The sequence below is a fragment of the Bacillus sp. 204(2023) genome (assembly GCF_037027505.1).
Taxonomy (GTDB): Bacteria; Bacillota; Bacilli; order Bacillales; family Bacillaceae; genus Bacillus; species Bacillus subtilis.
In genome coordinates, this window is the sequence record NZ_JAXCHE010000010.1 from 1 (window position 1) to 55,741 (window position 55,741).

General features: G+C 44.9%; 55 protein-coding genes, 21 tRNA genes, 1 rRNA gene and 1 riboswitch (1 of these 78 cut by a window edge). Of the genes, 59 read left to right on the plus strand and 18 right to left on the minus strand.

What is annotated here, in order from left to right; translation table 11 throughout:
- Positions 1-65 precede the first annotated feature (65 nt).
- The 27 genes from rrf to glgP all read left to right on the plus strand — a co-directional run bounded on the left by rrf (position 66) and on the right by glgP (position 10,268).
- A 5S ribosomal RNA gene (gene rrf / locus WA279_RS17650) occupies positions 66-181 on the plus strand.
- A gap of 22 nt (positions 182-203) precedes the next feature.
- Positions 204-279 (plus strand) — tRNA-Val (locus WA279_RS17655).
- 32 nt (positions 280-311) lie between these two features.
- Positions 312-387: transfer RNA gene (locus WA279_RS17660), tRNA-Thr, on the plus strand.
- A gap of 37 nt (positions 388-424) precedes the next feature.
- Positions 425-500: transfer RNA gene (locus WA279_RS17665), tRNA-Lys, on the plus strand.
- A 10-nt stretch (positions 501-510) separates the two neighbouring features.
- Positions 511-597: transfer RNA gene (locus tag WA279_RS17670), tRNA-Leu, on the plus strand.
- 5 nt (positions 598-602) lie between these two features.
- A tRNA-Gly gene (locus WA279_RS17675) sits at positions 603-677 on the plus strand.
- A gap of 14 nt (positions 678-691) precedes the next feature.
- A tRNA-Leu gene (locus WA279_RS17680) sits at positions 692-777 on the plus strand.
- A 9-nt stretch (positions 778-786) separates the two neighbouring features.
- A tRNA-Arg gene (locus tag WA279_RS17685) sits at positions 787-863 on the plus strand.
- Between the two features lie 15 nt (positions 864-878).
- Positions 879-955: transfer RNA gene (locus tag WA279_RS17690), tRNA-Pro, on the plus strand.
- Positions 956-960: 5 nt separating this feature from the next.
- Positions 961-1,033, plus strand: a tRNA-Ala gene (locus WA279_RS17695).
- A gap of 20 nt (positions 1,034-1,053) precedes the next feature.
- Positions 1,054-1,130, plus strand: a tRNA-Met gene (locus WA279_RS17700).
- Between the two features lie 2 nt (positions 1,131-1,132).
- Positions 1,133-1,209: transfer RNA gene (locus tag WA279_RS17705), tRNA-Ile, on the plus strand.
- Positions 1,210-1,215: 6 nt separating this feature from the next.
- A tRNA-Ser gene (locus WA279_RS17710) sits at positions 1,216-1,308 on the plus strand.
- A 17-nt stretch (positions 1,309-1,325) separates the two neighbouring features.
- Positions 1,326-1,402, plus strand: a tRNA-Met gene (locus tag WA279_RS17715).
- A gap of 11 nt (positions 1,403-1,413) precedes the next feature.
- A tRNA-Asp gene (locus WA279_RS17720) sits at positions 1,414-1,490 on the plus strand.
- Between the two features lie 12 nt (positions 1,491-1,502).
- A tRNA-Phe gene (locus WA279_RS17725) sits at positions 1,503-1,578 on the plus strand.
- A 17-nt stretch (positions 1,579-1,595) separates the two neighbouring features.
- A tRNA-His gene (locus WA279_RS17730) sits at positions 1,596-1,671 on the plus strand.
- Positions 1,672-1,681: 10 nt separating this feature from the next.
- A tRNA-Gly gene (locus tag WA279_RS17735) sits at positions 1,682-1,755 on the plus strand.
- A 15-nt stretch (positions 1,756-1,770) separates the two neighbouring features.
- A tRNA-Ile gene (locus WA279_RS17740) sits at positions 1,771-1,847 on the plus strand.
- 12 nt (positions 1,848-1,859) lie between these two features.
- A tRNA-Asn gene (locus WA279_RS17745) sits at positions 1,860-1,934 on the plus strand.
- A gap of 3 nt (positions 1,935-1,937) precedes the next feature.
- Positions 1,938-2,028 (plus strand) — tRNA-Ser (locus tag WA279_RS17750).
- Positions 2,029-2,053: 25 nt separating this feature from the next.
- Positions 2,054-2,125 (plus strand) — tRNA-Glu (locus WA279_RS17755).
- Positions 2,126-2,356: 231 nt separating this feature from the next.
- Positions 2,357-4,240 carry a 1,4-alpha-glucan branching enzyme gene (glgB, locus tag WA279_RS17760; RefSeq protein WP_336156172.1) on the plus strand — a complete coding sequence of 628 codons (1,884 nt, stop codon included), beginning with the start codon at positions 2,357-2,359 and terminating at the stop codon, positions 4,238-4,240.
- Complete coding sequence (locus tag WA279_RS17765) at positions 4,237-5,379, plus strand: glucose-1-phosphate adenylyltransferase (protein WP_038829923.1); 1,143 nt, start codon at positions 4,237-4,239, stop codon at positions 5,377-5,379. The genes glgB and WA279_RS17765 overlap by 4 nt, the downstream gene beginning before the upstream one ends.
- Before the next feature lie 23 nt (positions 5,380-5,402).
- Complete coding sequence (glgD, locus tag WA279_RS17770) at positions 5,403-6,434, plus strand: glucose-1-phosphate adenylyltransferase subunit GlgD (protein ID WP_336156173.1); 1,032 nt, start codon at positions 5,403-5,405, stop codon at positions 6,432-6,434.
- Entirely contained in the window at positions 6,431-7,885 is a 1,455-nt protein-coding gene (gene glgA, locus WA279_RS17775) for a glycogen synthase GlgA (protein WP_336156174.1), read from the plus strand. The genes glgD and glgA overlap by 4 nt, the downstream gene beginning before the upstream one ends.
- The gene (glgP, locus tag WA279_RS17780) at positions 7,872-10,268 is read left to right on the plus strand and encodes a glycogen phosphorylase GlgP (RefSeq protein ID WP_336156175.1); all 2,397 of its coding nucleotides are present in this window, start codon (positions 7,872-7,874) and stop codon (positions 10,266-10,268) included. The genes glgA and glgP overlap by 14 nt, the downstream gene beginning before the upstream one ends.
- Before the next feature lie 30 nt (positions 10,269-10,298).
- Here the strand turns inward: glgP and WA279_RS17785 are convergent, their stop codons facing one another.
- Both WA279_RS17785 and cotI read right to left on the minus strand, forming a co-directional pair.
- Positions 10,299-10,766 (minus strand): TspO/MBR family protein, encoded by a 468-nt coding sequence (locus WA279_RS17785; protein ID WP_336156176.1) that lies wholly within the window; start codon positions 10,764-10,766, stop codon positions 10,299-10,301.
- Between the two features lie 79 nt (positions 10,767-10,845).
- Positions 10,846-11,919, minus strand: a complete 1,074-nt coding sequence (cotI, locus tag WA279_RS17790) for a spore coat kinase CotI (RefSeq protein ID WP_336156177.1) — start codon at positions 11,917-11,919, stop codon at positions 10,846-10,848.
- A gap of 189 nt (positions 11,920-12,108) precedes the next feature.
- Between cotI and cotSA the strand changes: the two genes are divergently transcribed.
- From cotSA to WA279_RS17805, 3 genes are read left to right on the plus strand one after another with little or no spacing between them, the layout of a single operon-like run.
- Entirely contained in the window at positions 12,109-13,242 is a 1,134-nt protein-coding gene (gene cotSA, locus WA279_RS17795; protein ID WP_336156178.1) for a spore coat protein CotSA, read from the plus strand.
- A 14-nt stretch (positions 13,243-13,256) separates the two neighbouring features.
- Entirely contained in the window at positions 13,257-14,312 is a 1,056-nt protein-coding gene (gene cotS / locus WA279_RS17800; protein ID WP_181220068.1) for a spore coat putative kinase CotS, read from the plus strand.
- A gap of 1 nt (position 14,313) precedes the next feature.
- Positions 14,314-14,748, plus strand: coding sequence for a hypothetical protein (locus WA279_RS17805; RefSeq protein ID WP_336156179.1), 435 nt, complete (start codon positions 14,314-14,316; stop codon positions 14,746-14,748).
- 73 nt (positions 14,749-14,821) lie between these two features.
- On the opposite strand, the gene WA279_RS17810 is transcribed toward WA279_RS17805, so the two are convergent.
- From WA279_RS17810 to WA279_RS17820, 3 genes are read right to left on the minus strand one after another with little or no spacing between them, the layout of a single operon-like run.
- Positions 14,822-16,045, minus strand: a complete 1,224-nt coding sequence (locus WA279_RS17810) for a glycosyltransferase family 4 protein (RefSeq protein WP_336156180.1) — start codon at positions 16,043-16,045, stop codon at positions 14,822-14,824.
- Positions 16,046-16,047: 2 nt separating this feature from the next.
- Positions 16,048-16,998: an NAD-dependent epimerase/dehydratase family protein gene (locus WA279_RS17815; RefSeq protein WP_336156181.1), complete on the minus strand. Its 951-nt coding sequence runs from the start codon at positions 16,996-16,998 to the stop codon at positions 16,048-16,050.
- Complete coding sequence (locus tag WA279_RS17820) at positions 16,995-18,281, minus strand: UDP-glucose dehydrogenase family protein (protein ID WP_336156183.1); 1,287 nt, start codon at positions 18,279-18,281, stop codon at positions 16,995-16,997. The genes WA279_RS17815 and WA279_RS17820 overlap by 4 nt, the downstream gene beginning before the upstream one ends.
- A 171-nt stretch (positions 18,282-18,452) precedes the next feature.
- Between WA279_RS17820 and WA279_RS17825 the strand changes: the two genes are divergently transcribed.
- On the plus strand, positions 18,453-19,271 hold the full coding sequence (locus tag WA279_RS17825; protein ID WP_268548162.1) for a UTP--glucose-1-phosphate uridylyltransferase: 819 nt from the start codon (positions 18,453-18,455) through the stop codon (positions 19,269-19,271).
- An 8-nt stretch (positions 19,272-19,279) separates the two neighbouring features.
- Here the strand turns inward: WA279_RS17825 and WA279_RS17830 are convergent, their stop codons facing one another.
- Positions 19,280-19,999, minus strand: coding sequence for a yteA family sporulation protein (locus tag WA279_RS17830; protein ID WP_041340313.1), 720 nt, complete (start codon positions 19,997-19,999; stop codon positions 19,280-19,282).
- Between the two features lie 289 nt (positions 20,000-20,288).
- Between WA279_RS17830 and WA279_RS17835 the strand changes: the two genes are divergently transcribed.
- The 10 genes from WA279_RS17835 to mntD all read left to right on the plus strand — a co-directional run bounded on the left by WA279_RS17835 (position 20,289) and on the right by mntD (position 31,929).
- Positions 20,289-21,704 carry an isochorismate synthase gene (locus tag WA279_RS17835; RefSeq protein WP_015251378.1) on the plus strand — a complete coding sequence of 472 codons (1,416 nt, stop codon included), beginning with the start codon at positions 20,289-20,291 and terminating at the stop codon, positions 21,702-21,704.
- A complete protein-coding gene (gene menD / locus WA279_RS17840) occupies positions 21,701-23,443 on the plus strand; it encodes a 2-succinyl-5-enolpyruvyl-6-hydroxy-3-cyclohexene-1-carboxylic-acid synthase (protein ID WP_336156184.1) in 1,743 nt (580 codons plus the stop codon). Before WA279_RS17835 ends, menD begins: the two co-directional genes overlap by 4 nt.
- Positions 23,431-24,255 (plus strand): 2-succinyl-6-hydroxy-2,4-cyclohexadiene-1-carboxylate synthase, encoded by an 825-nt coding sequence (gene menH, locus WA279_RS17845; RefSeq protein WP_336156185.1) that lies wholly within the window; start codon positions 23,431-23,433, stop codon positions 24,253-24,255. The genes menD and menH overlap by 13 nt, the downstream gene beginning before the upstream one ends.
- A 34-nt stretch (positions 24,256-24,289) precedes the next feature.
- Positions 24,290-25,105: a 1,4-dihydroxy-2-naphthoyl-CoA synthase gene (menB, locus tag WA279_RS17850; RefSeq protein ID WP_003229054.1), complete on the plus strand. Its 816-nt coding sequence runs from the start codon at positions 24,290-24,292 to the stop codon at positions 25,103-25,105.
- A gap of 90 nt (positions 25,106-25,195) precedes the next feature.
- A complete protein-coding gene (locus WA279_RS17855) occupies positions 25,196-26,656 on the plus strand; it encodes an o-succinylbenzoate--CoA ligase (RefSeq protein ID WP_336156186.1) in 1,461 nt (486 codons plus the stop codon).
- On the plus strand, positions 26,653-27,768 hold the full coding sequence (gene menC / locus WA279_RS17860) for an o-succinylbenzoate synthase (RefSeq protein ID WP_336156187.1): 1,116 nt from the start codon (positions 26,653-26,655) through the stop codon (positions 27,766-27,768). Before WA279_RS17855 ends, menC begins: the two co-directional genes overlap by 4 nt.
- 279 nt (positions 27,769-28,047) lie before the next feature.
- Positions 28,048-28,968, plus strand: coding sequence for a manganese ABC transporter substrate-binding protein/adhesin MntA (mntA, locus tag WA279_RS17865; RefSeq protein WP_046160762.1), 921 nt, complete (start codon positions 28,048-28,050; stop codon positions 28,966-28,968).
- An 18-nt stretch (positions 28,969-28,986) separates the two neighbouring features.
- Positions 28,987-29,739, plus strand: coding sequence for a manganese ABC transporter ATP-binding protein MntB (gene mntB / locus WA279_RS17870; RefSeq protein ID WP_335388804.1), 753 nt, complete (start codon positions 28,987-28,989; stop codon positions 29,737-29,739).
- 5 nt (positions 29,740-29,744) lie between these two features.
- On the plus strand, positions 29,745-31,052 hold the full coding sequence (gene mntC / locus WA279_RS17875; RefSeq protein ID WP_336156188.1) for a manganese ABC transporter permease MntC: 1,308 nt from the start codon (positions 29,745-29,747) through the stop codon (positions 31,050-31,052).
- Positions 31,042-31,929 carry a manganese ABC transporter permease MntD gene (mntD, locus tag WA279_RS17880; RefSeq protein WP_283933692.1) on the plus strand — a complete coding sequence of 296 codons (888 nt, stop codon included), beginning with the start codon at positions 31,042-31,044 and terminating at the stop codon, positions 31,927-31,929. The genes mntC and mntD overlap by 11 nt, the downstream gene beginning before the upstream one ends.
- Before the next feature lie 18 nt (positions 31,930-31,947).
- On the opposite strand, the gene WA279_RS17885 is transcribed toward mntD, so the two are convergent.
- Genes WA279_RS17885 through WA279_RS17895 form a run of 3 tightly spaced genes read right to left on the minus strand, consistent with a single transcriptional unit; the run spans position 31,948 to position 34,575 of the window.
- Entirely contained in the window at positions 31,948-32,106 is a 159-nt protein-coding gene (locus WA279_RS17885; RefSeq protein WP_003229069.1) for a DUF1540 domain-containing protein, read from the minus strand.
- A 53-nt stretch (positions 32,107-32,159) separates the two neighbouring features.
- Positions 32,160-33,200 carry a cytochrome d ubiquinol oxidase subunit II gene (locus WA279_RS17890; protein WP_014477746.1) on the minus strand — a complete coding sequence of 347 codons (1,041 nt, stop codon included), beginning with the start codon at positions 33,198-33,200 and terminating at the stop codon, positions 32,160-32,162.
- 43 nt (positions 33,201-33,243) lie between these two features.
- Positions 33,244-34,575 (minus strand): cytochrome ubiquinol oxidase subunit I, encoded by a 1,332-nt coding sequence (locus tag WA279_RS17895; protein WP_003229073.1) that lies wholly within the window; start codon positions 34,573-34,575, stop codon positions 33,244-33,246.
- A gap of 204 nt (positions 34,576-34,779) precedes the next feature.
- On the opposite strand from WA279_RS17895, the gene WA279_RS17900 reads away from it, so the two are divergent.
- Together WA279_RS17900 and WA279_RS17905 are read left to right on the plus strand one after the other, a co-directional pair.
- Positions 34,780-35,028: a type B 50S ribosomal protein L31 gene (locus WA279_RS17900; protein WP_003219346.1), complete on the plus strand. Its 249-nt coding sequence runs from the start codon at positions 34,780-34,782 to the stop codon at positions 35,026-35,028.
- Positions 35,029-35,121: 93 nt separating this feature from the next.
- The gene (locus WA279_RS17905; RefSeq protein WP_014665093.1) at positions 35,122-35,685 is read left to right on the plus strand and encodes a beta-class carbonic anhydrase; all 564 of its coding nucleotides are present in this window, start codon (positions 35,122-35,124) and stop codon (positions 35,683-35,685) included.
- Here WA279_RS17905 and yidD read toward each other — a convergent pair.
- Positions 35,682-35,909 (minus strand): membrane protein insertion efficiency factor YidD, encoded by a 228-nt coding sequence (gene yidD, locus WA279_RS17910; RefSeq protein ID WP_014665092.1) that lies wholly within the window; start codon positions 35,907-35,909, stop codon positions 35,682-35,684. The genes WA279_RS17905 and yidD overlap by 4 nt on opposite strands.
- Positions 35,910-36,036: 127 nt before the next feature.
- Between yidD and WA279_RS17915 the strand changes: the two genes are divergently transcribed.
- Both WA279_RS17915 and WA279_RS17920 read left to right on the plus strand, forming a co-directional pair.
- The gene (locus WA279_RS17915; RefSeq protein WP_003219361.1) at positions 36,037-36,510 is read left to right on the plus strand and encodes an S-ribosylhomocysteine lyase; all 474 of its coding nucleotides are present in this window, start codon (positions 36,037-36,039) and stop codon (positions 36,508-36,510) included.
- Between the two features lie 119 nt (positions 36,511-36,629).
- Complete coding sequence (locus WA279_RS17920; protein ID WP_014477743.1) at positions 36,630-37,067, plus strand: FixH family protein; 438 nt, start codon at positions 36,630-36,632, stop codon at positions 37,065-37,067.
- On the opposite strand, the gene ytzI is transcribed toward WA279_RS17920, so the two are convergent.
- Positions 37,061-37,201, minus strand: coding sequence for a YtzI protein (ytzI, locus tag WA279_RS17925; RefSeq protein ID WP_003229081.1), 141 nt, complete (start codon positions 37,199-37,201; stop codon positions 37,061-37,063). The two genes, WA279_RS17920 and ytzI, sit on opposite strands and share 7 nt — an antisense overlap.
- 128 nt (positions 37,202-37,329) lie before the next feature.
- On the opposite strand from ytzI, the gene WA279_RS17930 reads away from it, so the two are divergent.
- The 3 genes from WA279_RS17930 to ytkD all read left to right on the plus strand — a co-directional run bounded on the left by WA279_RS17930 (position 37,330) and on the right by ytkD (position 39,011).
- On the plus strand, positions 37,330-37,767 hold the full coding sequence (locus tag WA279_RS17930) for a Dps family protein (RefSeq protein WP_003229083.1): 438 nt from the start codon (positions 37,330-37,332) through the stop codon (positions 37,765-37,767).
- Between the two features lie 156 nt (positions 37,768-37,923).
- The gene (locus tag WA279_RS17935; RefSeq protein ID WP_336156193.1) at positions 37,924-38,328 is read left to right on the plus strand and encodes a phage holin family protein; all 405 of its coding nucleotides are present in this window, start codon (positions 37,924-37,926) and stop codon (positions 38,326-38,328) included.
- A gap of 206 nt (positions 38,329-38,534) precedes the next feature.
- On the plus strand, positions 38,535-39,011 hold the full coding sequence (gene ytkD, locus WA279_RS17940) for an RNA deprotection pyrophosphohydrolase (RefSeq protein ID WP_003229087.1): 477 nt from the start codon (positions 38,535-38,537) through the stop codon (positions 39,009-39,011).
- A gap of 26 nt (positions 39,012-39,037) precedes the next feature.
- On the opposite strand, the gene WA279_RS17945 is transcribed toward ytkD, so the two are convergent.
- From WA279_RS17945 to WA279_RS17955, 3 genes are read right to left on the minus strand one after another with little or no spacing between them, the layout of a single operon-like run.
- Complete coding sequence (locus WA279_RS17945) at positions 39,038-39,850, minus strand: ABC transporter permease (RefSeq protein ID WP_014477740.1); 813 nt, start codon at positions 39,848-39,850, stop codon at positions 39,038-39,040.
- Positions 39,825-40,607, minus strand: coding sequence for an ABC transporter ATP-binding protein (locus tag WA279_RS17950; protein WP_003229092.1), 783 nt, complete (start codon positions 40,605-40,607; stop codon positions 39,825-39,827). Before WA279_RS17950 ends, WA279_RS17945 begins: the two co-directional genes overlap by 26 nt.
- Positions 40,608-40,619: 12 nt before the next feature.
- A complete protein-coding gene (locus WA279_RS17955) occupies positions 40,620-41,624 on the minus strand; it encodes an ABC transporter substrate-binding protein (protein WP_336156195.1) in 1,005 nt (334 codons plus the stop codon).
- Positions 41,625-41,778: 154 nt separating this feature from the next.
- On the opposite strand from WA279_RS17955, the gene WA279_RS17960 reads away from it, so the two are divergent.
- Positions 41,779-42,552 (plus strand): alpha/beta hydrolase family protein, encoded by a 774-nt coding sequence (locus WA279_RS17960; RefSeq protein WP_336156196.1) that lies wholly within the window; start codon positions 41,779-41,781, stop codon positions 42,550-42,552.
- Between the two features lie 51 nt (positions 42,553-42,603).
- On the plus strand, positions 42,604-42,846 hold the full coding sequence (locus tag WA279_RS17965; RefSeq protein WP_004398611.1) for a DUF2584 domain-containing protein: 243 nt from the start codon (positions 42,604-42,606) through the stop codon (positions 42,844-42,846).
- A gap of 38 nt (positions 42,847-42,884) precedes the next feature.
- On the opposite strand, the gene pckA is transcribed toward WA279_RS17965, so the two are convergent.
- On the minus strand, positions 42,885-44,468 hold the full coding sequence (pckA, locus tag WA279_RS17970) for a phosphoenolpyruvate carboxykinase (ATP) (protein ID WP_014480627.1): 1,584 nt from the start codon (positions 44,466-44,468) through the stop codon (positions 42,885-42,887).
- A 196-nt stretch (positions 44,469-44,664) separates the two neighbouring features.
- A riboswitch (SAM riboswitch) is annotated at positions 44,665-44,803 on the plus strand.
- Positions 44,804-44,970: 167 nt separating this feature from the next.
- Here pckA and metK point away from each other — a divergent pair.
- From metK to alaP, 3 genes are all read left to right on the plus strand, one after another.
- Complete coding sequence (gene metK / locus WA279_RS17975) at positions 44,971-46,173, plus strand: methionine adenosyltransferase (protein WP_003229102.1); 1,203 nt, start codon at positions 44,971-44,973, stop codon at positions 46,171-46,173.
- 149 nt (positions 46,174-46,322) lie between these two features.
- Entirely contained in the window at positions 46,323-48,221 is a 1,899-nt protein-coding gene (gene asnB / locus WA279_RS17980) for an asparagine synthase (glutamine-hydrolyzing) (protein WP_004398625.1), read from the plus strand.
- 135 nt (positions 48,222-48,356) lie between these two features.
- The gene (alaP, locus tag WA279_RS17985; protein WP_024571819.1) at positions 48,357-49,748 is read left to right on the plus strand and encodes an alanine permease AlaP; all 1,392 of its coding nucleotides are present in this window, start codon (positions 48,357-48,359) and stop codon (positions 49,746-49,748) included.
- A gap of 245 nt (positions 49,749-49,993) precedes the next feature.
- On the opposite strand, the gene WA279_RS17990 is transcribed toward alaP, so the two are convergent.
- Positions 49,994-50,509, minus strand: coding sequence for a gamma carbonic anhydrase (locus tag WA279_RS17990; RefSeq protein WP_003229106.1), 516 nt, complete (start codon positions 50,507-50,509; stop codon positions 49,994-49,996).
- Between the two features lie 48 nt (positions 50,510-50,557).
- Between WA279_RS17990 and ytpA the strand changes: the two genes are divergently transcribed.
- Both ytpA and tbcS read left to right on the plus strand, forming a co-directional pair.
- The gene (gene ytpA / locus WA279_RS17995) at positions 50,558-51,337 is read left to right on the plus strand and encodes a phospholipase YtpA (RefSeq protein WP_004398545.1); all 780 of its coding nucleotides are present in this window, start codon (positions 50,558-50,560) and stop codon (positions 51,335-51,337) included.
- A gap of 20 nt (positions 51,338-51,357) precedes the next feature.
- Positions 51,358-52,461, plus strand: coding sequence for a tetraprenyl-beta-curcumene synthase (gene tbcS, locus WA279_RS18000; RefSeq protein WP_033882168.1), 1,104 nt, complete (start codon positions 51,358-51,360; stop codon positions 52,459-52,461).
- Here tbcS and WA279_RS18005 read toward each other — a convergent pair.
- Positions 52,451-53,035, minus strand: a complete 585-nt coding sequence (locus WA279_RS18005; RefSeq protein WP_014480625.1) for a tRNA (mnm(5)s(2)U34)-methyltransferase — start codon at positions 53,033-53,035, stop codon at positions 52,451-52,453. The genes tbcS and WA279_RS18005 overlap by 11 nt on opposite strands.
- Complete coding sequence (locus WA279_RS18010) at positions 53,032-54,000, minus strand: TIGR01212 family radical SAM protein (protein ID WP_024572829.1); 969 nt, start codon at positions 53,998-54,000, stop codon at positions 53,032-53,034. The genes WA279_RS18005 and WA279_RS18010 overlap by 4 nt, the downstream gene beginning before the upstream one ends.
- A 160-nt stretch (positions 54,001-54,160) precedes the next feature.
- Here WA279_RS18010 and WA279_RS18015 point away from each other — a divergent pair, with 160 nt between their 5' ends.
- From WA279_RS18015 to ytrB, 4 genes are all read left to right on the plus strand, one after another.
- Entirely contained in the window at positions 54,161-54,433 is a 273-nt protein-coding gene (locus WA279_RS18015) for a YtzC family protein (RefSeq protein ID WP_003229117.1), read from the plus strand.
- A gap of 154 nt (positions 54,434-54,587) precedes the next feature.
- The gene (locus WA279_RS18020) at positions 54,588-54,725 is read left to right on the plus strand and encodes a hypothetical protein (protein ID WP_003229119.1); all 138 of its coding nucleotides are present in this window, start codon (positions 54,588-54,590) and stop codon (positions 54,723-54,725) included.
- A gap of 33 nt (positions 54,726-54,758) precedes the next feature.
- Positions 54,759-55,151: a GntR family transcriptional regulator YtrA gene (ytrA, locus tag WA279_RS18025; RefSeq protein ID WP_003229121.1), complete on the plus strand. Its 393-nt coding sequence runs from the start codon at positions 54,759-54,761 to the stop codon at positions 55,149-55,151.
- A protein-coding gene (gene ytrB / locus WA279_RS18030; protein ID WP_130571831.1) for an ABC transporter ATP-binding protein YtrB crosses the window boundary here: on the plus strand, positions 55,144-55,741 show its 5' portion. It continues 281 nt past the right edge of the window; 598 of the gene's 879 nt are visible here — the first part of the coding sequence; its start codon is at positions 55,144-55,146; its stop codon lies beyond the right edge, outside the window. The genes ytrA and ytrB overlap by 8 nt, the downstream gene beginning before the upstream one ends.

The window sequence follows — 55,741 nt, forward strand, 5'->3', positions numbered from 1 at the left end:
ACTTAACCATATTTTTGAATGATGTCACACCTGTTATCTAGTTTTGAGAGAACACTCTCAATTTGTTTGGTGGCGATAGCGAAGAGGTCACACCCGTTCCCATACCGAACACGGAAGTTAAGCTCTTTAGCGCCGATGGTAGTCGGGGGTTTCCCCCTGTGAGAGTAGGACGCCGCCAAGCAATTGCACGTTAGTGCAATTATGGAGGATTAGCTCAGCTGGGAGAGCATCTGCCTTACAAGCAGAGGGTCGGCGGTTCGAGCCCGTCATCCTCCACCATTTTTCATTATACATATCGGTTTTACATATATGCCGGTGTAGCTCAATTGGTAGAGCAACTGACTTGTAATCAGTAGGTTGGGGGTTCAAGTCCTCTTGCCGGCACCACTTTTATATGATATAATATTCAAGTCTCTTGTAAGAAGAGCCATTAGCTCAGTTGGTAGAGCATCTGACTTTTAATCAGAGGGTCGAAGGTTCGAGTCCTTCATGGCTCACCATTTACATGTTGCGGATGTGGCGGAATTGGCAGACGCGCTAGAATCAGGCTCTAGTGTCTTTACAGACGTGGGGGTTCAAGTCCCTTCATCCGCACCATTTCTGCGGAAGTAGTTCAGTGGTAGAACACCACCTTGCCAAGGTGGGGGTCGCGGGTTCGAATCCCGTCTTCCGCTCCAACTATACCATCCACGCCGGGGTGGTGGAATTGGCAGACACACAGGACTTAAAATCCTGCGGTAGGTGACTACCGTGCCGGTTCAAGTCCGGCCCTCGGCATTAAGTTTTGCGCCCGTAGCTCAATTGGATAGAGCGTTTGACTACGGATCAAAAGGTTAGGGGTTCGACTCCTCTCGGGCGCGCCATGATCTATATGAAATCGGGAAGTAGCTCAGCTTGGTAGAGCACATGGTTTGGGACCATGGGGTCGCAGGTTCGAATCCTGTCTTCCCGACCATTCTTGGGGCCTTAGCTCAGCTGGGAGAGCGCCTGCTTTGCACGCAGGAGGTCAGCGGTTCGATCCCGCTAGGCTCCACTTGGTTTCAAAAAATATTTGGCGGTGTAGCTCAGCTGGCTAGAGCGTACGGTTCATACCCGTGAGGTCGGGGGTTCGATCCCCTCCGCCGCTACCAATGGACCTTTAGCTCAGTTGGTTAGAGCAGACGGCTCATAACCGTCCGGTCGTAGGTTCGAGTCCTACAAGGTCCACCACTATACGGAGGAATACCCAAGTCTGGCTGAAGGGATCGGTCTTGAAAACCGACAGGGGTGTCAAAGCCCGCGGGGGTTCGAATCCCTCTTCCTCCGCCATACATATTCCTAATCATCGCGGGGTGGAGCAGTTCGGTAGCTCGTCGGGCTCATAACCCGAAGGTCGCAGGTTCAAATCCTGCCCCCGCAACCAAATTTTAAAATGGTCCGGTAGTTCAGTTGGTTAGAATGCCTGCCTGTCACGCAGGAGGTCGCGGGTTCGAGTCCCGTCCGGACCGCCATTTAAATACTTAGGCTCGGTAGCTCAGTTGGTAGAGCAACGGACTGAAAATCCGTGTGTCGGCGGTTCGATTCCGTCCCGAGCCACCATTTATCATTATATTTTGGCGGTTGTGGCGAAGTGGTTAACGCACCAGATTGTGGCTCTGGCATTCGTGGGTTCGATTCCCATCAATCGCCCCAAATAAAAATTGCGGGTGTAGTTTAGTGGTAAAACCTCAGCCTTCCAAGCTGATGTCGTGGGTTCGATTCCCATCACCCGCTCCATTTCTATATCGTCATGGGCCTGTAGCTCAGCTGGTTAGAGCGCACGCCTGATAAGCGTGAGGTCGATGGTTCGAGTCCATTCAGGCCCACCATGACTTTTGTATTCCACAGTAGCTCAGTGGTAGAGCTATCGGCTGTTAACCGATCGGTCGCAGGTTCGAATCCTGCCTGTGGAGCCAAATGGAGAAGTACTCAAGTGGCTGAAGAGGCGCCCCTGCTAAGGGTGTAGGTCGTGTAAGCGGCGCGAGGGTTCAAATCCCTCCTTCTCCGCCATATGATTACAGATATAATAATTATCGGCCCGTTGGTCAAGCGGTTAAGACACCGCCCTTTCACGGCGGTAACACGGGTTCGAATCCCGTACGGGTCATCCAGAAGCCTTGCATATCCTGCAAGGTTTTTTTGTTTTCTAAATCATGATATGTCTTAGATTTTGTTCTTTATTTTAAAAACAGGCTACAAAAATCTCCATATATTTCGTTTTTCTTCAGAAAATGAAGTTAATTGTCTATAAGTATAAGCGCTTTCAGGAAAGGGCTTTTTTTTATTTCTTCGAATAAATACTATAAATGAAAACTATGATGTCAGAAAGGATGATTACATGGCCGCTGCCAGCCCGACAGCACATGATGTTTATCTTTTTCACGAAGGCAGTCTGTTTAAAAGCTATCAGCTGTTTGGCTCGCATTACCGCGAGCTGAATGGCAAAAGCGGATATGAATTCTGTGTGTGGGCGCCTCATGCGTCGGAAGTACGAGTGGCTGGAGATTTTAACAGCTGGTCTGCAGAAGAGCATGTGATGCACAGAGTGAATGATAATGGCATTTGGACGTTATTTATTCCAGGTATAGAAGAAAAGGAACGATATAAATATGAAATCGTGACGAATAACGGTGAGATCAGGCTGAAGGCAGATCCATACGCTATTTATTCAGAAGTCAGACCAAACACAGCGTCACTTACTTACGATTTGGAAGGGTATAGCTGGCAAGATCAAAAATGGCAAAAGAAACAGAAGGCTATGACGCTGTATGAAAAACCTGTTTTCATTTATGAACTGCATCTTGGGTCTTGGAAGAAGCATTCTGATGGCAGGCATTATTCCTATAAAGAATTAAGTCAGATGCTTATCCCTTATATCAAGGAGCATGGGTTTACCCATATTGAACTGCTTCCGGTGTATGAGCATCCATATGATCGTTCATGGGGGTACCAAGGAACGGGGTATTACAGCCCGACAAGCAGGTTTGGCACGCCGCATGATCTGATGAAGTTTGTTGATGAATGTCATCAACAAAATATCGGAGTCATTTTGGATTGGGTCCCCGGACATTTTTGTAAAGATGCACATGGCCTTTATATGTTTGATGGAGAACCGCTTTATGAATACAAAGAAGAACGTGATCGGGAGAACTGGTTATGGGGCACGGCAAACTTTGACCTGGGAAAACCGGAAGTTCATAGTTTTTTAATTTCGAATGCGTTGTACTGGGCGGAATTCTATCATATAGATGGATTTAGGGTTGATGCAGTGGCTAATATCTTGTATTGGCCAAATCAGGATGAACGCCACACGAATCCATATGCTGTTGATTTTTTAAAAAAACTCAATCAAACCATGAGAGAGGCATATCCCCATGTGATGATGATTGCGGAAGATTCTACAGAATGGCCTCAAGTGACAGGTGCCGTTGAGGAAGGGGGGCTTGGTTTTCATTATAAATGGAATATGGGATGGATGAATGACGTACTGAAATACATGGAGACGCCGCCCGAAGAAAGGCGGCATTGTCATCAGCTTATCTCTTTTTCATTACTATATGCGTTTAGTGAGCATTTTGTATTGCCGTTTTCTCATGATGAAGTCGTATACGGAAAAAAATCACTTCTTAATAAAATGCCTGGTGACTACTGGCAGAAATTTGCCCAGTATCGGCTTTTGCTGGGCTATATGACAGTGCATCCCGGAAAGAAATTGATCTTTATGGGATCAGAGTTTGCCCAATTTGATGAATGGAAAGATACAGAACAGCTTGATTGGTTTTTGGACTCCTTCCCCATGCATCAGAAAGCCAGCGTTTTTACGCAAGATCTTCTCCGCTTTTACCAAAAAAGCAAAATCCTTTATGAGCATGACCATCGTGCACAATCGTTTGAATGGATTGATGTCCATAATGACGAACAATCAATCTTTTCTTTTATTCGTTATGGCAAAAAGCACGGTGAGGCGCTTGTCATCATTTGTAATTTTACACCCGTGGTCTATCATCAATATGATGTTGGAGTTCCTTTTTTTACTCAATACATTGAAGTGCTTAACAGTGACAGTGAAACATATGGAGGCTCAGGGCAAATCAACAAAAAGCCGTTATCGGCTAAAAAGGGAGCACTTCATCATAAACCGTGTTATATCACGATGACCATCCCCCCTTACGGCATCTCGATTTTACGGGCGGTTAAAAAAAGAGGAGAGATAAAAAGATGAAAAAACAATGTGTAGCCATGCTCCTTGCCGGCGGGAAGGGCAGCCGTCTCAGCGGATTAACAAAAAATATGGCCAAACCGGCTGTATCTTTCGGGGGAAAATACAGGATTATTGATTTTACCCTAAGCAACTGTTCTAATTCAGGCATAGACACAGTCGGGATTTTAACGCAATATCAGCCGCTTGAGCTGAATTCCTATATTGGGATCGGCAGTGCATGGGATCTGGATAGATATAATGGCGGCGTGACGGTTTTACCCCCTTATGCCGAGTCATCAGAAGTCAAATGGTATAAAGGGACGGCAAGCGCCATTTATGAAAATCTCAATTATTTGAATCAGTATGATCCTGAGTATGTACTGATTTTATCAGGAGATCACATATACAAAATGGACTACGGCAAAATGCTTGATTATCACATTGAAAAGAAAGCAGATGTGACCATCTCTGTCATCGAAGTGGGCTGGGAGGAAGCAAGCCGGTTCGGCATCATGAAGGCCAATCCAGATGGGACGATCACACATTTTGATGAAAAGCCCAAATTCCCTAAGAGCAATCTTGCCTCAATGGGAATTTATATATTCAATTGGCCGCTTTTGAAACAGTATCTTGAGATGGACGATCAAAACCCTTATTCTAGCCACGACTTCGGCAAAGACATTATTCCTCTGCTTTTGGAAGAGAAAAAGAAGCTTTCTGCTTATCCGTTCAAGGGATATTGGAAGGATGTCGGAACGGTGCAGAGCTTGTGGGAAGCCAATATGGATTTGTTAAAAGAGGACTCGGAGCTGAAGCTGTTTGAACGCAAATGGAAAATTTACTCCGTCAATCCAAATCAGCCTCCGCAATTTATTTCATCTGATGCGCAGGTTCACGATTCGCTTGTGAACGAAGGTTGTGTTGTATATGGAAATGTGTCTCACTCCGTTCTTTTTCAAGGTGTGACTGTTGGAAAGCATACGACTGTTACATCATCCGTCATAATGCCGGATGTGACGATTGGGGAGCATGTAGTCATTGAAAATGCCATCGTTCCTAATGGGATGGTGCTGCCGGATGGCGCAGTGATTCGCTCCGAAAAAGACATTGAAGAGGTGCTGCTCGTTTCAGAGGAATTTGTAGAAAAAGAATTGATTTAATTACTGAAGAGGGGGCAGAGTCAGTGTTCAATAATCAAATGTTAGGTGTTATAGATGAAACCACATATAAGCATTCTCTTCAGGATTTAACAGCACAGCGGTCGCTCGGGGCGATCCCTTTTGCCGGCAGGTACCGACTGATTGATTTTATGCTTTCCAACATGGTGAATGCGGATATTAGGAGTGTTGCAATTTTTCCGAAGTATCGTTACCGTTCACTCATGGATCATCTTGGGGCGGGTAAGGAATGGGATTTGCACCGGAAAAAGGACGGCCTCTTTTTTTTCCCGTCTCCCCATCTTCATCACGAATACGATGAATTCGGTTCCTTTCGCCAGTTTTCGGACCATCTAGATTACTTCCACAGAAGCACTCAGCAATTTGCTGTAATCTCCAACAGCCATACCGTATGCAACATTCAATTTCAATATGTGCTGAAACGCCATCAGGAGGTTGGCTGCGATGTCACCGAGGTATTTCAGGACGGCCAGTCGCTGCAAATTTATATCATGTCTACAACACTTTTAAAAGATTTGATCTACGGACATAGTGAAAAAGGCTATAAAACCATTCAGGAGGCTGTTGAAAAGGAAGCTTCCGCTCTGACCATTTGCCCTTATGAATATTCAGGTTATGCCGCAGTTATTGATTCGGTGGAAAAATATTATACCCACAGTATGGAACTCATTCAGCCCCGTTTTTGGCAGCAGGTGTTTTTGCCGCAGCAGCCTATCTACACAAAAGTGAAGGATGAACCGCCTACGAAATACGGAAAACACAGCACTGTCAAAAATTCTTTGGTGGCAAACGGCTGTGTGCTTGAAGGAGAGGTTGAAAACTGCATTTTGTTCAGGGCGGTCCATGTCGGAAAGGGAACGAAGCTGAAAAACTGTATTATTATGCAAAAAACGCAGATTGGCGAGGATTGCCTTCTTGAGCAGGTCATTTCTGATAAGGACGTTAAAATCGGCAAGGCGACGGAAGCTGCTGGAACAGCTGACCAGCCGCTTGTATTAAGAAAAGGTTTGGTGCAAGGAGAGCTGATGAATTCTTGAAGATATTATTTGCTGTGTCTGAATGCACCCCATTTGTTAAATCAGGAGGTCTTGCCGATGTAGCAGGCGCTCTTCCGAAGGCGCTTGCGCGATTAGGCAATGAAGTATATGTGATGCTGCCGAAGTACAGCCAAATACCTGAGCCGTGGAAAAAGCGTATGAAGAAAAAGGCTGAGTGTACGGTAGCTGTCGGCTGGCGTCAGCAATATTGCGGTATTGAACATATGGCCGAAGATGATGTGAATTATTACTTCATCGACAATGAGTACTATTTCAACAGGGATTCGTTGTACGGGCATTATGATGACGGTGAACGGTTTGCCTTTTTTTCAAGAGCTGTGCTGGAGACTGCCAAAGTTGTGAATGTTCAAGCCGATATTGTTCATACTCACGATTGGCATACAGCGATGGTCAATTATTTGCTGAAAGAGGAGTACAGAAAACATCCTTTTTATGAACGGATGAAAAGCGTGCTCACGATCCACAACCTGCAGTTTCAAGGCATATTCCCTCCTGATGTCACACATGACTTGCTGGGTCTTGAGATGGATCATTTTCATTATGAAAGGTTAGAATGCAACGGATTTGTTAATTTTATGAAGGCGGGCATCATTGCGGCTGATCATGTGACAACTGTGAGCCCCACTTACAGAAATGAAATCATGACGCCGTATTATGGTGAGCAGTTGGAACAGGTTTTGCAATATAGGGAAGATGATGTAACCGGCATATTAAATGGCATTGATGATACGTTCTATCAGCCGAAAAGCGACCCTTATATAGAGGCGCAATACGATTCAGGGGATCTTGCATGCAAGTTGGAAAACAAAACGAAGCTTCAGCGGCGGATAGGGCTTCCAGAGAAAAACGATATTCCGCTGATTAGTATGGTGACAAGGCTCACTAAACAAAAGGGGCTTGATCTTGTCCGCAGAATTATGCACGAACTTCTTGAGGAGCAAGACATACAGCTGGTTGTGCTGGGCACAGGAGAACGTGAATTTGAAGATTATTTCCGGTATGCAGAATTTGCTTTTCATGAGAAGTGCCGGGCTTATATCGGGTTTGATGAGCCGCTAGCCCATCAAATTTATGCGGGCTCTGATATGTTTTTGATGCCGTCGAAATTTGAGCCGTGCGGTTTGGGGCAGCTCATTGCTCTTCAATATGGCGCCATTCCGATTGTCAGGGAAACGGGCGGTCTTTACGACACTGTCCGTGCCTATCAGGAGAAAGAGGGAACGGGCAATGGCTTTACGTTTTCTGCCTTTAATGCGCATGATCTGAAATTTACGATTGAAAGGGCGCTGTCGTTTTATCGCCAACAGGATGTATGGCAGAGCATCATGAAGACCGCAATGAATGCAGATTACAGCTGGGGGAAGTCGGCTAAAGAGTATCAGCGTATTTTCGAGCAGGTGACAAGGAGTGGACGGGATGTTCTCGAGTGAAGAACGCTTTGCAGACTTATTTTTAAAGCGTCTGGAAATGACGTGCGGAAAAAGTTTTAAAGATTCTGCCAAGCTGGATCAATATAAAACGTTGGGCAATATGGTCAGAGAGTATATCAGCGCTGATTGGATCGAAACGAATGAAAAAAGCAGATCAAATTCCGGGAAGCAGACATATTATTTATCAATCGAATTTCTGCTCGGTCAGCTCCTTGAGCAAAACTTAATGAATCTTGGTGTTCGTGATGTTGTAGAAGCTGGTTTAAAGGAAATCGGCATCAATTTAGAGGAGATCCTTCAGATAGAGAACGATGCAGGTCTCGGCAATGGCGGACTTGGGCGCTTGGCCGCTTGCTTTTTAGATTCGCTTGCTTCGTTGAACCTGCCTGGGCACGGCATGGGCATACGTTATAAGCATGGTTTGTTTGAGCAAAAAATTGTAGACGGGCATCAGGTGGAGCTGCCTGAGCAATGGCTGAAAAACGGGAACGTATGGGAAGTAAGGAATGCGGATCAAGCAGTGGACGTGCCGTTTTGGGGCGAAGTCCATATGACAGAAAAAAGCGGGCGCCTGCATTTTCGCCACGAACAAGCGACAATTGTTACCGCTGTTCCTTATGATATCCCGATCATCGGCTATGAAACGGGCACTGTCAACACGTTAAGGCTTTGGAACGCCGAGCCCTATGCGCATTATCACGGCGGTAATATTTTGTCTTATAAGCGGGAAACAGAAGCGGTTTCTGAATTCTTATATCCCGATGACACCCATGATGAGGGGAAAATTTTACGGCTGAAGCAGCAGTATTTTTTAGTATGCGCAAGCTTAAAAAGCATTGTGAACAATTACCGAAAAACACATAAATCTTTATCCGGCCTGCATAAAAAAGTGAGCATTCATATTAATGACACTCACCCTGCGCTTGCGGTGCCTGAGCTGATGCGGATTTTGCTCGATGAAGAGAACATGAGCTGGGAAGAAGCTTGGCATATCACTGTACATACGATTTCTTATACAAATCATACAACATTGTCAGAAGCGCTCGAGAAATGGCCGATTCATTTGTTTAAGCCGCTGCTCCCGCGAATGTACATGATTATTGAAGAGATCAATGAGAGGTTTTGCCGTGCAGTTTGGGAAAAGTATCCTGGAGACTGGAAAAGGATAGAGGACATGGCGATTACAGCGCATGGAGTTGTCAAAATGGCTCATCTGGCCATAGTAGGCAGCTACAGTGTAAATGGCGTTGCAAAAATACATTCCGATATATTAAAGGAAAGGGAGATGCACGACTTTCACTTGCTGTTCCCGAATCGTTTTAACAATAAGACGAATGGAATTGCCCACAGGCGCTGGCTGTTAAAAGCGAATCCAGGCTTGTCTGCCATCATTACAGAGGCGATCGGCGATGAATGGGTCAAACAGCCGGAATCACTGATCCGTTTAGAACCGTACGCCTCTGATCCTGCATTTATTGAACAGTTTCAAAACAACAAAAGCAAGAAAAAACAAGAGCTTGCCGATTTGATTTTTTGCACGGCCGGGGTGGTTGTGAACCCTGACAGCATATTCGACGTACAGGTGAAACGGCTTCATGCATATAAACGGCAGCTGTTGAATGTTCTTCACATTATGTATTTGTATAACCGCCTCAAGGAGGATTCGGGGTTTTCAATCTACCCGCAAACCTTTATTTTCGGGGCAAAGGCTTCACCAAGCTATTATTATGCCAAGAAAATCATTAAGCTGATCCATTCTGTCGCAGAAAAAGTCAATTATGATCCGGCGGTCAAACAGTTGATCAAAGTTGTTTTTTTAGAAAATTATAGAGTTTCTATGGCTGAGCGAATTTTTCCGGCATCAGACGTAAGTGAGCAAATTTCAACCGCAAGCAAGGAAGCGTCTGGTACAGGGAATATGAAGTTTATGATGAACGGGGCTTTGACGATCGGCACGCATGACGGCGCAAATATCGAGATCCTTGAGCGGGTGGGACCTGACTGTATTTACACGTTCGGCTTAAAGGCGGATGAGGTTCTATCGTATCAGGAAAACGGCGGCTATAGATCGAGGGAATATTATCAGCATGACAGGAGAATCAGGCAGGTAGCGGATCAGCTGATCAATGGTTTTTTCGAAGGAGAAGCAGATGAATTTGAATCGATCTTTGACTCGCTGCTTCCGCATAATGATGAGTATTTTGTGCTGAAGGATTTCAGCTCATATGCAGATGCGCAGGAGCGAATTCAAGCTGATTATCGAGAGCGAAGGAAATGGTCTGAGCGTTCGATTGTAAACATTGCTCATTCTGGATATTTCTCCAGTGACCGCACGATCTGGGAATATGCGAAGGACATTTGGGGCATCAAGCCGATGATGTGAAAAAGCCGCTGTATAAGCGGCTTTTTTTGTTCACAGATTCATTGAATTGATTGTAAAGGATAAGAACGTCGCAAATGCACTCCATAAAAAATAAGGCAAAAGAAGATAGCTTGCGGCTCTGCTGTATTTTTTGGCAATGATCAGTAATACGATTGCTGTGATGGCGACAAGCAGGCAGTCAAGCGATGCAGCCAGCAGATTTTTTTGCGTAAACTGGAAATAGCTGAATGCTTGATTGAGCACGTAATTTATCAAAAGTGTAAACCAAAAGCTTTTCGCACCTTTAAATGAAAACGAAGCATATACAATGGCTGCTGAAAGGGAGATCAGGGCAAACAGGATGGCCCAAATGATCCCGATCGCAGTTCCGCTTGGCGTCCAGTCCGGTTTTTTCAATGAATTGTACCATTCTTGGTCCACAGGAAACAGGTAGCCTGCGGCTGAAAACAGCGCATATGTAATCACAAAAACGGCTAAAGCGCCGACAATCTTTTTCATATTTGCAACCTCCGCATGTATTTATTTACCCTTTATCTTATAAAGATCAAACCCCCGATATGCGGGGGAAATGATGGTCTTAAATAAGCTGCTGCAATGCGTTTGATTTAATGCGTTCATATTCAAAAGCTGATTCTAATTCTTCCTTCGGTAAAGCAGACTTGCGGACGTATTTTTCGCGAATGACATCGTAAAGCTCGTAAGGAAACAGCATATCAATAAACATGACTTGTTTTTGTTCTTCAGTTAATGGGGCTCTGGATTCGTATGCGTTCAGCATGACATGAAATGTTTCTTCATCCCAAACGCCCGTCGTATCCAAAAGCGGAATAATCATTTTGCGCAAATCGCGAATAGGCAGATCAAATGAAACGGTATCTAAGTCAATGACCCAAATCTGTTCATTTTCTCCTAAGAGTGTATTTCCGGTTCCGTAATCCTGGTGGCAAAGGTTAGGGCTTTTTTTCAGCTGTTCAGTCCATGGAACATAGGTCGACTGCAAAAGCCGGTCTTTGATGCGCAGCCCGTCTTCAATAAAGCCATCTATCTCCTGAAGATAAAGCTGTGAGAAAGGATCTTCTTTTTCCGCCTCCGCCATCAGCTTCCACGTTTCCATCTGTTTGCATCGTTTCGTGTAGTGATTCGGCCAGCGACCTAATTTGGTAAATACGGGAACGCCATTTGGCGGCTGATATCCGACGGAAGCTGTATGAAAATCAGCAAGGCCTTTCATGATAAACTCCAAGTCCTGCTTTACAGTCAGCTCAAACGGTCTTCCTTCGATCCAGTCATATACGACAAATAGAAATGAGCCGTGCTTAGAATATAGGCTACCTTTTTTGTTTGGGAGTATGCCAGGAACTTTCATGCCTTTTTTTGCTAAATAGTCCTGCGCGAAAATGGAAAACAACGCTTTCTTTTCTGGCCTGTGTATTCGTTTTAGACAAACCGCGCCGGAGTCTGTGTGGACCTTCCAGACAAGCGCCATCTGGTTTCCCTGAATGACGTCTATTTTTTCAGCCTGCACATCCCATCCTTGAAGCACATTTTCAGCCAGCTCCGTTAATTTTTTTGCATCTTCTGCTGATAAAGGAAGCTCTGATGAATTCCCCTCCTCAATGACTTCATGGTTTTCTGCCATTAAAGGACACATCCTTACCTGTTTTACTCCTACCTTATGAATCAAAAGGAAAAAATGATTGAGTTATTTGACTATATTTAATAGATGAATCTGGTTGTTTACCCGTTTTGTTTTTAGGGCAGTCCCATTCCGCACAAGTTGGTTGTTCAGCCGTATCATGATTCTAACTAGTTAAAAATCATGCAGGAATGGAGGCTATGTATGAAAATAGCACTGATCGCCACAGAGAAGCTTCCTGTCCCATCGGTTCGAGGAGGCGCCATTCAAATCTACCTCGAAGCGGTTGCCCCTTTAATTGCCAAAAAACATGAGGTGACTGTGTTTTCTATTAAAGATCCGAATCTCGCTGATAGAGAGAAGGTAGACGGTGTCCATTATGTGCATTTGGATGAAGACCGTTATGAAGAAGCCGTTGGAGCAGAGCTGAAAAAGAGCCGTTTTGATCTTGTGCATGTTTGTAATCGCCCAAGCTGGGTTCCGAAATTGAAGAAACAGGCGCCGGATGCTGTTTTTATTTTAAGCGTTCACAATGAAATGTTCGCTTACGATAAAATCAGCCAGACGGAAGGCGAGATTTGCATCGACTCCGTAGCGCAGATTGTTACGGTCAGCGATTATATCGGACAGACGATCACAAGCCGTTTTCCGTCAGCACGATCAAAAACACAAACGGTGTATTCCGGTGTGGATTTAAAAACGTACCACCCTCGCTGGACGAATGAAGGGCAGCGGGCTCGCGAAGAGATGCGAAGCGAGCTGGGGCTTCACGGCAAAAAAATCGTCTTGTTTGTCGGCCGGCTTAGCAAAGTCAAAGGCCCGCACATATTATTGCAGGCTTTGCCGGACATCATTGAGGAGCACCCCGATGTCATGATGGTGTTTATCGGGTCAAAATGGTTCGGAGATAATGAATTAAATAACTATGTCAAACATCTTCATACCCTCGGTGCGATGCAAAAGGATCATGTCACATTTATTCAATTTGTGAAGCCAAAGGACATTCCGCGCCTTTATACCATGTCAGATGTATTTGTATGCTCTTCGCAATGGCAGGAGCCTTTAGCAAGGGTGCATTATGAAGCGATGGCTGCGGGACTTCCTATTATTACAAGCAATCGGGGAGGCAATCCAGAGGTCATAGAGGAAGGGAAAAACGGCTACATCATTCATGACTTTGAAAATCCTAAACAATATGCCGAACATATCAATGATTTGCTGAGCAGCTCGGAAAAGCGGGAACGGCTTGGGAAATACAGCCGCCGTGAGGCAGAAAGCAATTTTGGCTGGCAGAGGGTGGCTGAAAATCTGCTCAGCGTCTATGAAAAGAACAGATAGAAGGGGTGAACAGAGTGTACCAAAAAGAGCATGAAGAACAGATTGTGTCCGAAATTCTCAGCTATTATCCTTTTCATATTGACAATGTGGCGCTGAAATCGAACAAAAGTGGGCGCAAAATCTGGGAAATACAAACTGATCATGGCCCAAAGCTGCTAAAAGAAGCGCAAATGAAACCGGAGCGGATGCTTTTTATCACTCAGGCACACGCCCATTTACAAGAGAAAGGGCTGCCGATAGCACCGATTCATCAAACAAAAAATGGCGGTAGCTGCTTGGGCACGGATCAGGTTTCTTACAGCTTATATGACAAAGTGACAGGAAAAGAAATGATTTACTATGATGCAGAGCAAATGAAAAAAGTCATGTCATTTGCCGGCCATTTTCATCATGCCTCAAAAGGATATGTTTGCACAGATGAAAGCAAGAAGAGAAGCAGGCTGGGAAAATGGCACAAATTGTACCGATGGAAGTTGCAGGAACTTGAAGGGAATATGCAGATCGCGGCATCCTATCCTGATGACGTATTTTCGCAAACTTTCTTAAAACATGCTGATAAAATGCTGGCAAGAGGAAAAGAAGCTCTTCAGGCGCTTGATGACTCAGAATACGAAACCTGGACAAAAGAAACGCTCGAGCATGGCGGATTCTGTTTTCAGGATTTTACATTGGCACGTTTGACAGAGATCGAAGGGGAGCCTTTTTTAAAGGAGCTTCACTCGATTACCTACGATTTGCCGTCAAGAGACCTTCGTATTCTGCTGAATAAAGTGATGGTTAAGCTTTCTGTATGGGATACTGATTTCATGGTTGCACTGCTTGCGTCCTACGACGCAGTGTATCCGCTCACAGAAAAACAGTACGAGGTACTTTGGATTGATCTCGCGTTTCCGCATTTGTTCTGTGCAATCGGGCACAAGTATTATTTGAAGCAAAAGAAAACGTGGTCAGATGAGAAGTATAACTGGGCGCTGCAAAACATGATTTCTGTTGAAGAATCTAAAGATTCGTTTTTGGATAAACTGCCGGAACTGTATAAAAAGATAAAAGCGTATCGGGAGGCGAATTGACATGAGGTCATCGAGACAAAAAGCCTCTATTTCTAAACTGGATCTCGACCAATTCGTATTTACACCGCCTGGACCGATGGGATGGCAGGCTCATGACTCAATCTCAGCTGAGAAGGAAGAAGAGGAGAAGCATTTAGATGTGGGCAGCATTCGAGAGCTCCCTCACATCAATGCACCGAAAGAATATCAAGAAGAAACGAAGGAAAAGGAAACAGATCACAAAATCGTCGATGATGAAGAAGAAACAAAATTCGAAACCACTCTGGAGCCTGAGGAGGAGCGTGATTCGAAACGCTCAGTATCCCCATATGAAGAAGAAGAGGAGGAAGATGAAGAACCAGACTTAGCGGAAGAAGCTAAAGTGGAAATCATCATTCTTCCAAGTGAATCTAAACCAGCTCCATGGTTTTCTCAAACCGTAAAGCGCAAGGCATAAAGTCATATTTATGCCTTTTTTCATGTTCTCTGCAGCAAAAAAACAGCCCGTTTTGCAACACGAGCTGTAGGTTTTATGTTTTTGCTTTCACAAAAAGCTGATTGATAGATGATAAATCAAAATTTTGCGTCAGAAAAGGCGGCGGAAATTGTTTGTTTTTCGGGGTCAGAACGGATTGGTAAACAGTATTGAGCCTTTTGGCCGCATGGGTAAAGGTAAATAAAGCTTCTACATGCTGTCGGGCGTTTTTTGTCATTTTGATCATTAATTCTTGATCTGTAAAGGCTCTGTCAATTGCTTTTGCAAATGAAGAAGGTTTGTTGTATCTGTCGATGACAAGGCCGGTGACTTCGTCTTTTACGACTTCTCCGTTTCCGCCCCGGTTTGTGGTAATTAAGGGCGTGCCGGCCGCCATTGCTTCATAATTCACACGGGCGAGGGGTTCGTTCCACTGAGAGCTGCACACAAATACATCTGCCATCAGAAAAAGGTTTGGGATGTCGTCAGCGGGAATGAATTTTGTAAAAATTATGTGGTCTCTGTATGGCAGCGCCAGCGTACGCAGATAGGTTACATATTGGTTTTCGCTGTCATCGCTGAACCACTTCCCGCCTGCTATGACCAGTACAGCATCAGGGTGCTGCTGCAAAATCCTTCTCATGCTGTGAATGAGAAGGTGAGGTCCTTTTGTCGGGCTTAAGCGGCCGGCGAATAAAATAACTTTTTTATCTTCAATACCGTATTTTTTCCGGTATGTTTTTCTGACAGCCGAGCCTTTCATTGTCCAGACAGGCGGATAAGAGTTTAAATCAACGCCGGAGTACACAACTTTTGTGATGTCCTCAGCTTCAGGAAAACGTTCAATGACGGTTTGTTTAATAAATTCGCTCACAGTTGTGATCATGGAGACATTGTCGAGTACTTCTTTTCCTTGCGCGAAGGTCATCTTTTTCTCAGAAAACATTTCGTTATGCAGGCTCAGAACGATCTTGCTGTTTGGTGAGGCTTTTTTATATAAAGAGACATTTAAAGGCCTGTTGAACACATGAATGAGGTCAAAGGAAGAGGCTCGCAGCTCTTCGGCTACCGCCTCGCGGTAATGTTCTTTTGGCAGATGGATATAATGTACGCCGTCTTTTGTTTCTCTTTTTGGAAGCGATGGATCTTCTATTGAAAAAATGGTCAGGTCGTACCTGCTGCTGAAATAGGGCGTGACACCGTCAATCATCATTTGAATAGCGCCGCCGCGTACTGCGGGCGCCGGCAGCTTTTCTGTACAGATAAAGGCAAGCTTCATTTTTATTCCCCCTGATACAGCGACGATAAATAGGCGATTTCGTTTGTCAAGCCATCCTTTAAGGATGTGGCGGGATTATAATGCAAGAGCTGTTTTGCTTTTGAAATATCCGCCCACGTGTTGCTCGGTTCCCCTGCTATTTTGTCCGAAAAGTGCAGTGTTGCTTTTCTGCCGGAAATATCCTCAATGAGGGAGACAACCTTTAAGACTGAGGCACGCTCTGCGCCGCCGATATTTACTGTTTCACCAATAAGGTGAGGCTTCCCAAGAACAGCGGTGATGCCTTTGACACAGTCGCCGATATAAGTGAAATCTCTTGACTGCTGCCCATCACCGAAGATGGTAAGCGGCTTTTGCTGAAGGTGCAGCTTAATGAGCCGGTGAAAAGCCATATCCGGCCGCTGTCTTGGCCCGTATACGGTAAAAAAACGGAGAATCACAATTGGAATGCCAAAGCTCTGTTGATACACATGGCAAAGCTTTTCTCCCGTAAGCTTTGTTACCCCGTACGGAGATAAAGGAGAAAGCGACGTGTTTTCGCTGACTTTTCCTTGTTTTTCGCCATAGACGGAAGAGGTGGATGCAAAGACGAACGTTTGAATAGCATGTTCCCGGCATGCCTCAAGGAGTCTTTGAAGCGCTTGGATATTATGTGCGGCATATGGGTGGAAATGACTGCCCCAGCTTGAGCGGACACCCGGAATGGCCGCCAAATGAAAGATGACGTCCACTCCTTCCAGTAAGGGCGAAAGATCCGCTGTCAGCAGATTTTCCTTTATGAACGTAAATCGTTTTTCTTGCAGCAGGGTTTTAAGGTTTTTTAATTTTAAGGAAAATGGAGTAGGACCGATAAAGTCATCGATTCCGATAACGTTATGTTTCTTATCTTTTAGTAATTCTTCGCAGAGGTGGGAGCCGATAAAGCCTGCTGCTCCTGTGACGAGTATTTTCATGGACGGCCAACTCCCGTACAGATCAGGCCGCAAGCCTCGATCAGTTCTTTTTTCAGTACGTTGCGCCCGTCAATCACAAGACGCCCTTTCATGATATCTGCAGCCTTTTTCCAATCAAACGCTAAAAACTCAGGCCATTCTGTCGCCAAAAATAAAAAGTCACTCTCTTCGATCGCATCAAAAGCTTGAGAATGCTGAGTTACATGTTGCCGCAAATGTTCTGGAAGTACAGCTTCAGGATCATATGCATGAACATCACATCCCAGCTCCGCCAGCCTTTCCATCAGTCTGACAGCCTGAGAATTCCTGATGTCATCGGTATTCGGTTTGAAGGAAATGCCAAGTACAGCCGCTTTCTTGCCTTGAAGTGTTTCGAAGAATGACTGTATTTTTTTGATATACAGGCCGAGCTGGGTGTCATTAATGTGCTGCACGGCTTGGAGCAGGAAGGTCTCCGTGTTTTTTTCCTGGGCAGCAAATTGCAGCGCCTGCAGATCCTTTGGAAAACAAGAGCCTCCGTATCCGATGCCTGCCTGCAAAAAGTGCTCCCCGATCCTTGGGTCTAGACCGATAGCGCGGGAAATATCTGAGATATCTGATTGATAGGCTTCACATATGCGGGCCATTTCGTTAATGAACGAAATTTTGGCCGCTAAAAAGAAATTGTTGGCATATTTGATCAGCTCTGCTCCCGCTAAGCTTGTAACGATAAAAGGGGTATCCATGTGTTTGTAAATGGATTTGACGATGGCTGCCGATACGTGATCTTCTTCCTGAACACCGATGACTGTTTTGTCAGGATGCAGCATGTCATATAAGGCATTGCCTTCCCGCAGAAACTCCGGATTGGATACGATATTAAAGAGGTTTTTAGACACTCCGGAGGCAATCAGCTGTTTTGCTATGTTTTCATTTGTCCCGGGCGGAACAGTGCTTTTCGTAATGATGGTTTTATACGATCGGATTGCCTCTCTTAAATCACCGATGACGGACTGCAGGGCTTTCGTATCAGCTGATCCGTCCGAACGCGGCGGGGTTCCGACTGCGATAAAAATAACGGGACATTCCTCCATGCTCGATTTCACTTCAGAAGAAAACGAGAGATTGCCGCAACGAAGTATTGCATCTGAAAGCCCAGGCTCGTAAAAGGGAATGACTCCTTTTTTCAGCTGCTCAATTTTTTTGACGTCTTTGTCTGTGCATATCATGTCATGTCCGATGGATGCCAGTGCCGCTGATAGGGTTAAACCGACATACCCGGCGCCAACCACACAAATTTTCATCACCTGAGCTCCTTTACAAGATTACTGGTCATATATCAATATCCTATTAAAAAAGGGCTGGTTCGTGATTCCGCTTTCTGCCCAGTTGCTTCCGCCTAATTTCAGATGTACAAACATCGGGATGCGCTCTTGGAATATCATGTAATAAACATGAGCTGAGGGGAAAATAACATGATAAAAAAAGCGATCATTCCTGCAGGCGGATTCGGCACGAGAAATCTGCCGGTGACGAAGGTGATTCCGAAAGAAATGTTTCCGGTAGGATCTAAGCCTGTGATTCATTATCTTGTTGAAGAATTAAAGGAGTCAGGCATTGAGGACATTTTGATGGTTGTATCGAGCCATAAAAATCTGATTGTCGACTATTTTGATTCCTCTTTGGCACTTGAGGCTTTTTTGGCCTCTAAGAATAAACTGCATTTGCTTAGTGAGCATCCCATTCCGGATATACGGATTCACTATGTGCGGCAGCCTTATGCAAAGGGTCTTGGCGACGCCATTTCTTTCGGAAAGCAATTTGCAGGCGGAGAGCCTTTTGCCGTCGTTTTGCCAGATGATCTGATTTTTTCCGCCAATCAGCCGGCTTTGGGGCAGCTGATTGAAGCATATACGAAATATCAGTCCAGTGTAATCGGCTTAAAAGAAACAAAAACGGAGGATTTACATCATTACGGGGTGATAAAAGGGGAGCCTGTTGAAAAAGGGCTTTATCGCATACAGGATATTGTGGAAAAGCCTAAACAAAACCCTCCGTCTCATTTTGCCGCAGCAGGGCGTTATATTTTCACACCGGATATTTTTAATGAGCTGGAGGCATTAGAAGCTGATAGCGGAGGAGAAGTGCAGGTAACGGATGCGATAAAAGCTTCGCTCGGGGCATGTACCGTATACGGGAAATTGCTAGAGGGCGAGCGGTATGACATCGGCCTGCAAAAGGATTATCTGAAGCTGATTTACGATATGCTGAAAACGGAAAAGAACCCCCAATAATCGGGGGTTCAATCAGCGTGGAGATCGCCGAATGTGGTCATGATTCCCTCTTCGTCAAGTTCTTCTTCATAGCGCTCATGGGCTCTGCTTTGATAAACGGTAATTTCTTTTCCAGTGATATCTGTAGCGATGAAATTTTCGTAAGACTCCGTATTGCCGATATTCTCTTCGGCATTCATCGTCATATCATCATAGCTGAGCGGAGGGTTTTCCATATCCTGCGGCGTTTGTGAGTTACCATATTTTTCGACATCCTGATAGGAATCTTCACTGTCATATGGCGCTCTGATTTCTTCATCATCATCAAATTCAAATTGCCCGAAAGGTGTTTCTTCTTCGATCGGACGGTCTTTGGACACCACGTCCTGTGACGAATACTCCGCGAGTGTTGTGGCAGTCGGAAGCGCTTCAAGTCTTTCGTAAGGGATTTCCTTTCCGCTTACTTCACAAATACCGTACGTACCGTTTTCTATCGCTTTTAATGAATGCTCAATGTCCCGAAGGTGCTCTCGCTCATGCAAGTCTAGAGCGATGTCTTTCTCACGCTCGTAAAGTTCTGTCGCCTGATCGCCGGGATGGTTGTCGTATGCCGAAAGCTCACCCCACGAATCATAAGGAAAGGCTGAGTTAAGCTGAAAATGATCATTGTCTTTGAAACGGTTTAAGATATCTTTTTTCGTTTGTTCCAGTTCATTTTTTAAATGCTGAAGCTGTTCTTTTGTAAGCAATGTGATCGCCTCGTTTCTCTGTGATGCATACCTTTAGTATGAACAGATCCCCTGAGAACTTTCATAAATGCCGGGTGGAGGAATATAGGAGGTTTTCCTTTTATGGTAAGCGGATACAACCTTTGCTATCAGTGGAGAAAGAAATTTAAGCTTTGTTTCTTTTTCATTTCTGAAATTAGGTTTATAATAGGTAAGGCAGGCCATTTGGACTGCATGATCTGTGTTTGACACAAAGGAGACACAGGTGTATGGTATTAAAAGCATTTTAAGGATTATGGAGGAATGTCTCATGGTGACAACGGTGCAGCGTACGTTCCGAAAGGAAGTTCTACATGCATTACATAAAGCCAAAGAAGTCAACCATGCTGTCTTAATAAGCTATTCGAGACAAATCGAGTCTCTTGACCCTCTATCATTTTTCAATTACGGAGCAAAAAAATATACAGGCAATCGATTTTTTTGGTCAGATCCTGAAAGTGAATTGACAATAGTCGGTCTTGGCAAAGAAGCGGTTTTCCAGACAAATCAAAAAAACAGCGAGCGGTATCGTGAGGTTTTTGAACAATGGGAGCGCTTTAAAAAGACGGCTTTTCATATTTATGAAGAAGAAAAGCTGCAGCATTCTGCAGTGGGACCTGTGTTATTCGGAGGATTTTCTTTTGACCCTTGCGAAGAAAGAGGTTCACAATGGGACCATTTCTCGGAAGGGGATTTCTTTGTGCCTGCGCTTATGCTGACGATGACTGCTGAAGGCCCGTTCTTAACAGTTAACAGATGGGTAAGCGGAGGAGAAGACGCAGAAGCTGTTTTAGAAGGCTTAAAAGCTTTTGCAGCGGAATTTATGGTTCCCGATTTCAAGCAAGAAGATCAGGCTGTGATTGCAGCAGCCGAAGAGCTGGATAAGGATGATTGGCTGAAAGCAATCGAAACGGCCACAAGCCAAATTAAAGAGAAACAATATGATAAGGTTGTTCTTGCCCGAGAGCTGCTGCTCACGTTTGACGGTCCAATCCAAATTGAACCGGTGCTTAAAACGCTTCTGGACGATCAGCAGACAAGCTATGTTTTTGCAATTGAACAAGAAGGTAAAACCTTTGTCGGCGCGTCTCCGGAAAGACTGATCAAAAGAGACGGCGGCACTGTTATGTCTTCCTGTCTGGCAGGCTCCATTAAACGAGGCGTGAATGAAGAAGACGACCGCCGGATAGGCCTTGAATTATTAAACGATGAGAAAAACCTGCTTGAGCATGATATTGTGGTAGGTATGATTCATAATGCTTTTGTATCAAGCTGTTCAGAGGTTGAAAAGCCTGATGGACCTGTTTTGTACAAAACAAAAAGCGTTCAGCACCTGTTTACGCCGATTGTCGGACAGCTGCGCGAGTCTGCATCGATTTTTGACTTAATTGAGAAGCTGCATCCCACTCCGGCGCTTGGGGGAGCACCTCAGGAAAAAGCTGTTGACGTGATCAGGGAGATTGAACCGATGTCCCGCGGCTGGTATGCGGCCCCTATCGGCTGGATTGACAGCCAGGATAACGGGGAATTCGCGGTAGCCATTCGTTCAGGGCTCATCGAAGGAAGCACAGCAAGGCTGTTTGCCGGGTGCGGTATTGTGGAAGACTCGGAACCAATCTCGGAATATGAAGAAACACAGATTAAATTAAAGCCGATGATCTCTGCATTAGGAGGTGAGAGGCGTTGACAGTCAACCCGATTACTCATTACATCGGAAGTTTTATTGATGAATTCGCCCTTTCCGGAATTACGGACGCCGTCGTTTGTCCAGGCTCAAGATCTACACCGCTGGCTGTTCTTTGTGCTGCGCATTCCGATATCAGCGTCCATGTCCAAATTGATGAAAGATCTGCCGGATTTTTTGCCTTAGGTTTGGCAAAAGCGAAGCAGCGTCCCGTACTATTGATCTGTACATCTGGAACAGCCGCGGCCAACTTTTATCCGGCTGTGGTTGAAGCCCATTATTCAAGGGTGCCTATTATTGTGTTAACTGCTGATCGGCCTCATGAGCTGCGCGAAGTAGGCGCACCGCAGGCTATTAATCAGCACTTCTTATTCGGTAACTTTGTTAAGTTTTTCACAGACTCTGCTCTTCCTGAAGAGTCTCCGCAAATGCTGAGATACATCCGAATGCTGGCAAGCCGCGCTGCCGGAGAAGCACAAAAGCGCCCAATGGGGCCTGTCCATGTGAATGTGCCGCTGCGCGAACCGCTGATGCCGGATCTTTCAGATGAGCCGTTTGGAAGAATGAGAACAGGCCGTCATGTGTCTGTGAAAACGGGTACGCAGTCTGTTGACCGCGAGTCCCTGTCTGATGTGGCTGAGATGCTCGCAGAGGCTGAAAAAGGAATGATCGTCTGCGGAGAGCTCCATAGTGATGCGGACAAGGAAAACATTATTGCGCTTTCAAAAGCGCTTCAGTATCCAATTTTAGCGGATCCGCTGTCTAATCTGCGGAATGGTGTTCATGATAAAAGCACTGTTATTGATGCGTATGATTCGTTTTTAAAAGATGATGAGCTAAAGCGGAAACTTCGTCCTGATGTTGTCATTCGGTTTGGACCGATGCCTGTTTCAAAACCGGTTTTCTTATGGCTTAGGGATGATCCGGCGATTCAGCAAATCGTGATTGACGAGGATGGAGGGTGGAGAGACCCGACACAGGCAAGCGCGCATATGATTCATTGTAATGCGTCTGTTTTTGCTGAGGAGATCATGGCAGGCCTTACTGCTGCTGCCAGATCCTCAGAGTGGCTGGAAAAGTGGCAGTTTGTCAATGGGCGGTTCCGCGAGCATCTGCAAACAATCAGCAGTGAAGATGTTTCGTTTGAAGGCAATCTCTATCGAATCCTTCAGCATCTTGTGCCTGAAAACAGCTCGCTGTTTGTGGGAAACAGCATGCCGATCAGGGATGTTGATACGTTTTTTGAAAAGCAGGACCGCCCTTTCCGGATTTATTCAAACCGGGGAGCAAACGGGATAGACGGTGTCGTCTCCTCTGCCATGGGGGTATGTGAAGGAACAAAAGCGCCTGTTACCCTTGTGATTGGAGATTTATCTTTTTATCACGATTTAAACGGCCTGCTGGCGGCCAAAAAGCTGGGTATTCCTCTTACTGTGATTCTTGTCAATAATGACGGAGGAGGGATTTTCTCCTTTTTGCCGCAGGCTTCTGAGAAGACACACTTTGAAGATTTGTTCGGCACACCGACAGGGCTCGATTTCAAGCATGCGGCTGCACTTTACGGCGGAACGTATTCATGCCCGGCTTCTTGGGATGAATTCAAAACAGCTTACGCGCCGCAGGCAGACAAGCCCGGACTCCATTTGATTGAAATCAAAACGGATCGCCAATCAAGAGTCCAGCTTCATCGCGATATGCTGAATGAGGCTGTGCGGGAAGTGAAAAAACAATGGGAACTGTAAACATAACGGTATCAAATGGTGTCCGATATGCAGTGGCAGACGAGGGACCGAATGCTTCCGAAGCCGTCGTTTGTCTGCACGGGTTTACCGGCAGCAAACAATCATGGACTTTTCTTGATGAGATGCTGCCTGATTCCCGCTTGATCAAAATTGATTGTTTAGGGCATGGGGAAACCGATGCCCCGCTGAATGGGAAAAGATACAGCACAAGCCGGCAAGTTTCTGACCTTGCCGAGATTTTTGATCAATTAAAACTTCACAAAGTGAAATTGATTGGGTATTCTATGGGAGGAAGGCTTGCTTACTCTTTTGCGATGACATATCCCGAGCGGGTATCGTCACTTGTGCTTGAAAGCACGACGCCGGGGCTTAAAACACTTGGGGAACGGCGGGAACGGATCATGCGGGACCGGAAGCTTGCTGATTTTATTTTGCGTGCCGGGCTCAAAGCGTTTGTTGCATATTGGGAGAATATCCCTTTGTTTTCATCTCAGCAGAGGCTGGCTGAAGATATTCGGCACAGGATACGATCGGGCCGTCTGCGGAACAATAAGATTGGGCTTGCGAACAGTTTAACCGGCATGGGCACCGGTTCACAGCCCTCCTTGTGGAGCCGTGTAGAGGAAATAGATGTTCCTGTGCTTCTGATCTGCGGGGAGTGGGACGAAAAATTTTGCGCCATCAATCAAGAGGTGCATAAGATGCTTCCTTCTAGTAGAATAGAGATTGTTCCAAAAGCAGGACATACGGTCCATGTGGAACAGCCGCGATTGTTTGGTAAAATAGTGAGTGAGTTTTTGACAAGCATCTGACTCATTCACATAGAGAATAAAAGGAGGTCATCATATGGCTGAATGGAAAACAAAACGGACATACGATGAGATATTGTATGAAACGTATAATGGCATTGCAAAAATAACAATCAACCGACCTGAGGTACATAATGCGTTTACCCCTAAAACGGTTGCTGAAATGATTGATGCGTTTGCTGACGCAAGAGACGACCAAAACGTTGGGGTTATCGTGCTTGCCGGTGCAGGGGACAAGGCATTTTGTTCTGGCGGAGACCAAAAAGTGCGCGGCCACGGTGGATATGTAGGAGACGACCAGATCCCGCGTCTTAACGTATTGGATCTTCAGCGTTTAATCCGCGTCATCCCGAAACCGGTTGTTGCGATGGTGTCCGGATATGCGATTGGCGGAGGCCATGTGCTTCACATCGTATGTGACTTGACAATTGCTGCGGACAACGCAATTTTCGGACAAACAGGACCTAAAGTGGGAAGCTTCGATGCAGGTTACGGTTCTGGCTACCTGGCTCGAATTGTAGGACATAAAAAAGCACGTGAAATCTGGTACTTATGCCGTCAGTACAACGCACAGGAAGCACTGGACATGGGTCTTGTCAACACAGTCGTTCCTTTAGAACAGCTTGAAGAAGAAACGATTAAATGGTGTGAAGAAATGCTTGAAAAAAGCCCGACCGCACTGCGCTTTCTTAAAGCTGCGTTTAACGCGGACACAGACGGACTTGCTGGAATTCAGCAGTTTGCAGGGGATGCTACCCTTCTTTACTACACAACAGATGAAGCAAAAGAAGGCCGTGATTCCTTTAAGGAAAAACGCAAACCTGATTTCGGACAGTTCCCTCGTTTCCCGTGATCAGCAATACTTAGTAAACCAACAGCTTGAGACTTTGCGGTCCAAGCTGTTTTCTTTTCAATATAGACATTTTACCTCGGAGATGATGACATGCTGACAGAACAGCCCAACTGGCTCATGCAGCGGGCACAGCTGACACCTGAGAGAATCGCTCTCATCTATAGAGATCAAACCGTGACATTTGCAGAATTATTTGCCGCGTCTAAACGAATGGCGGAACAGCTTGCCGCTCATTCGGTTCGGAAAGGGGATACTGCGGCTATTTTGCTCCAAAACCGTGCAGAAATGGTATACGCTGTTCACGCTTGTTTTTTGCTTGGTGTTAAGGCGGTGTTTTTGAATACGAAGCTGTCAACACATGAAAGGCTGTTTCAGCTGAAGGATTCGGGATCCGGCTTTTTATTGACAGATTCAAGCTTTGAGAAGAAAGAATATGAACACATCGTTCAAACGATTGATGTGGATGAACTGATGAAAGAAGCAGCAGAGGAAATTGAAATCCAGGCTTATATGCAAATGGATGCAACGGCAACGCTGATGTATACGTCGGGTACGACAGGAAAGCCCAAGGGAGTTCAGCAAACGTTCGGAAACCATTATTTCAGTGCGGTGTCGTCCGCTCTTAATTTGGGTATAACAGAACAAGACCGCTGGCTTATCGCATTGCCGCTCTTTCATATCAGCGGATTGTCCGCCTTATTTAAATCTGTGATCTATGGAATGACTGTGGTGCTTCACCAGCGTTTTTCCGTAAGCGATGTGCTGGATTCTATCAACAGGCATGAAGTGACAATGATATCTGCGGTGCAGACTATGCTGGCCAGTCTTTTGGAAGAAACAAACCGCTGCCCTGAATCCATCAGATGCATTCTTCTCGGCGGCGGTCCTGCACCGCTGCCATTGCTTGAGGAATGCCGTGAGAAAGGATTCCCTGTCTTTCAGTCATATGGAATGACAGAAACATGCTCGCAAATTGTTACCCTGTCGCCGGAATTCAGTATGGAAAAGCTCGGATCTGCGGGGAAACCGCTGTTTTCGTGTGAAATCAAAATAGAGCGGGACGGACAGGTATGTGAACCGTTTGAACACGGTGAAATCATGGTCAAAGGCCCGAATGTTATGAAAAGCTATTTTAACCGGGAGAGCGCAAACGAAGCCTCTTTTCAAAATGGCTGGCTGAAAACAGGTGATCTTGGTTATTTGGACAGCGAAGGCTTTTTATATGTATTAGACAGACGTTCAGATCTGATCATATCCGGCGGAGAAAACATTTATCCGGCCGAAGTGGAGTCAGTGCTGCTTTCACACCCCGCTGTGGCCGAAGCCGGGGTTTCAGGGGCTGATGACAAAAAATGGGGGAAAGTGCCTCACGCCTATCTTGTCCTTCACACGCCTGTGAGCGCAGAAGAATTGACTGACTACTGCAAAGAACGCTTGGCGAAGTATAAAATTCCGGCAAAATTCTATGTGCTTGACCGCCTGCCGCGCAATGCGTCTAATAAGCTCTTGCGAAATCAGCTGAAGGATGCGCGTAAAGGAGAACTGCTATGATCGAAATAGAAAAAATCACGCTTTACCATTTGAGCATGAACTTAAAGAAACCGTTTAAAAACAGTATCGAAACGCTTCAAGAGCGTAAATTTCTGATCGTGGAAGCCATTGATACAACAGGTGTCACAGGCTGGGGAGAAGTTTCCGCTTTCTCTTCGCCTTGGTACACCGAGGAAACCATTGGAACATGTTTGCATATGCTAAAAGATTTTTTTATCCCAAATGTCGTCGGCCGTGAATTCAATCACCCTTCAGAAGTGCCGGACAGCCTGGCGCGTTATAAAGGAAACCGGATGGCAAAAGCGGGACTTGAATCGGCTATATGGGATATCTATGCCAAAAAGAAGGGCGTATCCCTTGCTGAGGCATTGGGCGGAACAAGAGATAAAATCCCTGCCGGGGTGGTAGTCGGCCTGGCGCCTCTTGACGATATGCTGAAGGAAATTGAGAGCTATCAAAAAGAAGGCTATCAAAGAATAAAAATTAAAATTCAGCCTGGGCAGGATGTGGAATTGGTCAAGGCCATCCGCAGCCGATTCCCAACCATCCCGCTTATGGCCGATGCCAATTCCTCGTACGAATTGAAGGATATCAGCCGTTTAAAGGAGCTTGATGAGTACCATTTAATGATGATTGAGCAGCCCCTTCAATCCGACGACATCGTTGATCACCGCCACCTGCAGAAACATTTGAAAACGGCCATTTGCCTTGATGAGAGCATTTGTTCAGTTGATGATGCGAGACGGGCGATTGAGCTAGGAAGCTGCAAAATTATTAATATAAAACCTTCTCGTGTCGGCGGCTTAACAGAAGCCTTAAAAATTCATGATTTATGCAAAGAGCATCATATGCAGGTTTGGTGCGGCGGAATGCTGGAAACAGGCATATCAAGAGCGCAGAACGTGGCGCTTGCTTCACTGCCTCAATTCACAATACCTGGCGATATATCTTCATCCTCACGCTATTGGGATGAAGATATTGTAACTCCTGATATTCGTATTGATAATGGATTTATTTCTGTGTCAAAACAGCCTGGTTTAGGGGTTGAGGTAAACCAAGACATTATGCGAAAATATGTGACCAAAATGGATGTTTTCACACAGCATGGGTAAGAAAAAAGCATTTTGCTATTTTGAATAAATGACACTGTGCTGTTACAGTAAAAGTGTTCGTTGAATACATCCCTTCTCGTTTGGACCGGCTGCTGACCCAGCCGGTTTTTTTATGTAAATCAGCTTGACAAAAATGGTCAAACGCGATAATTTTGCACAAAGGAAACTTTTTGTCCTGTGTAAATAAAACATGCTTTTGGCTAATTTAATGTCACATGTCTAAGAACTGACAACATAAGATAAAACAATCGGACATTGATGGCAAAGAGGAGGAGAAATATGAGACGAGGGCTGATGGCAGCAGTGCTTTTTGCGACCTTTGCTTTAACGGGATGCGGAACGGATTCAGCCGGAAAAAGCGCTGATCAGCAATTACAAGTGACAGCGACAACATCTCAAATTGCCGATGCAGCAGAAAACATCGGAGGTGAACATGTAAAAGTCACCTCTTTAATGGGACCGGGGGTTGATCCGCACCTCTACAAAGCTTCCCAAGGTGACACGAAAAAATTAATGTCTGCCGATGTTGTTCTGTACAGCGGGTTGCATTTGGAAGGGAAAATGGAGGATGTCCTCCAAAAAATCGGCGAACAAAAACAATCGGCGGCAGTAGCTGAGGCCATTCCGAAAAATAAGCTTATTCCCGCGGGGGAAGGCAAGACGTTTGATCCCCACGTCTGGTTCAGCATTCCGTTATGGATCTATGCGGTGGATGAAATTGAAGCGCAATTCAGCAAAGCAATGCCTCAGCACGCAGATGCCTTTCGGAAAAATGCCAAAGAGTACAAAGAAGATTTGCAATATTTAGATAAGTGGTCGCGTAAGGAGATCGCACATATTCCGGAGAAAAGCCGTGTGCTTGTGACTGCTCATGATGCGTTTGCGTACTTTGGGAATGAGTATGGATTTAAGGTAAAAGGCCTGCAGGGACTCAGCACAGATTCGGACTATGGATTAAGGGATGTCCAGGAGCTGGTTGATCTTCTGACAGACAAACAAATAAAAGCTGTGTTCGTAGAAAGCAGTGTATCTGAAAAATCAATCAATGCAGTGGTGGAAGGCGCTAAAGAAAAAGGCCATACAGTCACAATCGGCGGTCAGCTTTATTCGGATGCCATGGGTGAAAAGGGCACAAAAGAAGGCACATACGAAGGAATGTTCCGCCACAATATCAACACGATTAGTAAAGCGCTTAAATAAAGAAAAGAGGTGAAGGATATGTTCCCTGTTGAGCTTGATAATGTGACGGTTGCTTATCATAAAAAGCCTGTACTGCAGGACATTTCGCTGCAGGTGCCGGAAGGAAAACTTATTGGCATTATCGGCCCAAACGGCGCAGGAAAATCAACCTTGATCAAAACGATTCTCGGTCTTGTGCCCCGTGCTTCCGGAGACATCTCTATTTACGGCAAAGAATATAAGGATCAGCGGACCAGAATCGGATATGTTCCGCAGCGCGGCTCGGTTGACTGGGATTTCCCCACAAGCGCGCTCGATGTCGTCCTAATGGGAAGATACGGGAGAATCGGTTTATTAAAGAGGCCAAAGAAAGCGGATGTGGAGATGGCGAAGGCCGCATTAGCAAAAGTCGGGATGCTTGATTATGCGAAGAGGCAGATCAGCCAGCTGTCAGGCGGCCAGCAGCAGCGGGTGTTTCTTGCCCGGGCACTCTGCCAGAACGCTGACATTTATTTTATGGATGAACCGTTTGCAGGTGTCGATGCAGCGACGGAGCGCGCGATTATGACGCTGTTGGCAGAACTCAAAGAAAAAGGAAAAACCGTGCTTGTCGTCCATCATGACCTGCAGACCGCCGAGGATTATTTCGATTGGATCTTACTGCTTCATTTAAGAAAAATCGCTTTCGGACCGGCGGAAAACGTTTTTACGATCGAAAACCTGCAAAAAACATATGGAGGAAGGCTTACGTTTTTAAAAGATAAAGTGCTGGCAGAAGGACATAAGGAGTGAGCGCAATGTTTGAAAGTTTGTGGCTGCAGCTTCAGCATCCGAATACACAGTGGGTGCTGGCCGGTACGCTTTTGCTCGGGACGGCAAGCGGTGTTTTGGGCAGCTTTGTGCTGCTGAGAAAGCAAAGTTTAATCGGCGATGCGATGGCCCATTCAGCTCTGCCGGGAGTGTGTCACGCTTTTCTGTTCACCGGGCAAAAATCACTGCCTTTCTTTTTGCTGGGTGCGGCGCTCGCCGGACTGCTCGGAACGTTTTGTATTCAGCTGATTCCGCGGCTTTCAAAAACAAAGGAGGACTCGGCGATCGGGATTGTTCTTTCTGTGTTTTTTGGCGTCGGGATCATTCTGCTGACATATATTCAGCAACAGGGGGCGGGAAGCCAAAGCGGGCTTGATTCTTTTTTATTCGGCCAGGCTGCTTCATTGGTCAGGCAGGATATCATCCTTATTGCAGGAATATCCGCTGCTCTACTGCTCCTATGTATTGTTTTCTTTAAGGAATTTACATTGATTACTTTTGATCTCGCGTTTGCAAAGGGATTAGGAATCCCGGTGCGTTTTTTAAACGGGCTTTTGGCTTGTCTGATTGTCTGTGCTGTCGTCATTGGGCTTCAGACTGTTGGTGTGATATTAATGGCGGCTATGCTGATTACACCTGCCATAGCTGCGAGATATTGGACCGAACGATTAACCGGGATGATCGTCATTGCCGGGATTACAGGCGGGGTCAGCGGCGTGGCCGGAACCCTGCTTAGCACCACGATGAAGGGGATGGCGACAGGGCCATTAATGATCTTATCTGCAACGCTGCTCTTTCTTTTTTCAATGATTTGCGCGCCTAAGCGGGGATTGGCTGCTAAAGCCATAAGGCTGATGAGGCTGCGGCGCAGAACAAGCAGGGAGCAAGTGCTTTTGGAGATTTATGAACAGTATGAAAAGAATAATCTTTGTGTAACTGTTGAAAGTGTAAGAAAGAAAAGACGCCTATCCCCTTCATTATGCCTTAAGGCATTAAATGACTTGGAACAAGAGAGGTGCATTGAGCGTATCGAAAATGGGATTTGGCAAATCACAAGCAAAGGGATAGAAAAAGGCTATCACACAGCTTTGAAGCAGCGGATGTATGAAGTGTATCTCATGCATGAAATAGAACTTGCCAATATAGAATCCGATCAGGACTACTTTGACCCGGACCGTTTACCGAGAGAAACGAGAGAGCGGCTTTATTCACTCTTAAAGCTGTATGGACGGATGCCTGAGCGTCGAAAAGCGTCTCATGATGCCGAGAAGGGACAGATCGCAAATGAGTTTTGAAGCATGGATTATAGCTACCGGTGTATTAGTCGGTGTAAGCTGCGGATTGATCGGCACATTTCTTGTGCTGAGAAGCATGGCGATGCTGGCCGACGCAATCAGTCATACAGTGTTGCTTGGCATTGTCGGCGCTTTTCTAGTGACGGGAAGTCTCGATGGGATTTCTATGTTTATTGGCGCAGCCGCAACCGGTCTGTTAACGGCTTTCTTGGTTCAGCTTCTTCATAGCAAGGGGGTTCAATCAGATGCTGCCATAGGAGTTGTGTTTACATCCTTATTTGCAATCGGGGTTATTTTGCTTTCTGTGTATGGAGCGAATGTCCATCTCGATATTGAGCACTCGTTAATGGGAGAAATCGCTTTTGTGCCGTGGAATACGGTGACGGTATTCGGGGTTGATATTGGGCCGAAAGCGTTTTGGATGCTGGCATCTGTTCTGGTTTTAAACGTAGTGTTGATCAGTGTGTGCTATAAGGAGTTTAAAATCGCTTCGTTTGATCCTCAAATGGCTTTAGCCTTGGGAATACCGGTTTTGCTCATTCATTACGTGCAAATGGGCATGCTGTCCCTGACGACTGTTGCTTCCTTTGATTCGGTTGGTGCCGTATTGGTTGTGGCCATGCTGATTGTTCCGCCGGCTGCGGCACATTTGCTGACAGACCGGCTTCTTTATATGCTGATTCTCAGCGCGTTGATTGGCGGGCTGTCGGCGGTCATGGGCTATTTCTTCGCAACGTGGCTTAATGTTTCTATTTCAGGAGCGATGGCGGCCATGACAGGTGTATGTTATGCAAGCGCCTTTTTGTTTTCACCTGCAAACGGGGTCATGACTAAAAAGCTAAGAACACTCAACATGCAAAAAGAAAGAGCTGGCTGATGCAGCTCTTTCTTTTAATTATAAATCATGCGGCTTAAACGTTTTGCAGTCTGTTTCCCGGCTGTTTTCAGCCGTTTCACCAGTATGGCTGACAACATAAATGGCATCAGCGGTGCATTTGTTACCTTTGCCCCAATAAGAACAGTTGTTGACCTCACATAGAATTTTCTGCTCCATGCCATCCCCTCCTTATAAAGGTTCTGGATTAGTATAGCCGGCTGGCTTGCCCTCTATTCCTCCTGGCGGATATAGCGTTTATCTCGCATAAACATTTTCCAGAAGAAATAAAAGCCCGGAAATAGAATGATAAATGCAACGATATACGTCGCAAACAGCGCCCTGAACGTTGCTGGCTCTGTGAAGCCTGACATGACTGTCACATCAGGATAAATCATATACGGAAGATGCGCCCGCCCGTACGCGTAGCTTGCGAGAAAATACTGTATCCCAATCGCGACAAGTGCAAGCCGCGGTTTTCCAATGTTTTGCCCAAAGCTCTTATTAGGCAGAAAAAGGGCGATTCCAGCAATGACAAATGTAATGAACGATGCAATAATCCAAGTAAAATCATTCAGCATTCCGCTGTACAGCCAGTTAGCTTCATTCCGCATTGTCACCATGATGCATACAGCAAACAACAGTGAAATCGGGCCGGTAATCAGGGCGCTTTTTCTGTAGGCTCGGTACGCATCCTGTTCCTCTGCCACATTTGAAACATCTGCAAGCAGCAGCGAGGACAAAAATAAGGTGCTTAAAATCGCAAACCCGATAAATGAATAGGCGTTGGGGCTTGAAAAGATTTTAGACATATTTAAGTTATAGATTCCATCCGTTTTTTCTATAAACCCTCCGTGTGTCACAGGAAGCACCAAAATTAAAATAGCAGGAATGATAAAGCCGGAGATGCCGGAAATATATCTTAGCGTTTTCCGCTCCTTTGCTGTATTTGAAAAAACGAGAAATCCGCTTCGAATCGCTAAAAGCAGCAAAATCATGCTTCCGGGAATTAATAAAACGGTTCCGAGCACAAATGTCGCGCCGGGGAAAAAACTGAAAAGCGCCACGACGATGGCCACAATAAAGACATTTGTGACCTCCCAAGTCGGGGACAAAAAGCGATTCGCAATATCGGTGGCCTTCATATGCTCCTTGTTTAAATAGATCATAGACCAAAATCCCGCTCCAAAATCCATTGTCGCCATGACGGCGTAAATAAACACAAAGCCCCAGATAATTGAGATGGCGATCAGAGCGTCAGTTGAAATCTCCATTTGTACGATCTTCCTTCCATTTGGTTTCCTGTTTGCGGAGCCATTACGACTCCGCTGTATTTAAATCTTCGTCAACCGGGTGCTTGCGGAAATAATACAGCAGCACGTAGACGACAGCTGCGCCTAACACGGCATAAACAAATGTGAAAAATAAGAACAGCACCCCGATCGAGCCAGTCGTTGTTACGACATCTGACGTTTTCAGCAGATGATAGATGACCCAAGGCTGCCTCCCTGTACATGCGAAAATCCAGCCGAATTCAATGCCGATGAGACTAAAAGGGCCTGCTGTCATGAAAATGACCAAAAGCCACGTTGGGAAACGGTCTTTCTTGAGCACCTTTCTCCAGACCACACCGATAATGGAATAAAGAATTAGCAGCATGCCTACACCGACCATCGCATTAAACAGCGTGTGAATGAAAAGCGGCGGCCATTCATCTCTCGGAAATGCATTTAATCCTTTTACAACAGTGTCAAAACGGTTCGCTGCCAAAAAGCTTAAAGCCCATGGAATCTCGATTGCCCATTTTACTTTTTCTTCATTCGGGTCGGTAAAACCGCCGATAGCGAGCGGGGCGTGGGATCTTGTTTCAAACAGGCCTTCCGCACCGGCTAATTTTTCGGGCTGGTATTCGTACAGCATCTGTGCAGATTCGTGTCCGTTCAAAGCGGTCAGCAATGAAAAAATACCGCCGATCGTCAGTGCGAGCAAAAGGGCTTTCCGGTGAAAGCGATAGACCTTTTCCTTTTTCCTCGTCCGGATCATTTTATACGCCGCAACAGAAGCCACGATAAACGCACCGGTCATAAACGCGGACAGTACGACATGGCCGGCAGTGATAAAAAAGCTAGGATTAAAAAACGCAGCCCACGGGTCAACATCTGTAATTTTTCCGTTTAAAATTTTAAAACCGGCGGGCGTTCCTTCAAAAGCGTGAACATTCGTGATCAGAACAGCGGATGCTGCGGCCCCGACTAACACAAAGAAAACAGCAACAATCCTCATTGCAGGTGATAAGCGGTCTGCTGCGTATACATAAATCGACATGAAAAGGGCTTCAACAAAAAAAGCATAGATTTCAATTTGAAACGGCAGGGACATGACCCGGCCGATGACTTCCATAAATCCCGGCCATAAAAGCGCGAGCTGAGTGCCCGCGATCGTTCCGGTCGGTATGGCGACTCCCAGTAAAACGGCTTGTGCTTTCGTCCACCTTTTCGCCATGATCGCATAATGGTCATCTTTCGTTTTTTGATAGATCAATTCCGCCACTAAAATCATGAGCGGCAGACCGACTCCAAGCGTTGCGAAAATGATATGAAAGCCCATTGTCGTGCCAAAAAGGCTTCTGGCCAAAACTAAATCATCCACAATCGTAAACCACCTTTCTCAAATGACGTTCTTTATGTATTTTAGGTTTATTATTTGCTTCCTCGGTTAGATTATTCTTCCTATTCTTAAATGCCATGAGTTTACGATGAAAGAACAGAGGGAAGGATGTAAGAAGATTGACAAAACGTTTGTGACGTTATAAAATAAAACGTAATTATTACGATTTGATGAAAGGAGATACGCATGAAAGAAGGAATTCATCCAAAGAACCACAAAGTGATATTTCAGGATGTCAACAGCGGCTACCGTTTTCTAAGCACCTCTACTAAAACATCTAATGAAACAGCAGAGTGGGAAGACGGCAACACATATCCCGTCATTAAAGTAGAAGTAAGCTCTGACACGCATCCGTTTTATACAGGCCGCCAGAAATTCAATGAAAAAGGCGGACGAGTTGAGCAGTTCAAAAAACGCTATAACATGGGGAAATAAGGCAGACCTGAGGGTTTGTCTTTTTTTATTATGACGAATAAACAAGTGTTGTGATATATTGAAGAGTAAAAAGAATAGAAAGGGACAACGAACATGAGTCTTCTAAATGATATTCTCGAATTTAACAAGACATTTACTGAACAAAGAGAGTATGAAAAGTATAAAACGTCAAAATTCCCCGATAAAAAAATGGCGATTCTTTCTTGCATGGACACTCGTCTGGTTGAACTGCTGCCGCATTCAATGAATATGCGAAACGGCGATGTGAAAATCATTAAAAGTGCCGGTGCGCTTGTGACACACCCATTCGGAAGCATCATGAGAAGTTTACTCGTCGCAGTGTACGAGCTGAACGCCGATGAGGTATGTGTGATCGGACATCACGATTGCGGCATGAGCAAAATCAGCAGCGAAAGCATGCTTGATAGAATCAAAGAAAGAGGAATTCCGGAAGAACGCATCGAAACATTAAAGTACTCCGGTGTTGATTTTGATCAATGGTTTAAAAGCTTTGATTCAGTAGAAGCAAGCGTGAAAGACAGCGTAGAAGTCATTAAACATCATCCGCTGTTCCCGGAAAACGTTCCAGTCCACGGCTTGGTTATTGATCCTGACACAGGAAAACTGGATCTTGTCGTAAATGGCTATAACGCTTAATGTTTGTGTTTCTTTTCAGGAACGGGATCGACCCCTCCCGGATGGAACGGGTGGCATTTCAAAATCCGTTTGATTGTCAGCCAGCCGCCTTTTAAAGCCCCATGTGTTTTAATCGCTTCGATTCCATATTGGGAACAGGTCGGATAAAAGCGGCACGTTGGCGGTGTCAGGGGCGAGATGAATTTTTGATATCCTCTGATCAGAGCGATGAATAGGGTTTTCATGTTTCTTCAGCAACCTTTCTGATGCAAGTATAAGAAAAAAAACACAGATTGAAAAGTTAATCAATAATTCTTATCGGAAAAGTATGTTATAATGAAATTACATTTTTAAAAAAGGGAGAGTGCCATTATGCCTTCAGTAGAAAGTTTTGAGCTTGATCATAATGCGGTTGTTGCTCCATATGTAAGACATTGCGGCGTGCATAAAGTGGGAACAGACGGCGTTGTAAATAAATTTGACATTCGTTTTTGCCAGCCAAATAAACAGGCGATGAAGCCTGACACCATTCACACACTCGAGCATTTGCTCGCGTTTACGATTCGTTCTCACGCTGAGAAATACGATCATTTTGATATCATTGATATTTCTCCAATGGGCTGCCAGACAGGCTATTATCTAGTTGTGAGCGGAGAGCCGACATCAGCGGAAATCGTTGATCTGCTTGAAGACACAATGAAGGAAGCGGTAGAGATTACAGAAATACCAGCTGCGAATGAAAAGCAGTGCGGCCAAGCGAAGCTTCATGATCTGGAAGGCGCTAAACGTTTAATGCGTTTCTGGCTTTCACAGGATAAAGAAGAATTGCTAAAAGTATTTGGCTAAAATAGAAAGGACCTTTTTGCGCATAAGCAAAAAGGTCTTTTTTGTGACGTCTCATATTTTATGTACCATTTGCTGTAAGCGTTTGCTACTATTTAGGTAAACGATGAAAGGGTGATGGCATGAAAAAGATGTTGGTTGTTCTGCTTTTTTCTGCTTTATTGCTTAATGGATGCGGATCTGGTGAAAGCAAAGCAAATACAGCTGAGACGCCCGAGGTTTTGGATGTCAAGCTGACCGGGCCTGAAAAAGTAAATCCCGGAGAAAGCGCTGCTTATGAAGCAGCCGTATCATATGGTGATGAAGCTGTGACGGATGCCGATGAAGTAGAGTTTGAAGTATGGAAAGAAGGGGAAAAAGACGCAAGCCAAATGTTTAAGGCGAAACAAGAAAAAGGCGTATACCGATTGGAAACGACGTTTAAGGAAGATGGTGTATACACTGTCCAATCCCATGTCACAGCAAAAAAACAGCATAGCATGCCGACCTTAAAAGTCCAAGTCGGAGACGCCGATGCTGCCAGCAATCAGTCAGAAGAGGAGCATTCACATCATCATTGATTGTGTGAATCAGAGTGATTTTCTTGTGGTGGATCAATGGTATGCTTTACATTATAGGCTTTTACAGTCGTCCAAATGGTTACAAGCAAAACAGCCAGCACAATCAAAATACTTATCGTAATGAGAAGCGTCATGACATTCCACCTCCCGTTTTTTAACAATTGTAGCATAATAGAAGAAATCGTGACAGATAAGGGTAAAAAAGAGGTTTTAGCGTACGATATTAAGGGTATACATAGTCATATAACAAGGAGGAGATACCATGTCAGAACAATTGATTCAAGCAGTGAACAAACAAGTAGCCAACTGGACGGTCATGTATGTGAAACTACATAATTATCACTGGTATGTGAAAGGAAAAGATTTCTTCACTCTTCATGAAAAGTTTGAGGAGCTGTACAACGAAACGGCAACTTATATTGATGACTTAGCAGAACGTCTTTTGGCGCTGAACGGAAAACCGATTGCAACAATGAAGGAATCTTTAGAAACGGCTTCTGTCAAAGAGGCGGCTGGAAATGAAACGGCTGAACAAATGGTTCAAAGCGTATATGATGATTTCACAGTCATCGCGGAAGAGCTGAAAAACGGCATGGATTTAGCTGATGAAGTCGGTGACGAAACAACAGGGGACATGCTTCTTGCGATCCATCAAAATATTGAAAAACATAACTGGATGCTAAAAGCTTACCTAGGGTAAAAGAACGGCCGGATGTCTTAAAAAAGACGTCCGGCTTTTCTTTTTGTATCTGAAAAATAGGCGACAACCAGTCCATTTTTCTGAAAAATCCAATCCGGTCGGCTTGTTTTCCATAGAATATCGTAAGGCCGTTTCTGTGAAAGGATGTTGGGATAAATGGGTAGAGACTTTGGCATCTTTTCGTTTTTAGCAGTCAGCGTTTCAGCAGCGGGTTTTTTCTTTGGAGGTTTTCAGTATTCATTTCTGATTTTGCTCTCTCTTATGGCAATTGAATTTATCAGTACGACTTTGAAGGAAACCATTATTCACAAACTGTCATTTAAAAAGGTATTTGCCCGGCTTGTCAAAAAATTAGTCACGCTGGCTCTGATCTCTGTATGCCACTTTTTTGATCAGCTGCTGAATACACAGGGATCAATTCGTGACTTGGCTATTATGTTTTATATTCTTTATGAATCTGTGCAAATTGTTGTGACAGCCAGTTCTCTTGGCATACCGGTTCCTCAGATGCTTGTCGATCTTTTAGAAACGTTAAAAAATAAATTTAAGCGCAAACCGTAACTTTTCCCTGTTCGCGGGTCATAATAAAGCCCAGAGCGTCGGTCACACTTTCCGGCAAAAGTATCGCAAAAAAACTGTACGAGCTAGTCTGCATGCAGAACCTGACGGCGTACTGGGTCCCTTATTTTTTGATAAAAGGCTTCCGAAGAAACGTAACTGTGGTATGATGTATGGAAGATAGCTAGGAACGGATTTGAGGGATAAACATGTACGAGTTTAAAGATTATTATCAGAATACTGTTCAGCTTTCCTTTGACGATCAGCCTTTCTCGGACAGCCCGAAGCATGTCTGGGTGATTTGCCGTTTTGGCGGCAAATGGCTTTTAACAGAACATGAGGACAGAGGCTATGAGTTTCCAGGCGGGAAAGTAGAACCGATGGAGTGCGCAGAAGAGGCTGCGCTCCGGGAAGTAAAGGAAGAGACGGGCGCGAGAGTCAAAAGCCTCAAGTATCTCGGACAGTATAAAGTTCTCGGAAAAGAAAAAGTGATTGTGAAAAATATATATTTTGCAGATATAGAAAAGCTTGAAAAGCAGGCTGATTACTTTGAAACGAAAGGCCCGGTTTTGTTTCACGAGCTGCCGGAGAACCTTTCCCGCAATAAAAAATTCAGCTTTATTATGAAGGATTCCGTTCTTCCGATCAGTTTGAAAAAACTGAAAGAATCTGGATGGATTGAATAAAAAACCCGGCATATATGCCGGGTTTTTTATGTCCTCCCCTTCGTCCATTTCTTTTCCAGCAGCTCGACGCCCTGATACATCAGAGTGGCGAAGATGGCGATGATCAGCAGGCTTAAGAAGACGAGTGTAAAATTGAAGACTTGGAATCCGTAAATAATCATATATCCTAATCCGACCTTCGAAACGAGGAATTCCCCTACAATGACGCCAACCCATGATAAACCGACGTTCACTTTTAGTGTTGAAATAATCGCGGGGGAGGATGCAGGCAGTATGACTTCTTTAAAAATAACCCACTTTTTTGCGCCGAATGTTTTCATGACTTTCGTATAGTTTTCGTCGACCTCTTGGAAGGCGGTGTAGACAACGATGGTTGTGATAATGACGCTGATGATGGCTCCCATCGCAATGATGCTGATAAAACTGGGACCGAGCGCGACAATCAGGATCGGGCCCAGGGCCACTTTCGGCATTGCATTCAAAATCACAAGATACGGATCTAAAATTCTGGCAAGTCGGTTAGACCACCATAACAAAGCGGCGAGGCACGTGCCCATAAACGTCCCAAGCAAAAAGCCAAGCACCGTTTCAAATAAAGTGACGCCGATGTGTGACAGTAAAGAACCGTCACCAAGTTTCTCCAGCAATAATCGCCACACAGCTGAGGGAGAGCTGAAGATCAGCGGATCGATCCAGCCCTGCCTGCTGGAGGTTTCCCAGCCCGAGAAAAAGAGAATAAATATGGCAAGCTGAAAGGAATGGACCTTCCACTTTTCCTTTTTCTGTTTGAATTGATACTGCTCGTGAAGCAGATCAATGGTTTCTTTGCTGTTTCTCAAGAGAATTCAGCTCCTTCCATATCGTTTGAAACAGTGTCTGGAAGGAAGGTTCCTGACGGGCGTCAAAAGGCAACATCGCGGCCAATTCCTTAGGAATGGTAAAAATCTGATGGATGGTGCCCGGCTGATTTGAAAATAAAAAGATCGTATCGCTCATTGCTATCGCTTCCCCTATATCATGAGTGACAAGCACTGCTGTTTTTTGGTATTCCTTTAATGTGCGGAATACCAGGTTTTCCAAAGACAGCTTTGTCTGAAAATCAAGCGCGGAAAATGGCTCATCCAGCAAAAGCAGACTAGGGTTAGGCGCAAGTGTTCTTGCAAGAGCAGCCCGCTGGCGCATCCCGCCTGACAGCTCTTTCGGATATTTTTTCTCCACATCTATGAGGCCGAACTCCGGCAATAGACCGAGTGCAGCGGCTTTGCTTTCTTCTGTCAGCGTGTCGGCGATTTTTAAACCGAGAAGCACATTTTCCTCGATAGATTTCCAGGGAAATAAGTAATCCTGCTGAAGCATATAGCCAATATTATGTTCTTTTTGATTCGGCTCACGGCCTTCAATCAGAACTCTGCCTTCTGATGGCTCAATCAAACCGGCAATAATGGAAAGCAGTGTTGTTTTTCCGCAGCCGCTTGGGCCGAGAAATGAGATGAAATCACCTTTTTCGGCATCGAAATGAATATCCCGCACAGCCGTTGTTTTTTCTTTAATAGAAAAATAAGTATGGGTTACATGGTCGACATGTAAGAAAGACATAGATGGCGCCTCCTATTTCTCCGAGGTGACTTTTTCAGCAATATGTTTATTTACAAGCTGATTGTATGGAATGTGCTTCGGCAGTTCTCCCGATTGATCCATAATGGTTTGGAGAAGCTCCCATTCTTTTTCGTTAAGCAGAGGGTCTGGCGAATATGAATGCTGTTTTTTATAGCGTTCAATGGATGTTTCGATGACGTCTGGGTCGGTATCATCAAATTCATCTTTAATGGCATCTGTGATGTCCTTCGCAGAATGATTTTCAACCCACTGCTGCGCCTTATAAATGGCTTTTGTAAACTTGACGGCTGTGTCTTCATTTTTCTTCAAATAGCTTTTTTTCGCCATAAAAGTCGTATAAGGAACCTCTCCTGATTCTTCTCCGAATGAAGCCACGATATGGCCGATGCCTTTTTTCTCAAAGAGAGAAGCCTGCGGTTCAAAGAGCTGTACATACTCACCGGTTCCAGAAGCAAACGCATTGGCAATATTGGCGAAGTCTATGTTCTGGATGAGGTCTATATCCTTATGCGGGTCAATCTTATGTTTGTTCAGTACATACTCGCCGACCATTTGCGGCATGCCGCCTTTTCGCTGACCGAGAAACGTTTTTCCTTTCAGCTGATCCCAGTCGAAGTGTTCAACATCTTCTCTCGCGACAAGAAACGTTCCGTCTGTCTGAGTCAGCTGGGCGAAATTAATGACGGGATCTTTAGCCCCTTGCGCTTCGACATAAATAGATGTTTCTGACCCGACAAGCGCGATGTCGGAGCCGTTGGAAAGAAGCGATGTCATCGTTTTGTCTCCGCCCCAGGTCGTATTCACATCGACATCAAGCCCTTCTTCCTTAAAAAAACCTTTAGACTCAGCAACATATAAAGGTGCGTAAAAAATTGAATGGGTCACTTCAGCTACTTTGACTTTTGTGAGCGTTTCTTCCTGCTTGCAAGCCGCCAGGGCGAACATCAGAAAGATACTGCCGACACAGGCGAAGCCCAGCCTTAACCATCTGTTCACATAGACAACCTCCTTATTTCGCATCAAGTTAATATCCTTTTTTGCTTTACATATCGTATGATGGGTATAAAAATGTGTGAATGCCTAACCAGGTTCTCCGGATGTAATTTTGGAGTAAGGAAAGCATATAGAAAAAAAAAAGGAGGCGGCTGTTTTGATTGTAGAGAAAAGAAGATTTCCGTCGCCAAGCCAGCATGTGCGTTTGTATACGATCTGCTATCTGTCAAATGGATTACGGGTTAAGGGGCTTCTGGCTGAGCCGGCGGAACCGGGACAATATGACGGATTTTTATATTTGCGCGGCGGGATTAAAAGCGTGGGCATGGTTCGGCCGGGCCGGATTATCCAGTTTGCATCCCAAGGGTTTGTGGTGTTTGCTCCTTTTTACAGAGGCAATCAAGGAGGAGAAGGCAATGAGGATTTTGCCGGAGAAGACAGGGAGGATGCATTTTCTGCTTTTCGCCTGCTTCAGCAGCACCCAAATGTCAAGAAGGATAGAATCCACATCTTCGGTTTTTCCCGCGGTGGAATTATGGGAATGCTCACTGCGATCGAAATGGGCGGGCAGGCAGCTTCATTTGTTTCCTGGGGAGGCGTCAGTGATATGATTCTTACATACGAGGAGCGGCAGGATTTGCGGCGAATGATGAAAAGAGTCATCGGCGGAACACCGAAAAAGGTGCCTGAGGAATATCAATGGAGGACACCGTTTGACCAAGTAAACAAAATTCAGGCTCCCGTGCTGTTAATCCATGGAGAAAAAGACCAAAATGTTTCGATTCAGCATTCCTATTTATTAGAAGAGAAGCTAAAACAACTGCATAAGTCGGTGGAGACGTGGTACTACAGTACATTCACACATTATTTCCCGCCAAAAGAAAACCGGCGTATCGTGCGGCAGCTCACACAATGGATGAAAAACCGCTGACAGTGAAATATGTTATGATAAAGAAAAAAGAGAACGAAAGGGGATTTCACTTTGGGAATGCCTGTTGAATTTAATACACTGATTGTGACAAAAGGAAAAGAAGTTCGCATAGATGAAAATATATTCACGTTAGAGAAGGACGGATACCGAGTATATCCGATGGAGATTCCAATGGATGTACGCAAAACAAAGTTTGGCGAAAAGTCAGGCACAGCTGAAGTGCAGAAGCTTCAATGGGAAGAAGGCCGGACCATCATTACATACAAGCTGACTTCTTTGCATTCCGTCAATTAAAACAAGCCAAGAGCACAATTGCTCTTGGCTTTTGTTTTTTATACGAGAGGGCCGCCTGCCTGGGCGATGGCATCGGTATGTGCGAACTTTTTAAAGTTCTCTTTGAATTCATTTGCAAGGTAGACTGCTTTTTCTTTGTATTCTTCCTTGTTGGTCCACGTGTTTTCAGGCTGAAGGATATGATCAGGAACGCCAGGAACATGGGCCGGAATGTGCAGGCCGAAAATATCGTCAGTTATCATTTCAGCATCCTCTAATTTGCCTTCAATCGCTGCTTTGACCATTGCTCTCGTGTAAGAAAGCTTCATTCGTTCGCCTGTGCCGTAGCCGCCCCCGGTCCAGCCGGTATTGACTAAGAAAACGTCTGCGCCGTGTTCATCGATCTTTTTGCCGAGCATTTCAGCATAGACGTGAGCAGGAAGCGGCAGGAACGGTGAGCCGAAGCATGTAGAAAACGTCGTTTCAGGAGACGTGACACCACGTTCGGTTCCGGCAAGCTTACTCGTGTAACCGCTCAAGAAATGGTACATCGCCTGCTCCTTCGTTAGTTTGCTGATCGGCGGCAGGACTCCGAAGGCATCAGCCGTCAAAAATACAATTGCTGACGGATGGCCGGCCATGCTTGGAGTCACGATGTTGTCAATCATATGAATCGGGTAAGCTGCCCGCGTGTTTTCAGTATAGAAGGAATCATCATAATTGGCTTCGCGTGTATCTTCATCCACAACGACATTTTCGAGAACAGACCCGAAGCGGATCGCGTTAAAGATTTGCGGCTCCTTTTCCTCGCTTAAATGAATGCACTTAGCGTAGCACCCGCCTTCAATATTAAAGACGCCTGTATCAGACCAGCCATGTTCATCGTCACCGATCAGCTTGCGGTCAGCATCTGCCGACAGGGTGGTCTTGCCTGTTCCTGACAGTCCGAAGAAAAGGGCGACATCGCCTTTTTCACCGACATTGGCGGAGCAGTGCATAGATAAAATATCTCTTTCAGGCAGCAGGAAATTCATAATGGAGAAAATGGACTTCTTCATTTCACCGGCATACTCAGTTCCGCCGATTAAGATCGTCCGCTTTTCGAAAGAGACAATAATAAACGTTTCGGAATGAGTGCCGTCTGTTTTTGGATCCGCTTTGAAATGCGGAGCAGAAAGAATGGTGAACGGCTGCTCAACTGTTTTCTTATCATTTCCTTCCGGACGGATAAACAGCTGCCGCGCAAATAAATTGTGCCATGCGAACTCATTTACGACAGTGATTGGCAGCCTGTATTTCTCGTCTGCTCCGGCAAATCCTTCGAAAACAAACAGTTCATCTCGCTCCTTTAAATAGCTGACAACTTTCGTGTACAGCCGCTCAAACGCTTCTTCTGAAATCGGCTGATTCACCGGGCCCCAATCGATCTTATTTTTCGTGCTTTCTTCCTCCACGATGAATTTATCTTTAGGTGAGCGTCCTGTGTAAGCGCCTGTTGTCGCGCGAACAGCACCTGTGGATGTTAAAATGCCTTCGTTTCGGGAGAGGACTTTTTCTGTTAGCTGTGCTGCAGATAAATTATGACGCACATTTGGACATGTTAATAAGGCTTGTAAATCAGCGGTCAAATCAACTGAGTTCATATGAAACCTTCCTTTATCGTTTTTTGTGTTTTGCTAATTGTGAATTAGTATAACATATATTTTCAAATAGTCTATACTATTTATTATTTTTTGTGTGTGCATTTCCATTGTTTTCCCTCAATATAGGTGCCTATTTCTTCTGAATCATATTGACATTGCAAACCCTTTTACGATAAGATATTTCATTGAGCGGATACTCTTATCCCGAGCTGGCGGAGGGACAGGCCCTATGAAGCCCAGCAACCGGTTTCTCTGTTATTTATTATGTTCAACTGAGTGAGACAACCAAGGTGCTAACCTGTTGCAAGGTTGTATGATTCCTTGAGCGATAAGAGTGAAAGGCACAAAGACCAAACCCTTTCCTCGATGGAAAAGGTTTTTTTATTTCATAAATATGCCAATTAACATTCTCTAATATAACTGTACATTGTATAAGAGGGAGCGAGTTCCGTATCATATATACAAGGTCTTTCGGGAGGCCTTGTGCAGGAGGAAGCAAATCATGAGTAAAAATCGTCGTTTATTTACATCAGAATCTGTTACGGAGGGGCATCCGGATAAAATCTGTGACCAGATTTCTGACAGCATTTTAGATGAAATTTTAAAGAAAGACCCTAACGCGCGTGTTGCTTGTGAAACATCTGTGACAACAGGTTTGGTTCTTGTAAGCGGAGAGATCACAACTTCTACGTATGTTGACATTCCGAAAACGGTTCGCCAAACCATTAAAGAAATCGGATACACACGTGCAAAATACGGATTTGATGCGGAAACTTGTGCGGTTTTAACATCAATTGATGAGCAGTCTGCTGATATCGCGATGGGCGTAGACCAAGCGCTTGAAGCCCGTGAAGGCACAATGAGCGACGAAGAAATTGAAGCGATTGGTGCGGGTGACCAAGGATTAATGTTCGGTTATGCGTGCAACGAAACGAAAGAGCTTATGCCTCTTCCAATTTCACTTGCCCATAAATTAGCCCGCCGCCTAAGTGAAGTCCGTAAAGAAGATATTCTTCCGTACCTTCGCCCTGACGGCAAAACACAGGTAACGGTTGAGTACGATGAAAATAACAAACCAGTCCGCATTGACGCGATTGTTATTTCAACTCAGCATCACCCTGAAATTACACTTGAACAAATTCAGCGCAACATTAAAGAACATGTCATCAATCCGGTTGTTCCTGAAGAGCTGATTGATGAAGAAACAAAATATTTCATCAACCCTACAGGACGTTTCGTAATCGGAGGCCCTCAAGGGGATGCGGGACTTACAGGACGCAAAATCATCGTTGATACGTACGGCGGCTATGCACGCCACGGCGGAGGCGCGTTCTCAGGTAAGGACGCGACAAAGGTAGACCGTTCTGCAGCTTATGCGGCAAGATACGTTGCGAAAAACATCGTTGCGGCTGAGCTTGCTGATTCTTGCGAAGTACAGCTTGCTTACGCGATCGGTGTTGCACAGCCTGTGTCAATCTCAATCAACACATTCGGTTCCGGAAAAGCTTCTGAGGAAAAACTGATTGAAGTTGTTCGCAATAACTTTGATTTACGACCTGCCGGCATTATCAAAATGCTTGATTTGCGCCGTCCGATCTACAAACAAACTGCTGCGTACGGCCACTTTGGACGTCACGATGTTGACCTTCCATGGGAGCGCACAGACAAAGCGGAGCAGCTGCGTAAAGAAGCGTTAGGAGAATAATTTTATAGCCGCTTACTGGTTAAGCGGCTTTCCCTTTTTTATCGTTGTATTCATGTTTATTTTTTTACATAACTGTGAAACCAAATACTATTCACAGCGTCTATAAATAGGGGTTCAATGATGACAATTTTAATTATGGAGGCAATACTATGTGTGGATTTGTCGGGGTTTTTAACAAGCATCCGTTAGCTCAAACCGCTGATCAAGAAGAACTAATCAAACAAATGAACCAAATGATCGTTCACCGCGGTCCTGACAGTGATGGATATTTCCATGATGAGCACGTCGGCTTCGGATTCAGACGGCTCAGCATTATTGATGTAGAAAATGGCGGACAGCCTTTATCATATGAAGATGAAACATATTGGATTATCTTTAACGGAGAAATCTATAACTATATCGAACTGAGAGAAGAACTTGAAGCAAAGGGGTACACATTCAACACGGATTCGGACACAGAGGTTCTTCTTGCGACTTACCGTCACTATAAAGAAGAAGCGGCGTCCAAACTGCGCGGTATGTTTGCCTTTCTGATTTGGAATAAAAACGATCATGTGCTTTATGGGGCAAGAGATCCATTCGGCATAAAACCGTTGTACTACACAACGATCAATGATCAGGTTTATTTTGCCTCAGAGAGAAAAAGTTTAATGGTTGCTCAGAATGATATTGAAATAGATAAAGAGGCATTGCAACAGTACATGTCTTTCCAATTTGTTCCTGAACCAAGCACGCTTGATGCCCATGTGAAAAAAGTAGAGCCGGGTTCACAATTCACAATCCGCCCGGACGGCGATATCACATTCAAAACGTATTTCAAAGCGAACTTCAAGCCGGTTCAGACTGAAGAAGACAAGCTTGTGAAAGAAGTCAGAGACGCGATCTATGACTCTGTAAACGTTCATATGAGAAGTGACGTTCCTGTCGGTTCGTTCCTGTCTGGCGGGATTGATTCTTCCTTTATTGTGTCTGTTGCGAAGGAATTTCATCCAAGCTTAAAAACATTCTCTGTCGGCTTTGAACAGCAGGGCTTCAGTGAGGTTGATGTAGCGAAAGAAACGGCAGCGGCACTGGGCATTGAAAATATCAGCAAAGTCATTTCGCCTGAGGAATACATGAATGAGCTTCCGAAGATCGTATGGCATTTTGATGACCCGCTTGCTGATCCGGCAGCGATTCCGTTGTACTTTGTTGCAAAAGAAGCAAAAAAACATGTAACGGTTGCTTTATCAGGTGAAGGAGCGGATGAGCTCTTCGGCGGATATAACATTTACCGTGAGCCGCTTTCGCTTAAACCGTTTGAACGCATTCCGTCCGGCCTGAAAAAGATGCTTCTGCACGTTGCTGCCGTTATGCCTGAAGGTATGAGAGGAAAGAGCCTGCTTGAGCGCGGCTGTACTCCGCTTCAGGATCGTTATATCGGTAACGCGAAAATCTTTGAAGAGTCTGTCAAAAAGCAGCTGTTGAAGCATTATAATCCGAACCTTTCATATCGCGATGTGACGAAGACTTACTTTACAGAAAGCAGCTCGTACAGCGATATCAACAAAATGCAGTATGTCGATATCCACACTTGGATGCGCGGCGACATTTTGTTAAAGGCGGATAAAATGACGATGGCGAATTCTTTGGAACTGCGTGTGCCATTCTTGGATAAAGTCGTATTCGACGTCGCTTCAAAAATTCCTGATGAGCTGAAAACGAAGAACGGCACGACGAAGTATCTTCTTCGCAAAGCCGCTGAAGGAATTGTGCCTGAGCACGTATTAAACCGCAAAAAGCTTGGTTTCCCTGTACCGATCCGTCATTGGCTGAAAAACGAAATGAACGAATGGGTGCGGAATATTATTCAGGAAAGCCAAACGGATGCTTATATCCATAAGGATTATGTCCTTCAGCTTCTTGAAGACCATTGTGCGGACAAGGCTGATAACAGCCGTAAAATCTGGACTGTACTGATCTTTATGATCTGGCACAGCATCAATATTGAAAAACGGTATATGCCTGAAGAGCTGAGCCATCAGCCTAAAGAAGTCATCTTTGTGTAACATACAACAAGGCTTTCGAGTAGTCGAAAGCCTTGTTGTTATCCTTTTATTTCTCCATCATCATGGGTTTACCCAATTCATACGGAATATTCAGAAAAATGATTTAATGATATTTTTTTCTAGGGGAGAAGAAGCATGCAAAAACAAAAACAAGAGCTGCACCGCGGACTCGAAGAAAGGCATATTTCTTTAATGTCTTTAGGAGCTGCTATAGGAGTAGGGTTGTTTCTCGGCTCCGCATCAGCTATTCAATTAGCAGGGCCTGGTATTTTGGTAGCGTATGCCGCAAGCGGCCTGGTCATGTTTTTTATTATGAGAGCGCTTGGGGAAATGGCCATTCAAAAACCGGTCGCAGGCTCTTTCAGCAGGTATGCGCGTGATTATTTGGGACCGCTTGCAGGCTATTTAACAGGGTGGAACTACTGGTTTTTATGGGTTGTCACCTGTATGGCCGAAATCACTGCTGTCGGCATCTATATGGGGTTCTGGTTTCCGGACGTGCCAAACTGGATTTGGGCATTATCGGCGCTGGTCATTATGACGGGTGTTAATTTCCTGGCTGTCAAAGCTTACGGCGAGCTGGAATTTTGGTTCGCATTGATTAAAATTGTAGCGATCTTATCCATGATTGCTGTCGGTTTATTGATGATTATTGCAGGAGTCGGCAATGGGGGCATTGCAACCGGAATCAGCAATTTGTGGAACAACGGTGGATTTTTCCCTCATGGAATAAAAGGGGTTTTATTGTCACTTCAAATGGTGATGTTCGCCTATTTAGGGATTGAAATGATCGGGGTGACGGCTGGCGAGGTGAAAAACCCGCAAAAATCGTTAGCCAAAGCAATTGATACAGTATTTTGGCGGATTTTGATTTTTTATGTAGGCGCTTTATTCGTCATTATGTCTATTTATCCGTGGCAGGAAATTGGCTCTCAAGGAAGCCCATTTGTTCTCACGTTCCAAAAAGTGGGCATTCCATCAGCTGCAGGCATCATTAACTTTGTCGTGTTGACAGCCGCGCTGTCTTCATGCAACAGCGGTATTTTCAGCACAGGGCGGATGCTGTTTAACTTGGCGGAACAGAAAGAGGCGCCACAAGCATATGGTCAGCTGACGAAAGGCGGCATCCCGGGTAAAGCTGTTCTGGCTTCAGCGGGCGCTTTATTAGTCGGAGTGCTGTTAAACTATGTTGTCCCTGCGAAGGTATTTACTTGGGTTACAAGTATTGCGACGTTCGGAGCGATTTGGACGTGGGCAATCATTTTGCTTTCTCAAATAAAATACAGGAAAAGTTTGAAGCCGGAAGAAAAGAAACAATTAAAGTACAAAATGCCTTTATTTCCGTTTACGTCTTATGTGTCATTGGCATTTCTAGCATTCGTCGTCATTCTTATGGCTTACAGCCCTGATACAAGAGTAGCCGTGATTATCGGGCCGATATGGTTTCTCATCTTGCTGGCTGTGTACTATGGAAAAGGGTTTCATAAAAAAAATGCAGCTGCTGCCAGCGAACGAAATATCAGCTGACAAAAAGAGCTCCCAGTGGGCTCTTTTTGTGTGTGCTCATAGAAAATAGAGAACAGGAAAGAATAGGTATGTGTTTTTGCAGAGGCTGTTTATAGTTTTGTGATAAGATAAAAGTCATACGTTTCATGCTATATGTGAACGTTTTATGGAAAAATCGAAACCCGAACTGTTATGACGTCCGGGTTAACGATGGTTATTGCTTTCAAATATAATTTGAAAAATGGTAAAGTAAGACGAAGCAGGTCTTATGTTTGTTGAAGAAATTTATAATATTGGCCCTTTTCTACATATTCTGACCGTATTCTTTGCATATCTTTTCGGTCTTCTTCCGTCAAAGGGCGGATGACTTTTGCAGGGCGGCCAAAGGCGAGATGGTCAGGCGGAATGATTTTTCCGGGCGGGACAAGACTGCCGGCACCAATAAAAGCGCCTTCGCCAATTTCGGCCCCGTCTAAAATGATTGAGCCCATGCCGATTAAGGCGTTCTTGCGGATAACAGCGCTATGAAGTGTAACCTGATGGCCTATCGTGGCGTCATCTTCAATGAGCAGCGTCTTGTTCGGGCTTTGATGGAGGCAGCTTAAATCTTGGATATTGACTCTGTTTCCGATTCTGGTCGGCGCAACATCTCCCCTTATGACAACAGAAAACCAAATGCTGGACTGTTCTCCGATCACGACATCACCGGTAATTGTTGCATTATCAGCTATAAAGGCTGTTGGGTGGATATCTGGCTTGTGTTCCTTATAAGGGTAGATCATAAGATTCATCCTTCTTTCTCTATTTAAATTTCGTATGAGGTGAAGAACATGTGGACCTGGAAAGCAGACAGACCTGTTGCAGTGATTGTCATCATTCACGGGGCAAGTGAATATCACGGACGATATAAATGGCTGATTGAAATGTGGCGGTCTTCGGGTTATCACGTTGTCATGGGCGATTTGCCTGGACAGGGAACAACGACAAGAGCGAGAGGGCATATTCGCTCGTTTCAAGAATACATTGATGAAGTAGATGCTTGGATAGATAAAGCGCGAACCTTTGATCTGCCGGTTTTTCTTCTAGGTCACAGCATGGGCGGTCTGGTCGCGATTGAATGGGTTAAACAGCAAAGAAATCCCCGGATTACGGGAATTATTTTATCATCACCGTGTCTCGGACTGCAAATTAAAGTCAATAAAGCGCTTGATCTTGCATCAAAAGGTCTGAATGTCATCGCTCCGTCACTTAAGGTTGATTCGGGATTATCAATTGATATGGCGACGCGCAATGAGGACGTCATCGAGGCTGACCAAAATGATTCGTTATACGTCAGGAAAGTTTCTGTCAGATGGTACAGAGAGCTTTTAAAGACAATTGAATCGGCAATGGTGCCGACAGAGGCATTTTTGAAAGTTCCGCTTCTTGTGATGCAAGCCGGTGATGACAAGCTTGTTGACAAAACGATGGTCATCAAGTGGTTTAATGGTGTTGCTTCTCATAATAAAGCATACAGAGAGTGGGAAGGGCTTTACCATGAGATCTTCAATGAACCCGAGAGAGAAGATGTTTTTAAAGCAGCAAGAGCGTTTACTGATCAATATATTTGAACTAGTAGGGGGTGCATGTGTTGACAGTACCGGAACATCCTTTTGGATTGATGGCAAAGGTATATCGAGATATTTTTCCGCTCGTTCATCAAGAGCTGGACATATGGAAGCAAAAATCAGAATCGATTCATAACAGTGAATTGAAAGCACAGGCAACCGCAAGTATTCGGGATAAAACGTTTCACTGTGAAGGCGGCGGCATACTGGCCTTATTGTCAGGCAGCCAAAAACAGAAATGTGTCGAGTTTATCATCGCGTATCAAACGATTAGTGATTATTTGGACAATCTATGTGACCGCAGCACCTCGCTGGACCCGCAGGATTTTCGGATGCTCCATGCCTCAATGCAGGACGCACTGACAGTGGGAGCGGAACTGCAAAATTATTATCAATTCAGGGAAGAACAGGATGACAGCGGATATCTGCACGAACTGGTCAAAACGTGCCAGCGTGTCCTTGGTTCCATTGAGCACTATGACATGATTAAACCTTATCTGCTTGAACTGTGCGGCTATTATTGCGATTTGCAGGTGCATAAGCACGTTATTGAGCATGAGCGTGTTCCGCGGCTTGAAAAGTGGTTTACTCAATATGAATCAGAGCTGCCTGAGATGGAATGGTATGAATTTTCAGCCTGTGCAGGCTCAACGTTAGGCATTTTCTGTCTGGTTGCGTATTCGTTCCAGCCTGATTTCACAGAAAGCACCGCTAAAAAAATCCGCGACAGTTATTTTCCTTACATACAGGGTCTTCATATTCTTCTTGATTATTTGATTGATCAAGAGGAGGACTTGCTGGAAGGAGACTTGAATTTCTGCTCGTATTATCAGTCTCATGAAGAGATGATGAATCGGCTTGAACACTTTATCCATAAAGCCGACGAGCATCTACAAGGCATTCCGCATGAAAACTTCCATCGTTTAATCAATCGCGGCTTGCTTGGTGTTTATTTGTCAGATGATAAAGTGGCAGGCCAAAAGGAAATGGGCCGGCTCGCAAAGAAGCTGATCAAAGCCAGCGGAAAAACCTCCCTTTTCTTTTATATCAACGGCAGAGCCTACCGGAAATTTCAAAAAATGTCCTGGATGAAAAACTCAAAGAAAAAAGCTCAAATCATTTGCTGATCTGAGCTTTTTTTTCGATGGCGACAATAAATGGCGGGTCATTTTGCTGATTGATAAATCCATATGTTAATACACGGGCTGATTGCTGGTCCAAGTCCCGGCAAAACTCAAGCACGTCGTTTTTTTCAGCTTTGCCTTCCGGGTGGCCATGATAGACGACGAGAACAATCAGACCTTCGTCTTTCATGATGCTGAGAAGCTGTTCAATTGCTTTGATCGTGGAACTTCCGTTTGTCGTAATTGATTTGTCCCCGCCTGGCAAATAGCCGAGGTTAAATACCGCGGCCGCCACTTTGCCATGTGTTTCAGGCGGGAGGGATTCAGCGATTTTATCATGGCTTTTGTGAAATAACGTTGTTCGCGCTTGATACATGTCACCGAGCCGTTCCTTTGTATTGGCCACGGCTGATTCTTGGATGTCGAATGCGTACACATGGCCGTTTTCACCAACAAGCTCCGCTAAAAACTGTGTATCATGTCCGTTACCCATTGTCGCATCTACGACAATATCTCCTTCTCCCGCGGCCATTTTCAGCAGTTCTTTGCTATAAGGAAGAATTTTCTTCAAAATCATAGCGCTGATTCCTCCTCAAGCCGCTGAAAGAACTTTCCTTGATAGCTGCCTCGATTTTCTAGCTCTTTATTAATGGCGCCAAGCACTTCCCATTTGTTGACGCTCCACATTGGCCCGATCATCAACTCAATCGGTCCGTCACCTGTAATGCGGTGGACGATCATTTCAGGCGGAATGATCTCAAGCTGATCGCAGACGAGCTGCACATAATCATCTTGAGAAAGAAATTCCAGCTTGCCCTTTTCATATTGCTTGACCATCGGCGTGCCTTTCAGTAGGTGAAGCAGATGGATTTTAATGCCCTGGACGTCCAAATCTGCGACGGCCTTTGCCGTTTCCATCATCATGTCCCGGTCTTCCAAAGGCAGCCCGTTGATAATATGCGAGCAGACACGTATGCCGTGTTTTCTTAATTTATTGACGCCTTCCACATAGCAGTTAAAATCATGTGCGCGGTTGATCAGAAGTGCAGTCCGTTCATGAACTGTTTGAAGCCCAAGCTCCACCCACAAATACGTACGTTCATTCAGCTCTGCCAAGTAATCAACGACATCATCAGGCAGACAGTCCGGGCGTGTGGCGATCGAAATGCCGACCACATCATCTAAGGCGAGGACGGATTCGAATTTCTCACGAAGCACCTCAACCGGGGCGTGAGTGTTTGTGAAAGCCTGAAAATAAGCGATGTACTTGCCGTCCTTCCATTTTTCGTGCATGCGGTTTTTGATGTCATGGAATTGCGTAATTAAATCATCGGCCCGGTTCCCGGCAAAATCGCCGGAGCCTGCTGCGCTGCAAAACGTACAGCCTCCGTGGGCTACGGTGCCGTCCCGATTCGGACAGTCAAAACCGCCGTCTAGCGCTACTTTAAACACCTTATGGCCGAAATGTTCTCTGAGATGATAATTCAATGTATGATAGCGTTTTTCCGTATTTGAATAAGGAAAAGGATTGTTCTGCATCACAATTCATGTGCCTCCTTGCGTACGATTGCATCCTAAAATTGTAGCACGCATTTCACAAGAGAACAAATGAATATCGACCATAAATTACTTTATTGAATAAAGTCAGATGAGGCTACAATATGAATGATGGATGATTCCATTACCAAGAGGAGGGGTTACTGTGGCAACAAGACAATCAGTAGATGAACATCTCCAGCAATGTATGCAGGCCTATGATTATGCTGAAGAACAGCTGAAAATCGCTTCTAAACAAGAGCATTATAACGATCAAGAATATAGTGATGCACAAATGCAGCTAGAAGATGCGGTAAATGCCTTGAATAAACTATGGCTGTCGTCAAATGATCAGCAGAGAGAACAGCTGTACAGAATGAGACTTCAGCTTCAATCTTTGCAAAATAATATGATCCTGCAGCACCCTCTTGATGTGTAGGAAAACGGACCCTTTTAAAAGGGTCCGTTTTTTTGTAAAAAAAGGATTGACTTTGTGAGTCAAAGTATTTATTGTATTAAGTGTACTAATTGAAGTAATACACTATAGACACTAATATAAAATCATTTATATATTGACATTAAGGGAGGCAGTTATGAAACATAAAAAACGAAACAAACGTAACGTGCCAATGCTGATTGCGGCATCTGTGATCGCTTGTTCTTTTTTTCTTGTTCTTGTGATGATCGGTTTTGAATGGCAAAAAAGTATAATTGATCATTTTTATCTATAAAAGGTTCAGATCGTATAGAAAGTAGGGAAGTAAATGATTCAAATCGATCCAAGAAGCTCAACACCCATTTACGAACAAATTATTCAGCAAATGAAAGAGCTTTGTTTGAAAGGGATCATGAAGCCTGGTGATAAGCTTCCTTCTGTCAGAGAATTGGCAACGATCATTATTGCGAATCCGAACACTGTCAGCAAAGCGTATAAAGAACTTGAGCGAGAGGGGATTATTGAAACGCTGCGGGGCAGAGGGACCTATATATCGGAGAATGCAAAAACGACACTGGTTGAAGGGAAGATGACGATGATTAAAGAGCAACTCAAACAGCTCATCATCGATGCACACTATGCAGGGGTTGAGCTGGAAAAACTGCACGAATGGATAAAGGAAATCAGCGCTGATGTGAAGGGAGGCAAAAAAAATGATTGAACTGCGGCAGCTGTCAAAAGCGATTGACGGCAATCAAGTATTAAAAGATGTTTCATTAACAATCGAAAAAGGAGAAATCTTTGGATTGCTTGGACGCAATGGATCGGGCAAAACGACGATGCTTCGCTTAATCCAGCAAATCATTTTCGCTGACAGCGGAACGATTTTATTTGACGGCGTAGAAATCAAAAAGCACCCGAAGGTCAAACAAAATATCATCTACATGCCTGTTCAAAATCCTTTTTACGACAAGTATACATACAAGCAGCTTGTCGATATCCTGAGAAGAATATATCCGAAATTTGATGTCACGTACGCGAATGAACTGATGAACAGATACGAAATTCCGGAAACGAAAAAATACCGTGAGCTGTCGACAGGCTTGAAAAAACAGCTGTCGCTCGTTCTGTCGTTTGCGGCGAGACCGGCGCTGATTCTCCTGGATGAGCCGACGGACGGTATTGATGCGGTAACTAGACATGATGTGCTGCAGCTGATGGTCGATGAAGTGGCTGAGCGTGATACGAGCATCCTGATCACTTCCCATCGCCTTGAGGACATTGAACGGATGTGCAACCGAATTGGTTTTC

What these genes read in the sequence shown, in the direction of transcription:
- glgB (WP_336156172.1), top strand. Translation starts at nt 2,357, where the DNA reads ATGGCCGCTGCCAGCCCGACAGCACATGATGTTTATCTTTTTCACGAA.
- WA279_RS17765 (WP_038829923.1), top strand. Translation starts at nt 4,237, where the DNA reads ATGAAAAAACAATGTGTAGCCATGCTCCTTGCCGGCGGGAAGGGCAGC.
- glgP (WP_336156175.1), top strand. Translation starts at nt 7,872, where the DNA reads ATGTTCTCGAGTGAAGAACGCTTTGCAGACTTATTTTTAAAGCGTCTG.
- WA279_RS17785 (WP_336156176.1), bottom strand. Translation starts at nt 10,766, where the DNA reads ATGAAAAAGATTGTCGGCGCTTTAGCCGTTTTTGTGATTACATATGCG.
- cotI (WP_336156177.1), bottom strand. Translation starts at nt 11,919, where the DNA reads ATGTGTCCTTTAATGGCAGAAAACCATGAAGTCATTGAGGAGGGGAAT.
- cotSA (WP_336156178.1), top strand. Translation starts at nt 12,109, where the DNA reads ATGAAAATAGCACTGATCGCCACAGAGAAGCTTCCTGTCCCATCGGTT.
- WA279_RS17805 (WP_336156179.1), top strand. Translation starts at nt 14,314, where the DNA reads ATGAGGTCATCGAGACAAAAAGCCTCTATTTCTAAACTGGATCTCGAC.
- WA279_RS17810 (WP_336156180.1), bottom strand. Translation starts at nt 16,045, where the DNA reads ATGAAGCTTGCCTTTATCTGTACAGAAAAGCTGCCGGCGCCCGCAGTA.
- WA279_RS17815 (WP_336156181.1), bottom strand. Translation starts at nt 16,998, where the DNA reads ATGAAAATACTCGTCACAGGAGCAGCAGGCTTTATCGGCTCCCACCTC.
- WA279_RS17820 (WP_336156183.1), bottom strand. Translation starts at nt 18,281, where the DNA reads ATGAAAATTTGTGTGGTTGGCGCCGGGTATGTCGGTTTAACCCTATCA.
- WA279_RS17825 (WP_268548162.1), top strand. Translation starts at nt 18,453, where the DNA reads ATGATAAAAAAAGCGATCATTCCTGCAGGCGGATTCGGCACGAGAAAT.
- WA279_RS17835 (WP_015251378.1), top strand. Translation starts at nt 20,289, where the DNA reads ATGGTGACAACGGTGCAGCGTACGTTCCGAAAGGAAGTTCTACATGCA.
- menH (WP_336156185.1), top strand. Translation starts at nt 23,431, where the DNA reads ATGGGAACTGTAAACATAACGGTATCAAATGGTGTCCGATATGCAGTG.
- menB (WP_003229054.1), top strand. Translation starts at nt 24,290, where the DNA reads ATGGCTGAATGGAAAACAAAACGGACATACGATGAGATATTGTATGAA.
- WA279_RS17855 (WP_336156186.1), top strand. Translation starts at nt 25,196, where the DNA reads ATGCTGACAGAACAGCCCAACTGGCTCATGCAGCGGGCACAGCTGACA.
- menC (WP_336156187.1), top strand. Translation starts at nt 26,653, where the DNA reads ATGATCGAAATAGAAAAAATCACGCTTTACCATTTGAGCATGAACTTA.
- mntA (WP_046160762.1), top strand. Translation starts at nt 28,048, where the DNA reads ATGAGACGAGGGCTGATGGCAGCAGTGCTTTTTGCGACCTTTGCTTTA.
- mntB (WP_335388804.1), top strand. Translation starts at nt 28,987, where the DNA reads ATGTTCCCTGTTGAGCTTGATAATGTGACGGTTGCTTATCATAAAAAG.
- mntC (WP_336156188.1), top strand. Translation starts at nt 29,745, where the DNA reads ATGTTTGAAAGTTTGTGGCTGCAGCTTCAGCATCCGAATACACAGTGG.
- mntD (WP_283933692.1), top strand. Translation starts at nt 31,042, where the DNA reads ATGAGTTTTGAAGCATGGATTATAGCTACCGGTGTATTAGTCGGTGTA.
- WA279_RS17885 (WP_003229069.1), bottom strand. Translation starts at nt 32,106, where the DNA reads ATGGAGCAGAAAATTCTATGTGAGGTCAACAACTGTTCTTATTGGGGC.
- WA279_RS17890 (WP_014477746.1), bottom strand. Translation starts at nt 33,200, where the DNA reads ATGGAGATTTCAACTGACGCTCTGATCGCCATCTCAATTATCTGGGGC.
- WA279_RS17900 (WP_003219346.1), top strand. Translation starts at nt 34,780, where the DNA reads ATGAAAGAAGGAATTCATCCAAAGAACCACAAAGTGATATTTCAGGAT.
- WA279_RS17905 (WP_014665093.1), top strand. Translation starts at nt 35,122, where the DNA reads ATGAGTCTTCTAAATGATATTCTCGAATTTAACAAGACATTTACTGAA.
- yidD (WP_014665092.1), bottom strand. Translation starts at nt 35,909, where the DNA reads ATGAAAACCCTATTCATCGCTCTGATCAGAGGATATCAAAAATTCATC.
- WA279_RS17915 (WP_003219361.1), top strand. Translation starts at nt 36,037, where the DNA reads ATGCCTTCAGTAGAAAGTTTTGAGCTTGATCATAATGCGGTTGTTGCT.
- WA279_RS17920 (WP_014477743.1), top strand. Translation starts at nt 36,630, where the DNA reads ATGAAAAAGATGTTGGTTGTTCTGCTTTTTTCTGCTTTATTGCTTAAT.
- ytzI (WP_003229081.1), bottom strand. Translation starts at nt 37,201, where the DNA reads ATGACGCTTCTCATTACGATAAGTATTTTGATTGTGCTGGCTGTTTTG.
- WA279_RS17930 (WP_003229083.1), top strand. Translation starts at nt 37,330, where the DNA reads ATGTCAGAACAATTGATTCAAGCAGTGAACAAACAAGTAGCCAACTGG.
- WA279_RS17935 (WP_336156193.1), top strand. Translation starts at nt 37,924, where the DNA reads ATGGGTAGAGACTTTGGCATCTTTTCGTTTTTAGCAGTCAGCGTTTCA.
- ytkD (WP_003229087.1), top strand. Translation starts at nt 38,535, where the DNA reads ATGTACGAGTTTAAAGATTATTATCAGAATACTGTTCAGCTTTCCTTT.
- WA279_RS17950 (WP_003229092.1), bottom strand. Translation starts at nt 40,607, where the DNA reads ATGTCTTTCTTACATGTCGACCATGTAACCCATACTTATTTTTCTATT.
- pckA (WP_014480627.1), bottom strand. Translation starts at nt 44,468, where the DNA reads ATGAACTCAGTTGATTTGACCGCTGATTTACAAGCCTTATTAACATGT.
- metK (WP_003229102.1), top strand. Translation starts at nt 44,971, where the DNA reads ATGAGTAAAAATCGTCGTTTATTTACATCAGAATCTGTTACGGAGGGG.
- asnB (WP_004398625.1), top strand. Translation starts at nt 46,323, where the DNA reads ATGTGTGGATTTGTCGGGGTTTTTAACAAGCATCCGTTAGCTCAAACC.
- alaP (WP_024571819.1), top strand. Translation starts at nt 48,357, where the DNA reads ATGCAAAAACAAAAACAAGAGCTGCACCGCGGACTCGAAGAAAGGCAT.
- WA279_RS17990 (WP_003229106.1), bottom strand. Translation starts at nt 50,509, where the DNA reads ATGATCTACCCTTATAAGGAACACAAGCCAGATATCCACCCAACAGCC.
- ytpA (WP_004398545.1), top strand. Translation starts at nt 50,558, where the DNA reads ATGTGGACCTGGAAAGCAGACAGACCTGTTGCAGTGATTGTCATCATT.
- WA279_RS18005 (WP_014480625.1), bottom strand. Translation starts at nt 53,035, where the DNA reads ATGATTTTGAAGAAAATTCTTCCTTATAGCAAAGAACTGCTGAAAATG.
- WA279_RS18020 (WP_003229119.1), top strand. Translation starts at nt 54,588, where the DNA reads ATGAAACATAAAAAACGAAACAAACGTAACGTGCCAATGCTGATTGCG.
- ytrA (WP_003229121.1), top strand. Translation starts at nt 54,759, where the DNA reads ATGATTCAAATCGATCCAAGAAGCTCAACACCCATTTACGAACAAATT.